The following is a 57,070-nucleotide window of genomic DNA, read 5'->3' on the forward strand; positions in this document are numbered from 1 at the left end:
CTGGTCGCCGATGTCGGCCTTGTAGCTGACGCCGAGCAGCAGCACGCGCGCGCCGCGCACCGATTTGCCGTGCTCGTTCAGGAGCGTGGCGCAGCGCTGGGTGACGTAGCGCGGCATGCGTCCGTTGACCTCCTGGGCCAGCTCGACCATGCGCAGCGGGTAGCCGAGGCTACGGCCTTTGTAGGAGAGGTAGTTGGGGTCGATGGGCACGCCGTGGCCGCCGACCCCGGGGCCCGGGCGGAAGGCCTGGAAGCCGAAGGGCTTGGTCTCCGCGCAGCGCAGGACGTCCCACAGGTCCACGCCGATGTCGTGGCAGAAGACGGCCATCTCGTTGGCGAGCGCGATGTTGACGTGCCGGTAGTTGGTCTCCCAGGCGGTGACCGTCTCGGCCTCGCGGGGGCCGCGGGCGCGGACGACCTTCTCGCAGAAGCGCCCGTAGAAGGCGGCGGCGGCCTCCGTGCAGGCGGGGGTGAGGCCGCCGATGACCCGGGGGGTGTTGGCGAGGCCGTGCCGCCGGTTGCCGGGGTCGGTGCGGCTGGGGGCGTAGGCGAGGTGGAAGTCGCGGCCCGCGCGCAGCCCGGAGCCCGATTCGAGCAGGGGGCGCAGGAACTTCTCGGTCGCGCCGGGGTAGACGAAGGACTCCAGGAGCACGGTGGTGTGCGGACGCAGCCGGGCGGCCAGGACGCGCGCGGCCTCGCCGACGGCGCTCAGGTCCAGGGCCCGGTCCTCGCCCAGCCGGGAGGGCGCGCAGATGACGGCCGTACGGACCCCGCCGAGTTCGGTCTCCTCGGTCGTGGGGCGGAAACCGGCGGCGAGCATGCGGCGCAGTTCGGCAGCGGTCAGGGTGGTGCAGCCGCCCTCCGGGGGCAGCCGGCCGGCCCGCAGCTCGGCGACGGTGTGCGGGTCGGGGTCGTAGCCCACGGTGACGAGGGACGCGGCGGTGGCGGCCTGTGCGAGGGGGAGGCCGAGGTGGCCGAGTCCGATGACGGCGAGGTCTGCGGGCATGGCGAGATGCGGTCCTTCCCGGAGAGGGGTCCGTTGGCCCGGCGGGCGGAGCCCGGCCCGGTGCACGGACGAGGATCAGGTTAAGCGGATATATGACAGATATCCGGTATTTCTGTGCCGGGCTCTCGTCGGCGGGTTCCCGGACCCGGCCGCGGCGGCGGATCTGGGGCAGCATCGGAGGAAGGACGGCCACGCGTCCGTGTGTGGCGGCGTCGGCAGCGGGAGGCACTGGTGAAGACAGCGGCACTCGGTCCGGCCGAGCGGAGCGCGGCACTCACCCGGATGGCGGAACGGGAACTGGACATCCTGGTGGTCGGCGCCGGTGTGGTCGGCGCGGGCACCGCGCTGGACGCGGTCACCCGCGGGCTGGCGACCGGGCTCGTCGAGGCACGGGACTGGGCCGCCGGTACGTCCAGCCGGTCCAGCAAGCTCATCCACGGCGGGCTGCGCTATCTCGAGATGCTCGACTTCGCCCTGGTCCGCGAGGCGCTCAAGGAACGCGGGCTGCTGCTCCAGCGACTGGCCCCGCACCTGGTCAAGCCGGTGCCCTTCCTCTATCCCCTCCAGCACCGCGGCTGGGAGCGGTTCTACGCCGGATCGGGCGTGGCCCTCTACGACGCGATGTCCGTCTCCTCCGGCCACGGCCGCGGCCTGCCCGTCCACCGCCACCTCAGCCGCACCCGCGCCCTGCGCGTGGCGCCGTGCCTGCGCAAGGACGCCCTGGTCGGCGCGCTGCAGTACTACGACGCCCAGATGGACGACGCGCGCTACGTCACCACCCTCGTGCGCACCGCCGCCGGCTACGGCGCGGACGTCGCCAACCGGGCCCGGGTCGTGGGCTTCCTGCGCGAGGGCGAACGGGTGGTCGGCGCCCGCGTACGGGACCTGGAGCAGGGCGGCGAGTTCGAGGTCCGCGCCCGACAGATCGTCAACGCCACCGGGGTGTGGACGGACGACACCCAGAAGCTCATCGCCGAACGCGGCCAGTTCCACGTCCGCGCCTCCAAGGGCATCCACCTCGTCGTGCCCAAGGACCGGATCCACTCCACGACCGGGCTGATCCTGCGCACCGAGAAGAGCGTGCTGTTCGTCATCCCCTGGGGCAGGCACTGGATCATCGGCACGACCGACACGGACTGGGACCTGGACAAGGCGCACCCCGCCGCGTCCAGCGCCGACATCGACTACCTGCTCGAGCACGTCAACTCGGTACTGGCCGTACCCCTGACCCGCGACGACGTGCAGGGCGTGTACGCCGGGCTGCGCCCGCTGCTGGCCGGCGAGTCCGACGCGACGAGCAAGCTCTCTCGCGAGCACACGGTGGCGCACCCGGTGCCGGGTCTGGTGGTCGTGGCGGGCGGCAAGTACACGACGTACCGGGTGATGGCGAAGGACGCGGTGGACGAGGCGGTCCACGGGCTGGACCGGCGCATCGCCGAGTGCGTGACCGAGGACGTACCGCTGGTGGGCGCCGAGGGCTACCGGGCGCTGTGGAACGGACGCGCGCAGCTCGCACAGCGCACGGGGCTGCACGTGGCGCGGGTCGAGCATCTGCTCAACCGCTACGGCTCGTTGGTGGACGAGCTGCTGGAGCTCATCGCCGCCGACCCCTCCCTCGGCGAACCGCTCTCCGGTGCCGAGGACTACCTGCGCGCGGAGGCCGTCTACGCCGCCTCCCACGAGGGGGCGCGCCACCTGGACGACGTCCTCACGCGCCGCACCCGTATCTCGATCGAGACCTTCGACCGCGGCACGCGCAGCGCCCGCGAGGCCGCCGGGCTGATGGCCCCGGTCCTCGGCTGGGACGCGGCCCAGGTCGAGAAGGAGGTGCAGCACTACGAGAAGCGCGTGGAAGCGGAGCGCGAGTCCCAGCGCCAGCCCGACGACCTGACGGCGGACGCGGCCCGCCTGGGTGCCCCGGAGGTACAGCCGCTGTAGCCGTCAGCAGAACTCCGCCGCCAGCAGCCGCTCTTCGGCCCCTGCTGCGACCCGCCTGTCGCTGTTGACCCGGAAACTGACGACCCGCCGTCCGCCCACCGTGCCGAACGCCTCCACATAGGACCCGTTGATGTCCCCGTTATGTCCCCACACTGTCGCCCGGCAGGGCAACCGCACCGGGAACAGCCCCATCCCGTACCGCCCCCGCGAGGCCGCCGTGTCCCGTATGGCGCGCAGCTCCGGCGCGGGCAGCAGCGCACCGCTCAGCAGCGCGCGGAAGAACCGGTTGAGGTCGGGCAGGGTCGACACCAGCTCGCCCGCGGCCCCGGCGGCGGACGGGTTGAGATCGGTGACGTCCATCGGACCACCCGCACCTGACGCGGAGTAGGCCCGACCGTGCGGCAAGGGCAACGTGACGCGCGTACCGGGAAAGCTGGTGCCCGTGAGGCGCAATGGACCGAGGATCCGCCGCTGGGCCTCCGCGGCGTAGGAGCGGCCCGTGACCTGACGGATGACCATACCGAGCAGGAGATAGTCGGTGTTGGAGTAGCGGTAGCCGGCACCCGGCGGACCGTACGGCGGGTGCGCGAGCGCGGTCCGTACCAATGCCTCGGCCGGATGGGACGCGAAGCGGTGCGCGGCGAAGCCCTCCCCGAGGAACTCGTCGAAGAACGCGCGGTCGTCCGTGTAGGAGAACAGTCCACTGGTGTGGTCGAGGAGTTGGCGCACCGTGATACCGCTGTGGCGCAGGGGCGCGGAGACAGCCGGCGGCAGTCGGGAGGCGACAGGCTCGTCGAGCCCCACCCGGTGCTCGGCCACCAGCTGGAGCACCACGGTCGCGATGACCGTCTTCGTGATACTCCCGGCACGGAAGCGATCCGCGGGAAGGATGCGCCTGCCGGTACGCACGTCGGCCACGCCGACAGCAGTGAACCGGGGTGCACCATGAGCGTCTTGTGACAGCTCGGCCGCACCGGGAACCGACCCCGGTGAAACAAGGTCCTGTAGAGGTGAGCGGGCAGGCTCGCCCTCGCACGCCGCCGTCGCGAAGGCCGCAATGATGCAGCACAGCGCGGTCATGGCCGCCGCGAGGCGCGAGAGGGCGGTGCGCGTCGGCATGCGCTCATCATCCATGGTCACTCGGACCCTGGCCTTCCACTGGTCCGCGGATGAGAGACAATGGTCGCTCTGCCGGGGTCGGTTGGTCGCAGAGCTGGATGCCAGAGGGGACGCATGTCGGACGCGGAGCAGACGCAGGGCACGACCGGGCGCCTCCTCGCCGGGCGATACCGCCTCGGGGAAGTCCTCGGCCGGGGCGGCATGGGCACGGTCCACCGGGCGACGGACGAGACGCTGGGCCGTGCGGTCGCCGTGAAGGAACTGCGCTTCCCGGCGAACATCGACGAGGACGAGAAGCGCCGCCTGATCACGCGCACGCTGCGCGAGGCCAAGGCGATCGCCCGCATCCGCAGCGCCGGCGCCGTCACCGTCTTCGACGTCGTGCACGAGGACGACCGCCCGTGGATCGTCATGGAGCTCATCGAGGGCCGGTCCCTCGCCGACGTCATCCGCGAGGACGGCCCGCTGAAGTGGCGCCGGGCGGGCGAGGTCGGCCTCGCCGTGCTCGACGTGCTGCGCGCGGCGCACCTCCAGGGCATCCTGCACCGCGACGTGAAGCCGTCCAACGTGCTGATCGCCGACGACGGCCGGGTGGTCCTCACCGACTTCGGCATCGCCCAGGTCGAGGGCGACCCGTCGGTCACCTCGACCGGCATGCTGGTCGGAGCCCCCTCGTACATATCGCCCGAGCGCGCGCGGGGCCAGAAGCCCGGTCCGCCCGCCGACCTGTGGTCGCTGGGCGGTCTGCTGTACGCGGCCGTCGAGGGTGCGCCGCCGTACGACAAGGGGTCCGCCATCGCGACCCTGACCGCCGTGATGACCGAGCCCCTGGGTCCGCCGAAGAACGCGGGCCCGCTCGAGGGTGTCATGTACGGGCTGCTAGCCAAGGACCCGCAGAAGCGGCTCGACGAGGCGGGCGCGCGGGCTCTGCTGACGGACGCCATCAACTCCCCGGACACGCCACGGCCGAAGCCGGCGCCGAGGACCCCGGACACCGACGTCACCCAGGCGATCGCGATGCCGGAGGCATCCCCCCGCAAGCCGGACGCGAAGAAGCCGGCTCCGGCGAAGCGGCCCGCGGCCTCCCCCACGAAGCCTGTGGCGAACCCGAAGGCCCGGCCCGGTGCGCGCGAGAAGCACACGCCGTCCGCGTCCAACGGGAGCGCCTTCAGACCCCTGCGCGACGCGACCCCGTCGGGCTCGGCCGCTTCGACGGCCGCCTCGAGGACCGAGCAGGAGCCGATGGCGGGCACGTACACCACGACCCTGGTGCGGATGCGCGTCCCGGCGCAGCGGCGCGTGCTGATCCTCGTGGTGGTCGTCGTCGCTCTGGCCGTGCTCGGCACGGTGCTCGCCCTCGTGCTGAGCAACAACGGCGACGACGGCAAGAAGGACGGCAAGAGCGGCAAGTCGCACGGTCACGCGGCGGCGGTGGTCTCCGTCGTACGCACGGGCACGGGCACGGACCCGGCCGATCCGACGAGCTGAGCCGTACAGCCCCGGGAGGGCCGGTCCGGCACGTATCGTGAGTGTGGGTGAACAGTGCGCAGCCGCAATGAGCGGCGGAACAGCCGGATGTGATGGCTGCGCGGGCGTCGTCGGTGTCGTGCGTGTGGGGAGGCGTCGTGGACGACTACGCGGGCCGGGTGCTCGCCGACCGCTATCGCCTGCCGTTGCCTCCCTCCGAAGCGTTTGAACTGGTCGAGGCGCGTGCCTTCGACACCTACAGCGGGCAGGAGGTCCTGGTCCGTCAGATTCCGCTGCCGGAGGTCGTGGACGCCGAGCTCGTCGAGAGCGCGGGTGAGGCGGGCGCGCGCGACGGCGGCCCGGGCGGGCGCCCCGGGGCGGTGACCGCCGGGCGCGGCGGACGTACGGTCGTGGGGGCCGGCGATCCGGCGGTGCGCCGGGCACTGGCGGCGGCGACGGCCGCCGCGGGGATCCCCGATCACCCGCGGCTGGACCAGGTCTTCCATGTCTTCGCGGAGGCGGGCAGCCTCTGGATCGTCAGCGAACTCGTCACCGCCCGGCCGCTCGCGGCTGTGCTGGCCGAGCGCACGCTCACGCCGCACCGTGCCGCCGAGGTGGCGGCCGACATCCTCACCGCCCTGCGGGCCCTGCACGCCCAGGGCTGGACGCATCGCAACATCACCACCCGCACGGTCCTCATCTGCGAGGACGGCCGCGCGATCCTCACCGGCCTGGCCGTCGGCGCGGCCGAGGAGGCGCTGTGCGGCTACGACCCCGTCCCGGAGGGCCGGGGGGGCCGGGAGGGCCGGGAGGGCCGGGACGGTCGTGATGGCCGGGACGGTCGCGAGGGCGGGGCCGTTCGCGATGGCCGTGAGGGTGTGCGGCCCGCCGTGCCGCGGCAGGCGGGCAAGGAGGACAGCGCCACCGCGGCCGGGCGGACACGGCCCGGGGCGATCGCCGCGTACCGCGCGGGAGCCGCCCGCGCCGCCGCGCGCACGGCGGCCGAGGGCGGCAACGCACGCCCGTCGACCGGCAGTTCGCCGTGGGGCGGCGGCACGGCCGCCAGCGGCACCGCGCCCGCGGCCGGTTCGCCCGCGCCGTGGAGTGCCGACGCGCTCGTCCATGGCGCCTCGTCGGGGCGCACGGCGGAGCCCGCGCTCGAGAAGGCACCCGGCAGCTGGGGCGCCGGTGCCGCCGGCGGTGCGCTCGCCGCCGAACGGGCCCGGCAGGCGCGGATGCTGGTCATCGGCGCCGTCACCGAGCGCTGGGCCCCCGAACAGGCCTGGCCCGTCCAGGAGAACTGGCAGCTCGCCCCGCCCGTCGGGCCCGCCGCCGACCTGTGGGCCCTGGGCGCGCTGCTCTTCCGCGTCGTGCAGGGGCACGCCCCGTACCCGGAGGACAGCGCGGCCGACCTGGTGCAGGTCGTCTGCAACGAACCGCCCGCCTACGCCGAGGAGTGCGGCGCGCTGCGCCCCGTGGTCGAGTCGCTCATGCGCAAGGACCCGGAGGAGCGCCCCGATTTCGAGGAACTGCGCGGCTGGCTGCGGTCGTTGATCCGTTCCGCCCCCGAGCCGGACGTCGGCAGCCGTACGGTCACCGTGCCGTCGATCGGGCCGGGCACGCCCGCCGACCCGGGCCGCCTGCCGATCATCCGGCGGCGCGGTGAGCTGGTGCGCCGCTGGCGCGGGCGCGCGTCCGGTACGTCGTCCGGTGTGTCGGCTGGTGCGTCGTCCGGAGCGTCGGCTGGTGCGTCTGCCGGTACGTCTGCCGCGCACGGGCGGCACAAGAAGGCGGGCCAGGCCGTGGCCACCGGGCATCTTCAGCAGCAGCGGGTGCAGAGCCCGCGCAGCCCGCACAGGCTGGGGCGGCTGCTGCTGGGGTTGATACTGATCGTGCTGGTCGGGGCCGTGCTGTACGCGCTGCTGTTCATGCCCCGCGCGGCCGAGAGCGCGGAGCAGAGCCTCCCGGATCGCACCGGCACCACCGGGGCGCTGAGCGCGGCGCCCAACGGGCCGGGCCCGGAGGGGAAGACGACGACCGCGGGCGCCCGGTCGCAGCAGTCGTCCGAGGCGGGCGAGGTCGCCCAGGGCTTCGCCCTGCGCCACGACCCCAAGGGGTTCTCCGTGGCGGTCGCCAAGGACTGGCAGCGCCGCGACGACGCCGGGCACGGCCAAGTCGTCTACGCGGGCGGCGACTTCCAGCTGATCGTCGTGCCCGGCCGGGACGCGGTCTCCGAGTTCGGCAGCGATCCGCTGGCGTACCAGCAGGAGAAGGAGCCGGAGCTGGACCCCTTCCGCGCCTCCTCCTGGTCGGGCGCCACCGGGCTGCGCCGGGTCGACATCGGCAGAACGGCCGGGGCACAGGGCACGTACAACTGGAGTGACAGCAGCGGCCATCAGGTCTACGTCCGCAACGCGGTGATGATCCTGGATGGCCGCTATCACGTGCTCCAGGTGATCGGGCCGATGGACGGGCAGCGCTCCGTGGACTCCTTCTTCGACCAGGCCACCATCACCTACCGTCCGTCCTGATCCCGGCGGAAGCGCGTTCGCAGCTCCTCCTTGTCCACCTTCCGGAGCGAGCCGCTGCGCGGCAGCGCGTCCACCAGCTCGAGCTGCTCGGGAATCTTGTGCACGGCCAGCCCCGCGCGGCGCAGGTGCTCCGCGACCGCCTCGAGTGTCAAAGGTGGTGCCGCGCCGGTCCGTTGCTGGACGACCGCGCACACCCGCTCCCCGCGTGCGGCGTCCGGCAGTCCGATGACGGTGACCTCCTCGACGGCCGGGTGGTCGTGGAGCAGCCGCTCGACCTCCGCGGCGGAGATGTTCTCGCCCTTGCGGATGATGATGTCCTTGACGCGCCCGGTGAGCACGAGGAACCCGTCGCCCGTGAGGTGGCCGAGGTCGCCGGTGCGGAGGAAGCCGTCCGTGTCGAACGCCTCCGCCGACAGTGCCGGGTCGAGGTAGCCCCGGCACACGGCGGTGCCGCGCAGCCGTATGTGCCCGTCCGTGCCCGGCGGTACGGGCGTTCCGGTCGTGTCGACGACGCGGATGTCCATGCCGGCGGGCGGGCGCCCCTCCGTGGCGGCGAGCCGTTCCGGCGGGTCGGCGGGGGAACCCATGGTGATCACCGGGGCCTCCGTCATGCCGTAGCCGTGGAGGAGGCCACAGCGCAGCTCGCGCACGACGTCGGCGTACAGGGCGGGCGGCCGGGGCGCGCCTCCGCCTGCCAGCAGGCGGAGGGTGGGGATGAGCCTGCGGGCGGGGTCCTTGCGCTGTTCGGCGAGGAACAGCGAGTAGAACGCGGTGGAGCCGCCCGCGATGGTCACCTTGTGGCGGCGGTAGGCGCCGAGCGAGCGGGGCAGGGCGAAGTGCTCGACGAGCAGGGCGGGGACGCCGCGCAGGAGCAGCATCACGGTGTAGGCGATGCCGCCCACGTGCGCGTAGGGGAAGGCGATGGAGCCGACGTCGGCGGGGGTCGGCTCCAGGGCGTCGGCGAGGGCGGTGCCGGAGGCGATGAGGGAGCGGTCGCTGTGCAGGACGCCCTTGGGGGCGTCGGTGGTGCCGGACGTCCAGTGCACCCAGCGCACGGCGTCTCCGTCGGCGGGCGGCTGCGGGAGCGCGGCGACGGGGGAGCGGCGGTCGATGTCCGGCGGGGTCAACACCTCGGGTGGTGCGGGTAGTTCGTGGGCGAGGCGGTGGCCCATGGCCAGGTGGTCGTACCCCCGCCACACGCCGGGGACGACGAGGAACCCGGCCCGCACGGTGCGCAGAGCGTGCCCCGTCTCGCGGTCGCGGCACTGCGGGACGAGGGGGCTCTGGACAGCGCCGAGACGGGCGAGGGCGAGGGACAGGACGACGGTCTCGATGCGGGTGGGCAGTTGCCACACGACGCGGCTCGCGGGGCGGACGCCGAGCCCGTACAGCCGGGCCGCCGTGTGCTCGGCCCGGTCGCGCAGGGCGGCGAAGGTGAGCGTCCGGCCGTCCTCGGCCTGGACGAGGGCGGGCGCGCCGGGGGTCGATGCGGCGCGGCGGACGAGGAGTTCCCAGACGGTGGCGGGCATGCGGCCCTCCCGTTCGCATCGGCTTGCGGGTTCACGGCTTGCGTCCACGGCTTGCGGGTCCACGGGGTGCGGGCTAGCTTCCGAACTGACGGTACGTCAGAAAAGTACGTCGGAAAACCGGTACCGGTATCCGGGGAGGCCCTCCGTGGATCTGCCGCGCATCGTCAGCGTCGACGACCATGTGATCGAACCCGCCCATCTCTTCGAGAGCTGGCTGCCCGCCGCCGTCAGGGACCGTGGCCCACGGCCCCTCACCACCGGCATCGGCGGTCTCGAGTACACCGGCGGCACATACCGCTTCACCATGGATCCGGACGGCCCCCCGGCCGACTGGTGGATCTACGAGGACCTCGCCTTCCCCTACAAGCGCAACATCGCCGCCGCCGGCTTCGACCGCGACGAGATGACCCTCGAGGGGATCACCCGCGAGGAGATGCGGCCCGGCTGCTGGGACCCGGCGGAGCGGCTCAAGGACATGGACCTCAACCACGTCGAGGCGTCCCTGTGCTTCCCCACCTTCCCGCGCTTCTGCGGGCAGACCTTCGCGGAGGCACGGGACAAGGAGGTCGCCCTGGCGTGCGTACGGGCCTACAACGACTGGATGGTCGAGGAGTGGTGCGGCGACAGCGGCGGCCGGCTGATCCCGCTGTGCCTGATCCCGCTGTGGGACGTGGACCTCGCGGTCGCGGAGATCCGGCGCAACGCGGCCCGCGGCGTACGGGCCGTGACCTTCAGCGAGATCCCCACCCACCTCGGGCTGCCCAGCATCCACTCCGGCTACTGGGATCCCTTCTTCGCCGTCTGCGAGGAGACGGGGACCGTCGTCAACATGCACATCGGCTCCTCCTCGCAGATGCCCGCCGCGTCCCCCGACGCGCCGCCGGCCGTGCAGGCCACGCTGTCGTTCAACAACGCCATGGCGTCGATGACCGACTTCCTCTTCAGCGGAGTGCTCGTGCGCTTCCCGCACCTCAAACTCGCTTACAGCGAGGGGCAGATGGGCTGGATCCCGTACGCCCTGGAGCGCGCCGACGACGTCTGGAACGAGCACCGGGCCTGGGGCGGGGTGCGCGACCTGATCCCCGAACCGCCCTCCAGCTACTACCGCCGGCAGATCTTCTGCTGCTTCTTCCGCGACAAGCACGGGATCGCCTCGCTCGACGTCATCGGCCCCGACAACGCCACCTTCGAGACCGACTACCCCCATGTGGACTCCACCTTCCCGCACACCAGGGAAGTGGCCCTCGAGCATGTGCGGGGACTGGACGACGCGACCGTCCACAAACTGATGCGGGGCAACGCGATCCGCATGCTCGGCCTGGACCTCGACCGGCCCGCCACGGGCGACCGGCCTGCCACGGGGTGACCTCATGGACCTCGACGACACCCCCGAGGACGCGGACTTCCGGCACCGGCTGCGCGCCTGGCTTCGCACGACACTGCCCGCACTGCCCCCCGCGCCCGCCCCCGACGACTGGCCCGCCCGGCGCGCGTACGACTGCGCGTGGCAACGGGCGCTGTACGACGCCGGATACGCGGGACTGCACTGGCCGCGCGACGCGGGCGGCCAGGACGCCGGGCCCGTACGGCACTTGATCCTCCTGGAGGAGGCGGAACGGGCGGGAGCACCCTATGTGGGAGCCGGCTTCGTCGGCCTGCTGCACGCCGGACCGACCATCGCCGCCGAGGGCACCGCCGCTCAGCGCGCCCGCTGGCTGCCGCCGGTCCTGAGGGGCGAGGAGGTGTGGTGCCAGGGCTTCTCGGAACCGGACGCGGGCTCCGACCTCGCCGCCCTGCGCACCCGCGCGGTGCGCGACGGCGACACGTACGTCGTCACCGGCAGCAAGGTGTGGACCTCCCACGCCGAGATCGCCGACTGGTGCGAACTCCTCGTCCGCACCGACCCGTCGGCGCCCCGGCACCGGGGGCTCAGCTGGCTCGCGATGCCCATGGACGCACCCGGAGTGACCGTGCGCCCGCTGCGCACGCTCGCGGGGACCACCGAGTTCGCCGAGGTGTTCCTCGACGAGGTGCGGGTGCCGGTCTCGTACCGCGTCGGCGCCGAGAACGACGGCTGGCGCGTCTCGATGGTGACCCTCTCCTTCGAGCGCGGCACGGCCTTCGCCGGCGAAGTCGTCGCCTGCCGCCGGACGCTGGCCCTGCTGGCCCGCACCGCGCAGGCGAACGGACGGTGGGACGACGCCGTCCTGCGCCGCCGGCTGGGGCGGCTCAACGCCGAGTTCACCGCGCTGTGGCGACTGGTGCAGGCCAACGTCAGCGAGGCCGCGGCCTCGCGGGCGGCCGCGCAGGCATCGCGGGACGGCGTCGGGAGCGCCGTTCCGGGCGTCGGCGGCTCCGTCTTCAAGCTGCGCTACTCGCACGCGCGCCAGGAGCTCTACGACGCCGCTGCGGACGCCCTCGGCCCCGACGCACTGGACGCCGACCACGAATGGACCAGCGGCCGACTTTCTTCGCTCGCCTACACGATCGCCGCCGGTACGTCCCAGATCCAGCGGAACATCATTGCCGGGCGCATCCTCGGCCTGCCCGGCGGAAGGCGGTGATGACCATGGACTTCCGGCTGACCGACGACCAGAGGGACCTCAAGGCGGCCATGCGGAAACTCCTGGCGGCGAGGTTCCCGCGCGAGCGTCTCCGGGACGCGGTCGACGGCGACGCGGTTGACGGAGCCGCGGTTGACCGGGAGCTGTGGCGCGAGTTGGGAAAAGCTGGTCTGTTCTCCCTGCGGCTGCCCGAACGGGACGGCGGCGTCGGGCTCGGGCTGCCGGAGGCGGTGCTCCTCTTCGAGGAGGCGGGGCGGGCCCTGCTGCCCGGGCCGTTGACCGCCACCCATCTCGCGGCCGGGCTGACGGAGGGCGCGGCCGAGGGCACCGCGGTGGTCACGGCCGTGGCCCGGCCCGGCCCCGTCGAGCACCTCGCCTCCGCCGACGCCGTGCTGCTGCTCGACGGTGACCGCGCGCAACTGTGGCGAACGGACGTGGGAGAGGGACCAAAGGCTCTGTCGGCACACCCCCTGCGGTCGGTGGACCCCGCAACCCCGCTGCACCTGCTGCGGACCCTGCCCCGGGACTGCCCGGGTACGCACGACGCCGGTGATGCCGCTCTGCTGCGCCGGGAGGCCGCCCTGCTGACTGCCGCACAACAGGTCGGCAGTGCGGCCCGGACAGTGGACATGGCGGTCGCCCATGTCGGGAGCCGCGAGCAGTTCGGCCGCCCGGTCGGCGCCTTCCAAGCCGTCCAACACCTCTGTGCCGACATGCTCGTACGCACGGAACTCGCACGAACCAGCGTTTATGCGGCCTCACTCACGGTTACGGCGGGAGAAGTGGCGGGAGCCGTGCTCCTTGCCGGCGAGGCGGCCGTCCGCAATGCCCGTGACTGTTTGCAACTGCATGGCGGGCTCGGTTTCACCTGGGAGTCGGACGTCCACCTCCACCTCAAGCGGGCGTGGCTGAGGGCCGGGCAGTGGGGGACGACGGCCGAGGCCGAGGAGGAACTCGCCGAAGGACTCCGAACCGGCGCTCCCGGCCGTGCCGATGAAGCCCCCGGAAATTCGCTCGGGCGAAATCGTGAGCGACGAGAATGCGGAACGTAATCAACTGGATCGAAATGTCAGTGATGCCACGGAAAAAGATCACGCTGCGTTGATATCGAGTTGTGCTCTTCGTGTAACTCGTCGCGGACCGGAGTTGCCTTCGCGCTCGGGTACCCTCCCTTGAATGCGAATGGTTCGGAGGCGCGGCGAAGCGGGTGTTGCTCATGTGGCGGCACTGCATTCGGAATCGTCTTTTGCCCGCATCAGTGCGGCGGCCGTGAATGCGCCGTGTTCGAGGCCCCACGGCGCGCGTCGCACCGTATGCGGATCGCCCGCTTCTTTGCGCCGGAATATGCCCGGAGCGTTTGTCGGGGTAACTGTGTGTCAACCATGCTGTGATGAAGGGGAGTCACACTCCGTGATGCCCCCCAGGCGCGAGGCGTTGTGTCCGCCGGTTCGGATGGTGTGAGCGGTGCAGGTGCTTCAGGTGCAGATGGAGGTCCGGGCCGACCCCTCGGAGGTCGGCCGAGCCCGCAGGTGGGCGCGGTCGCGGCTGGCGGGATACGGGATAGGGGTCGACGAGCCATTGGCCGAGACGCTGATCCTGCTGATCTCCGAACTGGTCACCAACGCCGTGGTGCACACGGGCTGTCCGGCCGTGCTGCGGATGTTCTTCCCTGGCACGGGCGCCGCCGCTGGCACGGGCACTGCCTCCGGCGTGGGCGCCGTCTCCGGTGCGGCGTCGGGTCCGCGTGCGGGCACCGTCCGGGTCGAGGTCGCCGACAACAGTGCCCGCCCGCCACGGCAGCGCTGCGCCCGGGGCGATGACACCGGTGGCCGCGGGCTGGAACTGGTCGAGGGGCTCGCCGACCGCTGGGGCTGGCAGCGCGAGGGGGCGGGCAAGCACATCTGGTGCGAGATCGACCGAGGACCGTCGGTCCTGACGCGGTGGACCGTTGCTTTTGAGCCACACCAGGCCGTCACAAACGGGGCATAGGTGACAAAGTCCAGACCTGGTGTTGACGTGAAGTGGTCACGTGATCACCCTTGGATGAAGCGATTCGTTGCGAGGGGACGTCGAGAGGCCCGCATGGTCCGGGCAGCCTCGGCGAGTGCGGGTCGCGAACCGGCGCCGGAACAGGGCTGAAGCGCCGGAGCTGGGCGGCGGTGCCTGGTGCCGTGCTCGGGGTGCGCATCGGCGCCGCCGCCCGCCCGTCCTTCCGGCGGTACACGCCGGACAGTCCCGCCCGATGGCCTGACTCCTGCGGTGACCAGTGGTCAAGTCCCTTGCCGTGGCCGGTGATCAGAGGATGGCGACCGGCGCGACCGGCGCCCCCACGCCCCCGACGAACGGTTCCGGAGCGGCCGTCAGCAGGAAGGCGTACTGCCGCTCCTCCGCGCACACCGTCGACAGCTCCTCCAGATTCCAGTTCTGGCCCTGCATCATCCCCATCTCGACCAGATCGAGGGCGTGGACGGCCAGCCACAGGTTCTCGATCTCCGGCGGGAAGATCTCGAAGGTGAGGGTGTCGTTGGCGACGGCGGCGACGTCCCGCGCGTGGAACCACTCGGGCGTGCGGACCGACAGGCCGGGCGACGGGTGCGCGTACGCGTGCTTGTCCCCGGCGAGGTAGTGCTGGATCTGGCCCGTCCGGACGAGCACGATGTCGCCGGCTCCCACGGTCACCCCGGCCAGGTCCTCCGCCGCGTCGAGGTCCTCGGGGGTCACCGCGTGCCCGCCGTCGAGCCGGTCCACGCCCCGGGCGCGCGCGACGTCGAGCAGCACGCCGCGCGAGACGACGGGCCCGGCCTTCTCCACGCCGCTGTGCGCGGCCCGGCCCTGTGCCGTGATGGAGCCCGCCAGGCGGCCGTTGTAGATCCGCCCGCCGTGCGAGACATGGCCCAGCCCGTCCCAGTGGGTGGCCGCCTGGAGGCCCATGGTCACCACGTCGTCGCTCGTGGCCACGGTGCCGGGGCCGAACAGCTCCGCGTTGACCGCCGTCATGGTGTGCAGGGGGTTGACCCTCCCCGGGATCAGCCCGGTCTGCACGCCGTCCTGCTGCAGGGGCAGGGCCAGGGCGACCCTGCGGCCGCGCGAGACGGCCGCGGCGGCGGCGTGGACGACGGCGTCGGTGATGAGGTTCAGCGTGCCGATCTCGTCGGAGCTGCCCCAACGGCCCCAGTTGTTGACGCGTTTGGCGATCTCGTGGAACTCGGCCGGCAGCGACATGGGCGCCTTCCCCTTCCGTTCCTGCTCCCGCGGGCTTGTGCTCGGGCCCGCTCTGCCGAAAAATCTAACGGACCGTCAGGAATCGCGGGAAGGGGTGCCGCAGTGGGGAACTTCCTGGCAGGCAAGGTGGTTGCCGTCACCGGGGCAGGTCGGGGGATCGGCAGGGCCGTCGCCCTGGCCTCCGCGGCCGAGGGCGCGAAGGTCGTCGTCAACGACTACGGCGTCTCCGTCTCCGGCGACGAACCGACCGGCGACGTCGCGGAAGCCGTGGTCGAGGAGATCGAGAGCGCCGGCGGCGAGGCGGCCGCCGTCACGGACGATGTGTCGACGATGGCCGGGGGCCAACGGATCGTCGACACCGCCCTGCGGCGGTACGGCCGGATCGACGGAGCCGTGTGCGTGGCAGGCATCCTGCGCGAGCGCATGCTCTTCAACATGGCCGAGCATGAGTGGGACCCGGTCATCGCCACCCACCTCAAGGGCACGTTCACGGTCTTCCGCGCCGCCTCCGCCGTCATGCGCCGCCAACGGTCCGGCACCCTCATCGGATTCACCAGCGGCAACCACCAGGGCAGCGTGGCCCAGGCCAACTACTCGGCGGCGAAGGGCGGCATCATCTCGCTGGTCCGCAGTGCCGCCCTGGGCCTGCACAAGTACGGCGTCACCGCCAACTGCGTGGCCCCCGTGGCCCGTACCCGGATGTCCGCCGAAGTGCCGCTCGCCCTCACGGAGATCGGCACACCGGAGGACGTGGCCGCACTGGTCGTCTACCTGCTCAGCGAGCGGGCCCGCGAGGAGCGGATCACCGGGCAGGTCTACACAGTGGCCGGACCCAAGATCGCCGTCTGGGCCCAGCCGCGCGAACTGCGCGCCGCCTACGCGGACGGGGCCTGGACCCCCCGGCGGATCGCCGACGTCCTCCCGGGGACCGTCGGCACCGACCCCATGCCGATGCTCGACAAGCTCGACGCGATGGCCGCGGCAGCCGCTGCCAAGGCACGCCCCAACACATGACGGCACGCCGCGGAGGAGGGGGCGATGTAAGGGCTGGGGGAGGGCGGAAGGGCCTTGAGAGGCCATGAAGGTCCGTGAAGGGAGAGGGCATGGACTTCGCATTCGGACCCGAGGACGAGGCGTTCCGGCAGGAGGCGCGCGCCTGGCTGGCCGAGCGCCTCGCCGACGGGCCGGAACGGGCCCCCGGACGCGCCTGGGAGCGCGAACTGGGCGCGGGCGGCTGGCTCGGCCTCGGCTGGGACCGCACGCGCGGCACCTACGGCAACCGGCCCGCCACACCGGCCCAACAGGTCGTCTGGGCCGAGGAGTACGCCCGTGCCCAGGCGCCCGCCCGCATCGGACACCTCGGCGAACGGCTCCTGGCCCCCACCCTCCTCGCCCACGGCGACGACGCGCAGTGCGCGCGCTTCCTGCCCGGCATCGCCCGCGGTGAGGAGATCTGGTGCCAGGGCTACAGCGAGCCCGGTGCGGGATCCGACCTCGCCTCCGTCCGGACCGCCGCCTCGCCGGACGACGACGGCCGCACCTACCGGGTCGACGGACACAAGATCTGGACCTCGCACGCCCATGAGGCCGACTGGTGCTTCGTCCTCGCGCGCACCACCAAGGGGTCCCAACGGCACCATGGGCTCTCCCTGTTGCTCGTGCCAATGGACCAGCCGGGCCGGATCGAGGTCCGGCCGATCCGGCAGCTGCACGGAGGCGCCGAGTTCAACGAGGTGTTCTTCGACGGCGCCCGGGCCCGCACCGACCACGTCGTCGGCGGCGAGGGCAACGGCTGGCGGGTCGCCATGGACCTCCTCGCCCGGGAACGAGGCGTGTCCACCCTCGCCCAGCAGATCGGATTCGCCGCCGAACTGGCCGACACGATCCGCCTCGCGGTCAAAACGGGTGCCGCAGAGGAGCCGGTGGTGCGCGACCGGCTCGTACGGCACTGGGCCGAGGTGCAGACCATGCGCTGGAACGCCCTGCGCATGCTCGGCACGGACCACGACGCAGGGGCGCCCAGCGTCGCCAAGCTGCTGTGGGGCGGCTGGCACCAGCGGTTCTGCGAGCTGGCGATGACGGTGCGAGGAACGTCCGCGGCCGTCGGGCCGGACGACTGGACTGCCGACCGGCCCTACGAACTCGACGCCCTGCAAAGCCGGTTCCTCTTCGCCCGCGCCGAGACGATCTACGGCGGATCGGACGAGATCCAGCGCAACATCATCGCCGAGCGCGTCCTCGGCCTGCCGAAGGAGCCCCGGCCATGACGGCGTACGGAACGTACGGGCACTGGATCGACGGGTCGTGGCGCACGCCGGAGAAGGGGCACTATGCAGTTGTCAATCCGGCGACCGAGCAGGTCGTCGGGGAGGCCCCGGAGGCGACTCCCGCCGAAGTCGCCGACGCGGTGGCCGCCGCGCGGGCCGCGCAGGGCGGCTGGTCCCGCACCGATCCGCACGAGCGCGCTGCCGTGCTGAATCGGGTGGCGGATCTGCTCATCGAACGTGCGGGGGAGCTGGTCCCCCTGATCCAGGCCGAGACGGGCGCGACGATGCGCGTCGCCTCGGCCATGCAACTTCCCTCTGCCGCCGAGCGGTTTCGGCGCTATGCGCGTGGCGCGCTGGAGCCGGACGTCATCCCGCTCGCGCCCCGGCCCGTGCGGGGCAGCGCGCTCGCCCCCGGCGGTCTGGTCGGCGCCGCTGCCGTCCGGCGCCCTGTGGGTGTCGTCGCCTGCATCACCTCCTACAACTTCCCTGTCGTCAATCTCGCGGGCAAGGTCGGTCCCGCCCTGGCCATGGGCAATACCGTGGTCGCCAAACCGGCGCCCCAGGACCCGCTCTGCTGCCTCGAACTGGGGCCGCTCTTCCGGGAAGCCGGCTGCCCGGACGGCGTGTTCAATGTCGTCACCGGCTCGGGCCCGGCCACGGGTGAACAGCTCGTGGCCCGACCCGGCGTCGACATGGTCAGTTTCACGGGTTCCACCGCTGTGGGAAAGAAGATCGCCGAGAGCGCGGGGAGGGCGATGAAGCGCACCCTTATGGAGCTGGGCGGTAAGGGTGCAGCCATCGTCCTGGGGGACGCCGGCGATGAAGTGATCATGTCGGCGGTCAGGGCGGTCGGTTCGGTCTGGTCCTTCCACAGCGGGCAGATCTGCACGGCGCCGACCCGCGTGCTCGTTCAACGCCCGTTGTACGAGCGGGTCGTTACCGCTCTCAAAGACTACGCTGAGTCACTGACATTGGGAAGCCCTGTGGAAAACTCCACCGTCGTGGGCCCGTTGATCTCCGCTGACCAGCGCGAACGCGTCGAGGCCTACATCGCCGGGGCCCGGGCCGAAGGAGCCCGGATCGTCACCGGCGGTCAACGCCCCGGCCTCGAGCCCGGGTTCTACGTGGCACCCACCCTCATTGCCGACGCCACGCCCGGCATGAGGGCCGCCCGCGAGGAGATCTTCGGGCCCGTGGTCGTGGCCATGCCCTTCGACGACGAGGACGAGGCGGTCCGCATCGCCAACAGCACCTCCTACGGCCTCTACGACTACGTCTTCTGCGCCGACAGCGCGCGGGCCTGGGCCCTGGCGGCCCGGCTGCACAGCGGGAACGTCGGCATCAACACTCTCCAACGGCACCCGGAGACACCGTTCGGCGGGTGCAAGGAGAGCGGCGTCGGCCGCGACGGCGGCTCCTTCGGGCTGCACGCCTACAGCGAACTTCAGTCGATCGTCTGGCAGTCCTGAGCCATCCGCAGTCCTGAGCCATCTGCGACCTTGAGCCATCTGCGACCTTGAGCCATCCGCAGTCCTGAATCGTCCGGCAGTTCTGACCCGAAGGGCACCGCCATGAGAGGCGTCATCTTCGACGGTGAGCGGCCGACGGTCGTCGGCGACCTGGACCTACGGGCTCCCGGGCCCGGCGAGGTCCTGGTCTCCGTCGCCGCCGCGGGGCTCTGCCACAGCGACCTGTCGGTGATCGACGGCACCATCCGCCATCCGGTTCCGGTCGTACTCGGTCACGAAGGGGCAGGGGTGGTCGAGGAGGTGGGGGCGGGCGTCACTCATGTCGGGCCCGGCGACCACGTCGTCCTCTCCACGCTCGCCGGCTGCGGCGCCTGCGCCGACTGCGACCGCGGTCGTCCGACCATGTGCCGCGCGAGCATCGGCCGTCCCGCGCGGCCGTTCTCGCGCCGGGGCGAGGCACTTTTCCAGTTCGCGTCCACCTCGGTCCTCGCCGAGCGCACGGTCGTCAAAGCCGTACAAGCGGTCCGGATCCCCGACGAGGTGCCGCTGACCTCGGCGGCCGTCATCGGCTGCGGCGTACTGACCGGCGTCGGCGCGGTCCTCAACCGCGCCCGGACGGGCCTCGGCGAATCCGTGCTCGTCATCGGCGCGGGCGGTATCGGCCTCAACGTGCTCCAGGGCGCCCGGATCGCCGGGGCGTCGCCCGTGATCGCCGCCGACACCGACCCAGGCAAGGAACAGCCGGCCCGGAGGTTCGGCGCGACCCACTTCATCGACGCCGCCGCCCGCGATCTCGCCGCCGTGGTGCGGGAGATCGTTCCCACCGGTGTGGACCACGCCTTCGAGTGCGTCGGCGACACCCGGCTCGTCCGGCAGGCCGTTGGTCTCCTCGACCGGCACGGCCAGGCGGTGCTGCTCGGTGTGCTGCCCGCCGGCGCGGAGGCGTCCTTTCCGGTCTCCTCCCTCTACCTGGACAAGGCGATCCTGGGCTGCCGCTACGGTTCCGCCCGCCCGCAGCACGACGTCGCGCTCTACGCACGGCTGTACCGCGAGGGGCGGCTCCTCCTCGACGAGCTGGTCACCACGGTCCGCCCCGTCGACGACTTCGCGCGGGCGGTGGAGGACGTACGGCACGGCCTGGCCGCCCGCTGCGTGCTCGCCTTCTGAGCGCTGGACGGCCAGGACGAGGCCCTGCTGCGGGGTAAGCGGGGTAATACGAAGCTTCCGGAAAGAAGGGGCATTACGGGCGGTCGGCGGCAGGGCGGTCGTGTGCCCGGCTTCCCGGTCGGCGGATTCACTGGAGTGAGCGGGGTCTCGAAACCCTTCCCCACGCAACCTCTCGCCCGTTGGGGGAATCTTTCTGGGGGAGAGGGGCCGATATGACACAGAAGGCTGAGCCGGACGCGAAACCAGACGCGATACCGGACGAGGCGACGACAGCAGAGGACGCGAAGAGCGCGGACGACGTATCCGTGGTGTCCCCTGCGGAGCCGCCGAAGCGGGAGTCGCCGAAGCAGGAGGAGCGCGAGGAGCGCACCGACGGCTTCGGGGCGGCGTTCTGCGCCTCGATGGCCACGCTCAGTGCGGAGGTCGTCATCGCGGCGACCGTCGGCGTGCTCGTACTGCTGTCGCGCGAGCACCAGGGCCTTCCCAAGGGCGTCATGCTGATCATCGCGGTGTCCCTCGGGGCGCTGCTCCTGACCGTACTGCTCAGCGGTTTCGTCACAGCCGCCGCGGTGATGCCCGCGCTGGCGCTCGGCCGCCGTGCCGCGCAGCGCGCGGAGCGCCCCGCGCGTTGGCCGTGGACGGTCGGCGCCGTGGCGGCGATCTCGGCGGGCGCGGTGATCGTCTTCGGGGCGGTGGCGGCGCTCGGCAGTCGCTCGCTCGCCTCGCCGCCGGCGTATCTCCTCTGGTGGGCCTCCCTCACGGTCGGGCTGCTGCCCGCGGCCTTCGTGGCTCGTGCCGCGGGCCGCCGTGCGCGTGCCGGGCGCGTCGGCAGTGTGGCCCGCCGGGTGACGCGCAACGGCGCCGTCGCCTGGCTGGCCGTCGGCGCGGTGGGCGCGACGGTGTACGGCACCGGCTTGGTGAGCGTGTACGAGCCGCCGCGCCTGCACAGGTCGGACCTCGCCGGCACCTGGCGCGACGATCACGGCGGCAAGGTCGAACTCACCCGGCACGGCACCGCGATCGCCGACGGGCTCGACAACTACAAGTGGGACGGCACGGGCAAGGCCACGTACAAGGACTGCAACGGGTCCGGCACGTGGACGGTGATCAAGGACAACGGCCGGGTCCAGGGAGTCTCCCTGCAGATCAACTCCTGCGAGCTCAGCAATAACTGGAGCATCGCCGGTACGACCAAGGCGCCGCGGCTCTTCCACGACATCGGCAAGCCCGGTGCCGGCAAGCGTTACGAGCTGCGGAAGGCCGTCAGGAGCAAGAGGTGAACGCGCCCCTGTGGAACAGCAGGGGCCCGGCATCCGCCGCGCGCGCGTCCGTACCGAGCGCCAGGACGCGCCCCACGACCAACAGGTGATCCCCGCCCGTGTGCACCGTGTGAATCGCGCAGTCGGCCCACGCGGGCACATCCGCGAGCAGCGGTGAACCGGTTGCCGGGGACGGCCCGTACGGCACGCCGGCGAACTTGTCGGCCACCTGTGCGCCGCTGACCGCGAAGCCCCGGCAGAGCCCCTCCTGCCCGGCCCCGAGGACGTTGACGCAGAAGACCCCGGCATGCGCGATGCGCGGCCAGGTCGTGGACGTACGGGCCACCATGAAGACGACCAGCGGCGGGTCCAGCGACAGCGCGGCGAACGACTGGCAGGCGAAGCCCGCCGGAGGTTCCCGGTCCGTTCCGGGGGCGGTGATGACGGTCACGCCGCTGGCGAAGTGGCCGAGTACGCGCCGGAATTCGGCCGGTGCGGGCGGGGGCGGCTCGCCCTCGCGTACCGCCCGCAGCATCGGGCGCAGCGCGGTGACGGGGGCCGTCGGTGCGCCCCGGTCGCGCAGATGACGTACGGCGACGGCGGCCATGCCCGCATGTCCCATCATGCCCCCATTGAAGCTGATGCCTCGTCACATCAAAAGGTGTGGAAGAGGGTTGGAAGAGAGTCGGAAGAGAGTCGGAAGAGGGTCAGCGGCCTCGGTAGACCGGGCGGCGGCGGGCCGTGAAGCTCGCGATGCCCTCGGCGGCGTCGGCCGTCGTCATGTTGATCTCCTGTGCCGCGGCCTCGGCCGCGAACGCGGTCGCGCGGTCGGACTCCAGTGAGGCGTTGACCAGTTGCTTGGTGAGGGCGAGGGCCCGGGTGGGCCCGGCGGCCAGTCGTCCGGCCCAGGCGCGTGCGGTCGCCACCAGCTCCTCCGGTGGCACCACACGGTTCACCAGCCCCAGGCGTTCCGCCTCGGTGGCCGTGAGCGCGTCGCCGAAGAACATCAGCTCCTTGGCGCGCCGCGGCCCCACCAGGCGCGGAAGGAGGTACGCCCCGCCGCCGTCGGGCACCAGGCCGCGTCGGACGAACACCTCGGTGAACGTGGCGGTTTCGGCGGCCAGGACCAGGTCGCAGGCCAGCGCGAGGTGGGCGCCGAGGCCCGCGGCGACGCCGTTCACGGCGGCGAGCACGGGCTTCTCGCAGTCCAGCACCGCGCTGATCAGCCGCTGGGCGCCGGCGCGGATCGTACGGGCCACGTCGCCCGGGATCCGGTCACCGGTGGTACCGCCGGGCCCATCGGTCCTGCCAGTCCCGCCAGTCCTGCTGGCCCCACCGAGCCCGGCCCCCGTCCCGGCCGTGCGGAGGTCGGCGCCCGAGCAGAAACCCCTGCCCGTGGCGGTGAGGACCACGGCTCGGACAGCCGGGTCCGCGGAGGCCTGGAAAAGCCGTGAAATGAGGTGTTCGCGCTGGTCAGGGGTGATGGCGTTCAGCACCTCGGGCCGGTTGAGCGTGATCCACGCCACCCCGTTGTCAGTGGTGTCGAGTATCAATGAGCCATCGGACCCGGCGAGTTCGCCCGGGGGCAGAGGTGCGTCATGAGACGTGTCTTGAGGCGCGTCATGAGGCGTGTCATGCGACGTGTCATGGGGGGAGAAGGTCATGGGAGCGCTCCGCAGGACAGGAGTGGCCGGAGGGTCAGCGGCAGAAGGCCAGCGCGTCGAGGGCCACGGCGCCCTGGCCGCGCTCGAGCACGACCAGCGGGTTCACATCAAGCTCGGCGATGCCGTCGCCCAGGTCCAGGGCCATGCGCTGCACGCGCAGGACGGTCTCGACGAGGGCGTCCACGTCGGCCGGGGGAGCCCCGCGGGCGCCGGTCAGCAGGGCCTGGCCGCGCAGCTCGCCGAGCATGTCCCGCGCCTCCCGCTCGCCGAACGGGGGGACGCGCACGGCGGTGTCGCTCAGCGCCTCCACGAACACCCCGCCCAGGCCGACCGTCACCGTGGGGCCGAACAGGTCGTCGTGGGTGATGCCGACCGTCATCTCCACACCCCGCCCCACCAGTTGGCACACGAGCACGCCGTCCAGCGGAAGTCCCTGGAAGCGGGCGATGTCCGTGAACTCGCGGTAGGTGTCGCGCACTTGGCTCGCCGAGGTCAGGCCGATCCTGACCAGCCCGAGTTCGGTCTTGTGGGCGATCTGCGGGCCGGAGGCCTTCATGACGACGGGGTAGCCGACCTGTCCGGCCGCCCGGACGGCCGCGGCGGCGCTCGTGACCAGTTGTTCCCGGGGCACGCGTATGCCGTACGTGCGCAGGAGTTGCTTCGCCGCGTGTTCGCTGAGCTGCTCGCCCGGGTGCAGGAGCGCCCGCGCCTTGCCCGCGGCGGGCGAAGGGGCGCGGGGGGCGTCGTCGAAGGGGGAGCGGTATCCGGCGGTGAAGCGATGGTGGTCCAGATAGGCGCGCACGGCGGTGATGCAGTTGGCGAAGGTGCGGAAGGTCGCGACGCGGGAGGAGCCGAGGAGAGTGGTGCGGTAGGCGTCCTCGGTGCCGACCGGAGAGCCCCACACCACGCACACCTGCTTGTCCGTCTCCTCGGCCGCGTCCACGAGGTCCTGCGCGAGCTTGTCGCTCAAGGGCGGAAACGGGCCGGTGATCGGACAGACGAGGACGCCGACGGAGGGGTCGGCGAGCAGCGCGTCGATGATCCTGCGCCCGCGCCGGTCGCCGACCGGATGGCCACCGCTGTCGACGGGGTTCGCCACGCTCAGGTAATCCGGGATCCACTGGTGGAGTTCGCGTTGCTTCGCGGCCGTGAGCAGCGGGAGTTCGAGCCCGGCGGCCGTGGCCAAGTCGGCGAAGTGCGCACCGGTGCCGCCGGAGATCGAATAGACGGCGACGCCGGTGGCACGCGGCGGCCGGGCGCGGGCGAGCAGGGCGGCGGTGTCCTGGAGCTCGTCCAGGCCGGCCACGCGGATCACCCCGAACTGCCGCATGGCCGCGTCCACCACGTCGTCGGCGCCGGTGAGCTTGCCGGTGTGGGTGGCGGCGGTCCGGGCACCGGTCTCGGTCCGGCCGACCTTGACGGCCACGACCGGCACCCGGTTGCGGGCCGCGCGGTCGGCGGCGAGCAGGAAGGAGCGGCCGTCCTTGAGCCCTTCCACATATGCGGCGATGGCCCCGACCTCGGGCCGGCCGGCGAAGTAGGAGATGAAGTCCGCGCATTCGAGGTCCGCCTCGTTGCCGGTCGGCGCCCAGTGCGAGAGCCGGATGCCCAGCTCCTGGAGGGCGAAGACGGGCCGGCCCTGGTGGCCTGACTGGGTGATCAGGGCGATGGCCGGGCCGTCGAGGTCGTCGCGGAAGGTCTCGAAGGCGTTGAGGTTGGTGTTGGGCCCGAGGAGACGGACCCCGGAGCGCCGGGCGGCGGCGGCCAGCCGGGCCTGGGCCGCGGCGCCCTGGGCACCTGTCTCCGCATAGCCGGAGGCGAAGGCGACGGCGAACTTCGCCTTGCACAGCGCGAGTTCCTCGACGACAGGATAGGGGTCGCCGATGAGGAGGACGGCGAGGTCGATCTCGACGGGCAGTTCGCGGACCGACGGATGGCAAGGGAGGCCGAAGACGGCATCGTGCGTGGGATGAACGGGGTGGATGCGGGCGCCGACCCTGCCGGCCCAGGCGATGAGCTGCCGGGTGATCGCCGCGTTGGGGTGGCCTTCGGTCTCCGAGGCGCCGATCACGGCGACGGTCTCGGGGCGGAAGAAGCGGTCGAGATCCGGCACGTCCGCGTGCAGGGGGCGTCCGCCGGCGTCCAGATCCTGGGGGTCGGTCGCCGTGCCGTGCACGGTGAGGCCCCGCCGCTCGTCACAGGCCGCGACGCGGGCCGGTCGGGAGGCGGTGGTGAGGGTGCCGTGAGTCGATCCAAGCATCGTTCTCGCCCACTCCTGCTCGATGACCGAAGGACTGACGTAGTGTCAGGCTACATATCTGATTCCCCGTCAGGAACCTCGGGAATGCGCGTGCAGCGCAAAACGCACAACGCACAAGGGGAGGCGGACCATGGACGTGCCCTCGCCCCGGAGATACGACATTCCGGAGCCCGACGCCTTCACGCGGCCGTACTGGGCGGCGGCAGCGGAAGGCAGGCTGCTCATCCGCCGCTGCCGCGCTGCCGGTTGCGGCAGGGCGCACCACTATCCACGCGAGTTCTGTCCGCACTGCTGGAGCGAGGAGGTCGACTGGGAGGAGGCGAGTGGCAGCGCCACGCTCTACACCTGGTCCGTCGTCCACGTGAACGACCTGCCGCCCTTCGGCGGCCGACTGCCCTACGTGGCAGCCGTGGTCGACCTCGCCGAAGGGCCGCGCATGATGACCGAGGTGATCCACTGCGCCGAGCCGGAGCTGTGCATCGGCATGGCGCTCGAGGCCGCCTTCCGTGCGGGAGGGGACGGGCATCCGGCGGTGCCGGTGTTCGCACCGGCAGAAGGGCGCCGCCCGCGTCCTAGTTCAATATCCCCATGACCGAGAACAGGACGAAGAACGCCACAGCGTCGGAGCCGTTGCGGATCGAGGAGTATGGCCTGGTGCTGCGCCCCTGGGATGAGGGCGACCTCGAGGTGGTGCTGCGCGGCATAGCGGATCCGGACTTCCGGCGCTGGAACGCCGTGACGATGCCCCCGCCCGACGAGGAGGGCGCACGCCGGTACCTGGCGCGGCATGCGGGCGGTTGGCACGACGGGGACTCCGTCTCGTTCGCGATCGTCGAGGCGGGGGAGGGGGTCGTGGTCGGTGGGGTGTTCCTGTCCGGCATCGACCGGGCGCGCCGCCTCGGCCGCGTCTCGTACTGGCTCCTGCCCGAGCACCGGGGCCGGGGTCATGCCACTCGCGCCGTGGAGGCCGTCACGCGCTGGGGGTTCGGGGAGGCCGTGGGGCTGCACCGGATCGAGCTGAGCCATGTGATCGGCAATGACGCCTCCTGCCGGGTGGCCGACCGCTGCGGCTACCCCGCCGAGGGCGTCATGCGCGGCGAAATGCCGGGCGCCGATGGCCGCTGGCGGGACACCCATCTGCACGCCCGGCTCGACACCGATCCGGCACCGGACACGGCCGCTCCGGACACGGCCGCTCCGGACACGGCCGCTCCGGACACGGCCGCTCCGGACGCGGCGGACGGCGCCGCCCAGGACGCGGGACGCGGCTAGGGCCACAGCAGACCGGTGGTCCAGGACCGCCCGTCGTCCGTGCGCCGGTAGAGCAGGCGCACGTGGCGCCGTCGTGCGTCACCCTGGAAGAACTCGACCTCGTCGGCCGCCAGGACGTAGACCTGCCAGCTCTCCACCGGGGCGTCGGGTTCGCGCACCGCACGTTCCCACGCCTCGGCCGAGGTCCGCTCCAACTCCGCGCAGGAGGCGAGCGGTTCGCTCTGGTGCCCCACAAGGGCCGCCGCCAGTGCGCCCGTCGACCGCTTGGCCAGGTCGGCCCGGCTCTCCGCCGCACCGGCCGCGGTCACCGTGCCCCGTACGCGGACCTGGCGGCCGACCGCGGGCCAGTAGAAGCACAGCGCCGCCTCGGGACGTACCGCGAGGTCCTGGCCCTTGCGGCTCGTGCGGTGGGTCGCGAAGTGCCAGCCGTGTTCGTCCGCGTCGTGCAGCATCACGACCCGTGCGGACGGGTGCCCGGACGCGTCCGCCGTCGCGAGCGTCATGGTGTGCGGCTCGGGGCTGCCCGCCCGCGCCGCCTCGTGGAGCCACTGCCGGAAGAGAGGCAGTGGTTCACGCGGTGCGGTGGCCGGGTCGAAGTGCGGGAGGTCGATGTCCCAGACCCGCAGGGAGCGCAGGAGGTCCCGGAAGGCGTCCGGCCCGATCATGTCCGGCTGTTCGGCGTTCGTGTGCCCCATCGCATTCATGTGCACCATCCCATCACGACCGAGCCGGACAGTGGTGTTAGCGGTGTCAGCGGCGTCAGTCGCGCGCCAGGATCACCGTTCCCGACGAGCAGAACCAGCCGCCCGTCCCCGACGCGACGGCGAGCCGGGGCAGCTGTCCGCCGCGCCTGCGGACCTGGCGTCCCTCGTCCGCCTCGCCGCGCAACTGCCGTACCGCCTCGACGAGCAGGAACAGCCCGCGCATGCCGGGGTGGCACGCGGACAGGCCTCCGCCGTCCGTGTTGACGGGCAGGTCGCCGTCCACGGTCAGCCGGCCTCCCGCCGCGAACGCGCCCCCCTCGCCCTTCGCGCAGAAGCCGAGGTCCTCGAGCGTCACCAGGGTCATGTAGGTGAACGCGTCGTACAGTTCGGCCACTTCGATGTCCTGCGGCGTGACACCTGCCCGCTCGAAGGCCTGCCGCCCCGAAACGGCTGCCGGGGAGACGGTGAAGTCCGGCCACTCCGACATCGCGGAATGCGACACAGCTGTGCCCGTACCGGCCACCCACACGGGTGGTTTGGCCGCATCCGGCGCGTACTCCGCACCTGCCAGCAGGACGGCGCAGCCGCCGTCCGACCGTACGCAGCAGTGCAGTTTGGTGAACGGGTCGGCGATCACCGGGCTGCCGAGGACGTCGTCGACGGTGAGCGGGGACCGGTACAGGGCGTGCGGGTTGTGGGCGGCGTTCGCGCGGGCCTGGACGGCGATGTCGGCCAACTGCTCGATCGTGGTGCCGTACTGGTGCATGTGACGCCGTGCGGCCATCGCGTACTTGGCGATGAGCGTGTGCCCGTAGGGCACTTCGAACTGGAGGGGGCCGCTCGCGCCGAAGGAGAGATTCGCGGTGCGGCGTCCGGCCTTGAGGTCCGCGCGCGCGGTCGAACCGTAGACCAGCAGGACGGCGTTCGCGTGCCCGGCGGCGATGGCATTGGCCGCGTGCGCGGCCATGACCTCCCACGTCGAGCCGCCCACGGACGTCGAGTCGACCCAGGACGGCCGCAGCCCCAGGTACTCCGCGACCTCGACGGGCGCGAGCGTGCCGAGCCCCGCCGAGGCGAAACCGTCGACGACGGACCGGTCGAGCCCCGAGTCGGCGAGGGCGCGGCGGGCCGCCTGGGCGTGCAGGCCGTGGGGCGTGGCGGCGTCGAGACGGCCGCAGTCCGAGAGGGCCACACCGACGACGGCGACCTTGCGGGTACCCGGTCCCATGAATCTGACGGTACATCAGGCAATGCCGTGGGGGAGTATGGGAAAGTGCGGTGCGACTCCCTAATATGCGGCCCCTCGAGGCCGTGAGGGGGTCCACCGTGGATGCCGGACTGAGCCGTGAACAGCGCGAGATCCAGCGCACCCTGCACGAACTGCTGCTCAAACACTGCGGTCCGGACGACGTCAGGGCGGCGGCAGGCCGGCCGCCCGGCTGGGACGAGCGGCTGTGGCAGCAACTCGCGGGACAACTGGGGCTGCCGGGGCTGGCGGTGGAGCACCAGTACGGGGGCGTGGGGTGCGGCCCCACCGAACTCGCCCTCGCCTGCGAGGAGACGGGCAGGTTCCTGCTGCCGTCACCGCTGTCGGCGACCGCCGGACTGGCGATCCCGCTCGTCACCGCCCTGGGCACGGACGCCCAGCGCGCCCTGCTGCTGCCGGACCTCGCCTCCGGCCGCCTGACCGGCACCCTGGCGGTGCCCGACGGCGCCCTGCCGACCGCCCTCGCGCTCACCGGCCCGAACGACGGCGGCTGGGCCGGCGGTGGCCGTGCGGGCGGCGTACAGGCACGGCGCACCGACGACGGCTGGCGCCTCTACGGTGCCGCCCGGCAGGTGCCGGACGGGCACAGTGCGGGCCTGCTGCTCGTCGGCGCGCACGCCGGGGGGTACGCCCGCAGCCACACCCTGCTGTTCGTCGTACGCCCGGAGCGTACGCCCGGCGTGACCCGCGCCCGGCTCACCACACTGGACGAGACCCGCCCACAGGCCCGCGTCGAGCTGCGGGACATGGTGGCCGAGCCCCTGGGGCCCCCGGACGCGGATGCCGTGCGCAGGGCGCTGGCCGCCACCGGCACGACGTTCGCCGCCATGCTCGCGGCGGAGGCGGTGGGGGCGGCCGACCGAGCCCTGGAGCGCACCGTCGCTCACGTACGCGTACGCGAGCAATTCGGCCGTCCCATCGGCTCGTTCCAGGCGGTCAAGCACCGCCTGGCCGACCTCTACGTCGCCGTGCACGCCGCCCGTTCCGCGGCGTACTACGCGGCCTGGGCTCTCGGAAAACAGCCGCCAGGGACACCCGCAATCGCGGGCCTCGCGCTCGCGCAGGCGCTGGAGACGCAGCGCGTGGTCACCGGTCAGGCGATCCAGCTGCACGGCGGCATCGGGGTGACGTGGGAGCACGATGTGCAGCTCTACTTCAAGCGGGCCGCGTCCGATGAGTTGATGTTCGGCCCAGTGCACCAGTTGCGTGCGCGTGCTGCCGACACGGCGGGGCTCTTCGACGCCAGCCTCGACACCGGCGTGAACCGTGAGACGGTGGTGTTGTGATGGCATCCCCCGCCACGAGCACCGTGGGGCGCATCGTTCAAAAGGTGTCCACCAGCCGGGTGTTCGTCAAAGTCGCGCCGTATGTCATCCCTGCCCTGGACGACACCGTGCACCGGTTGACGGGCGGCAGGGTGCTCCTCAGCGCCCGGATGCTGCCGAGCGTCGTTCTGACGGCGACCGGTGCGAAGAGTGGTGCGCCCCGGCGTACACCCCTCGCGTGCATGCCGGAGCGCGATGCGGGCGATGCGAGCGGTACGGAGCGCAGCTGGGTTCTGGTCGGCAGCAACTTCGGCCGGCCCGCGCATCCGGCGTGGACCGCCAATCTGCTGGCGCATCCCGATGCGGAGATCAGCCGCCAGGGGCGTGACATCCCCGTCCGCGCACGGCTGTTGAGCGGTGCGGAGCGGGAGGAGGCATGGCGGGCGGTGGTGGCGTTCTGGCCGCCGTACGCGCGCTATCAGGCGCGTCTGGAGCGGAGGATCCGGCTGTTCCGCCTGGAGCGGAGGGTGGCTGCGTAGGCAGGTGGGCGCACGCAACGGGGTTGCCCGCCCGCCGAGTTGTGCCGCGGCGGACCGGTCGGCCGGGGCCGGCCGGTCCGCCGCCGCGATGACAGGACGTGCGCGCCGCTACCTCGTCGGCTTCTTGCCCGTGATCCCCAGGTGCACGAGCAGGGCGAGATTCGGCTTGAGCTCGGCCTGCTTGACGCCCCAGCTCTGGAAGCCCTTCTGGTGCGAGGCCACCGCCGCGAGCATCGCGACGAGGGAGCCCGCGACCGCGGCGGGGTTGACGTCCTTGTCCACCTTGCCCTTGGACTTGAGCTCCTTGACGGAGTCCGTCAGGGAGTTGGTGACGGCGTTGAGGATCTTCATGCGGATCTTGTAGAACCGCTTGTCCCCTTCGGCCGCCCCGAGATCGATGACGCGCAGGATCGCGTCGTTCGTGCGCCAGAAGTCGAGGAAACCGTCGACCAGTTCCTCGGCCGCCTGCCAGCCGGCCTTGCCGGCCCAGGACCGTCCGGCCACGAGTTCCGTGAGGCCCGCGCCCTCCTTCGCCACCTCCTCGGCGATTTCGAGCACCGCACCCTCGACGTCGGGGAAGTACTGGTAGAAGGTCGCGGGCGAGGTGCCCGCCCTGCGCGCGACGTCGATGACCTTGACGTCGCGGTAGGGCGACGAGCTGAGCATTTCGCTGAGGCAGTCGAGCAGCTTCTGCCGCGTCGCCTGGCCGCGCCGACCGGCCACCCGGCCGTCGACGGTGCGTACTTGTCCTGTCATGCCGTCAGCTTACCGAGGGGTGATCGGAGCGCGATTCGGCCGCATGCAAATGGGGGCGGGGGTGTGAAATGGGGTGTACGTGCAGCTCAGAGGCGGTTCTGAGGGCTGGGAAGAGAGGCCGTGCGGATTGGCCCGTACCGGTGAATCGTCTTATCAACAAGCTGTGGACAATGCCCTTCGCCGTTCCCGTTTCCTCCGCCTTCCCCCGGTTGTCCGCAGCCCGGGCGGGAAACGCGAACCAGCTATACCGTGGCTCTTGGAGCGCGGTGAGATCCGCGGCGAGATCACGGACGGATCACTGCCGGATCACGCCGGAACGCATTGCCCCGGCCGGGCAGTTCGCGAGCCGAGCAGCGAGCCGAGCAGTTCGCGCGGAATTCGCGCGGAAGGAGACGGGCGTCATGAGCGCAGCCACGGATGGAGCGCCGGGAACGGCACCGTGCTGGGCGGATGTCATGCTGCCCGATCTCGAGGCCGGCAAGCGCTTCTACGGCGAACTGTTCGGCTGGACCTTCGCGGAAGCGGAACCGGAAGCGGAACCGGAAGGCGGCTCCGGCTCCGGCCCGGGACAGTACGTCCAGGCACGCCACGACGGCAACAGAGTCGCCGCACTGGTGGCCAAGACGGACGGCCGTATGCCGACCGCCTGGTGCGTCTACTTCTCCTCCCCCGACGCCGCCGCCACCGCCGGGCGGATCCGGGCCGCTGGCGGGCAGCTCGTCACCGGCCCTACCGCGATCGGCGACCAGGGCGTCGTGCTCGTCGCCGCGGACCCCGCGGGCGCCGTCTTCGGCGTCTGGCAGGCCGGCACCCACCCGGGCTTCGAGCAGCGCGGCGAACCCGGCTCGTACGGCTGGACCGAGGTCTACACCCGGGACGCCAAGGCCGTCGACGCCTTCTACGAGAACGTGTTCGGGCTCGCCTCCCACGACATCAGCGACCAGGCGGGCATCGGCTACGCCGTCTGGACACCCGCCGGGAGACCGCCCGGCCCCGAGTACGCCGTAGGCGGCCGGGCCGTCATGGACGACAGCTCCCCCGACGGCTTCCCCGCCGAGATGCCACCGCACTTCCTCGTCTACTTCGTTGTCGACGATTGCGACACCGCCGCCTACACGGTGGTCCAGCTGCACGGCCGTGTCCGGCGCCAGCCCAAGGACACCCCGTACGGGCGGATTGCCGTGCTGACCGACAATCAGGGTGCCGACTTCGCCGTCATCGACCTCTCCCGCGCAGGTCAAGGGCAGTCCGCCGACGCGGGCTGAAGGTTTTGCCCACGGTGAGGACACGGCCGGGCACGCCCCGGGTTCGCAACCACGGCCGTCGCCAGGGAGAATCAGGGTGCGTACCCCGGGATAATTCGCGGTGAGACGCTGCACGGGGCTGGAATCCTTCGAGCCCCTACGGGGAGGTGGCAGGCCAGGTGGAGCAGCTGACGCAGCACGACCCGAGACGGATCGGCCCGTTCGAGGTGCTCGCTCGTCTCGGTGCCGGCGGCATGGGACTGGTCTATCTCGCCCGCTCGGCTTCCGGCCGGCGCGTGGCGATCAAGACGGTGCGCACGGAGCTCGCCGAGGACCAGCTCTTCCGTGTCCGCTTCACCCGTGAGGTGGAAGCTGCCCGCGCGGTCAGCGGCTTCTACACCGCCGCGGTCGTCGACGCCGACCCCCGTGCCGCCGTGCCCTGGCTGGCGACCGCGTATGTGCCCGCGCCCTCGCTCGAGGAGATCGTCAACGAGTGCGGCCCCCTGCCGGCCCAGGCAGTGCGCTGGCTCGCCGCTGGTATCGCCGAGGCGCTGCAGTCCATCCACGGCGCCGGGCTCGTGCACCGCGACCTCAAGCCCTCGAACGTCCTCGTCGTCGAGGACGGGCCGCGTGTGATCGACTTCGGCATCGCCTCCGGCGTCTCCAACACCCGGCTGACCATGACCAACGTCGCCGTCGGTACGCCCGCGTACATGTCACCCGAGCAGGCCCGGGACTCCCGCAGCGTGACGGGCGCGAGCGACGTGTTCTCGCTGGCGTCGACGCTCGTGTTCGCCGCGACCGGCCATGCGCCCTACCACGGCGTCAACCCGGTGGAGACGGTCTTCATGCTGCTCCGGGAGGGTCCGGACCTCAGCGGCCTCCCCGACGAGCTGCGCCCCCTCATCGACTCCTGCATGCAGATGGCGGCCGAGCACCGGCCCAGCCCGGCCGATCTGCAGGCACAGCTCGCCCCGCACCTGTTCGCCTCCGGTGGCGGCGACGACAGCGGCACGGCCTCCGCATGGCTGCCCGACAACGCGGTCTCGCTCATCGAGCAGCGCCGCGCCGGGAACCGCGCCGTGAGCGCCCCGCCGCCCGCGCCCTCCCGAGTCTCCGCGCCCCCTGCTCCCGCCCCTGCTCCCGGTCCCGCTCCCGCGTACAAGCCGCACGCCGAGCGTCCCTCGCGGGCCACCGGAGCGGCAGACCCGCGGGGCGGGCTCAGCAGCGGCGGTGGCGGTGGCGGTGCGCACGGTCGGCACGCCGCCCCTGCTCCCGTGCCCGCTCCCGCTCCGGTGCCCGCTCCCGCTCACGCCGAGGACGGGTCCGTCCGCTTCCCCGGCTCGCAGGTGCCGATCGGGCCCGGGCCGCGCGTCGCCGATACGCGTGAGCCGCAGGTGCCCGTGGGTGCCGCAGGTGCCAGCGGGTGGGTACGGCCTCCGGTGACGTCCGGGGCGTCCGCCGTGGTCCCGGCGCAGGCCCCCGCACCGTCCACCGTCGACCCCGCGGCTCCGCCCCCACCCCCGCAGGCCGACCCCGGCCGGTGGCGGCCCTGGCGGTTCCGCATGTCCAACGACGTGTGGGGCACCCCTGTCGTCGGTGACGACCTGCTGTACGTCACCTCGTTCGAGGTGCACGCGCTCGATGTGGCCAGCGGGCGGCGGCAGTTCAAGACCCGCGACGTCGCCTGGGCGATGGCCGTCGCCGACGGCCGCATACACGCCTCCGACGGCCCGACGCTGTACGCCCTCGACGCCGCCGACGGCACCGAGCGCTGGCGGCTCTCCACGGACGGCTGGGTCTACTCCCTCAAGGCCGACCGCGGCACGGTCGTCACCGGCACCCGTGGCGGCGGCGTACAGGCCTGGGAGGCCGCCACCGGCGAGCTCCTGTGGGAGTCGACGGGCCTCCAGACGGACTTCGAGACCCCCGACTGCGGCCCCGCCCTGCACGACGGCATGGTGTTCGTATGGTCCGACGCCCGGCTGCGGGCCCTCGAGGCCCGTACGGGCGCCGAGCGCTGGTCGTACCCGGTCGGCGACACCGCGGCGTGCGGCGGAGTGCCGGTACGGGTCGTGGTCGGCGGTGACGGGGTGGCCTATGTGTCCGCAGGGACACGGGTGTTGGCCATCGACATGGTCCGCGGCGATGTGCGCTGGCGCTTCGAAGCACCGGCCGTCTTCCTGAGCCCGCCCGCCTTCGCGGCCGGCGGCGTCTACGCCGCCGACTACCTCGGCACCGTCTACGCCCTGGACGCCGCCTCCGGACGCGAGCGCTGGCGCATCGCGACCGAGGGACGGCAGTCCACGGAGCCGGTGCTGGTGGCCAACGGCCTGGTCCACCTCGGCAGTGGCGGCGCGCTGTACACGCTCGACGCCGTGACGGGCACGCCCCGCTGGCGCTTCGCCGCCGGCGGTGACGTGGTCGGCTCGCCCGTCGTCGCCGACGGACGCGTCCACTTCGGCGCCGCCGACCACTGCCTCTACACCCTCGACGCCGGAGGCGGCCAACTGCGCTGGAAGCTCGCCACCGGAGGCGAGATCACGGGCTCGCCCGTGGTCAAGAGCGGTGTGGTGTACGCGTGCAGCAAGGACCGCTGCGTGTACGCGCTCGACGCGGCCAAGGGCACCGGCCAGACCCGTCGTTAGCCGGTTGGCGCGTCAACGTGTGCGGTGGTCGCGCGAGCGGCCGGCGAACAGCGTCGCCTGGGCGGCGGCCGGTGCGTTGCCCAGGGCGATGAGGTGCGGCGCCAGCGCATACGCATGCGCGCGCGCCGCCTCCTGCGCTGCCCACAGCGCCCGTACGGTGCCCTGGGTCGCGTCGGACGGGTACGAGGCGATCTCGGCGGCGATGCGGAGCGCTGTGGCGAGGGGATGCGCCGGAGTCACTTCCGACACCAGGCCGATGGAATGGGCCCGTTGGGCCGAAATACGCTCCGCCGCGCCCGTGAGCGCCATACGGGCCACCTCGCCGAACGGCATCCGCTGCGCCATGGCGATGGCCTCGTAGGCGCTGACCATGCCGTAGGTGGTGTGCGGGTCGAAGAACGTGGCGTTCTCCGACGCGATGATGAACTCGCATTCCCCGAGCAGATAGAACGCCCCGCCGCACGCCATGCCGTTGACCGCGGCAATGACCGGCTTCCAGAGGTCATTTGCCTTGGGGCCGATGGTGAGGAGCGGGTCGTTCAGAGAATAGGGGGACGGCGGCTGGGGCACCTGCGCCGAGCGGTCGATTCCGGTGCAGAAGGCCTTGTCGCCTGTTGCGGTGAGGACGATGGCCTTGACGGATTCGTCGGACCGCAGCCGCTGCCATATGCGCATGAGACGGACGGCAGTTGAAAGGTCTATTGCGTGGTGGCGGGCCGGCTCGTCCAGGATGACCGTTGCCACCCCATTGGGCTGCTGTTCGGTGCGGATGGCCATCCTTACCGCTCCTCCAGGATCCAGACGGGGACGGTGAATTCCGGGGAGACCTTGGAGAAAGCGACCCTCACCGGTGCCCCTATCCGGAGGTGGGTGAGCGGGTCTGCCAGGACGTTTCCGACGAGGCGGATTCCGGGCGGGTCGGTGAGCTCGACCAGCGCGACGTTGTACGGCGCGAGTTGCTCGTATTCGGGGAGGAGAGGCGGGTGTGCGATGACGTACGACCAGATGTGGCCGCAGCCGTCCGACAGCCGCCATCCGTCGGCGAAGGACTGGCAGCGCGGACAGCAAGGGCGGGGCGGAAAGCGAGGAGTGCGGCAGGAGGCGCAGGTCTGGATCCGCAGTTCCCCGCGGGCGGTGAATTCCCAGAAGGGCGCGCTGTCCTGGTCGGGGATGGGCAGGAGCACGATTACCTCCTGAGGAGCAGGGCCGAGGTGGGGACTCCTTCGCCCGCCGTGACCAGGCAGGTTGAGGCGTCGGGCACTTGTGCCGTCGATGTGCCGCGCAGCTGTCTCACGCCCTCCGTGATGAGGTTGAAGCCATGGACGTAGGCCTCGCTGAGTCCGCCGCCGCTTGTGTTGACCGGCAGTCGTCCGCCGATTTCGAGGGCGCCGTTCTCGGTGAAGGCCGCGCCTTCGCCGCGGGCGCAGAAGCCGTAGCCCTCGAGGGAGAGCGGGATGAGGGGGGTGAAGGCGTCGTAGATCTGGGCGACGTCGATGTCCTGGGGTCCGAAGTCGGCTTGCTCCCAGAGGTGTTGGGCTGCGGTCCAGGAAGGCCCCTTGAGCGGATCGTCCGTCCAGTAATTGACCATGCCGTGATGCTGGGCGGGCAGCGACTGTGCCGTTGCGTGGATGTAGGCGGGACGGTGCCGGTAGTCGCGGGAGCGGTCGGCCGCGACCACGACGCAGGCGAGAGCTCCGTCGGATTCCAGGCAGTTGTCGAAGAGACAGAGTGGTTCGCTGATCCAGCGCGAGGTCATATAGGCCTCGCGGGTCAGCGGGCGGCCGTGCATGATGGCGGCGGGGTTGCGGTGGGCGTGCGCGCGGCAGGCGGCGGCCACGTTGAAGAGGTGCTCGCGGGTCGCGCCGTATTCGTGCATATAGCGGCGGGCCAGCATGGCGATTTCGTCCACTGGGCGGAGCAGCCCGAAGGGGCGCGTCCATTGCGCGGGGGTGGGGAGTTGCGTGGCGCCCGTCCAAGGCCGTGGCCCGGAACCCCGTTTGCGCGAGCGCCAGGCGACGCCGACGGTCGCCTGTCCGGCGGCTATGGCCGCGGCGAGGTGGGCGACGGTCGCACAGGAACCTCCGCCGCCGTAGCCGACCTTGGAGAAAAATGTCAGGTCGCCCGCGCCGATTGCCTTGGCGACTTCCACCTCGTCCGTCTCCTCCATGGTGTACGAGGCGAATGCGTCCACTTGGGATGGGTGAATGCCCGCGTCCGCGAGGGCCATGAGGATGGCCTTGCACGCCAGGGTCTTCTCGGATTCCGGGAGGCGCCTGGCAAACGGGGTCTGGCCGATGCCGACGATCGCCGTCGCGTCCTTGAGCCTCACCGCTGCCTCCGTGGTGGCGTCGGTACTGCTGACAGCGTTGGAGGGTATCGCTAATCTGACGGATCGTCAGGGAGGTGGGTTCCTGTGATGCGTGCCGATCTGGAGTTCGGCTCCATACCGTGCTTGCTGCGCAAAGCCGTTGAGCGGTACGGCGACCGCGAGGCCGTCGTGGACGGACGTACGCGGATCACCTACGCCGCCCTCGGTGCCCGCGTGGAGCGCGCCGCTGCCGCGTGCGTGGCGAGTGGGGTGCGGGTGGGGGACCGGGTGGCCGTCTGGGCGCCCAACAGCATGGACTGGATCGTGGCGAGTCTGGGCGCCGTGAGCGCGGGCGCGGTGCTGGTCCCGATCAATACGCGCTTCAAGGGCGCCGAAGCGGTGCGGGTGCTGGAACGGACGCGGGCCCGGCTGCTGTTCGTGACCGGGACCTTTCTCGGTACGTCCTACGTCGCCGCCCTGCGGCAGGCCGCGGCGGGAAAGCTGCCGCACTTGCGTGATGTGGTCGTCCTGGCTGATGTGGCGCCTGCGGAGTTCCGTACGTGGCAGCAATTCCTCAAGGGGGGTGGAAATGAGCGTGAGGTTGCTGTGGCTTCCGATGCTCCCTCGGACATCATCTTCACGTCCGGGACGACAGGCGAGCCGAAGGGCGCGGTCGTCAGCCATGCGCAGACCCTGCGGGCGTTCGGGGTGTGGAGTGAGGTGGTCGGCCTGGAGGCGGGGGACCGCTATCTGATGGTCAACCCGTTCTTTCACACGTTCGGTTACAAGGCGGGTGTGCTGGCCTCGCTGATGCGCGGCGTGACGATGGTGCCGTTGAGCGTGTTCGACGCGGATGCGGTTCTGGCGCTCATCGAGGGTGAACGGATCTCCGTTCTGCCCGGCCCGCCGGCCCTGTTCCAGTCACTCCTCGACCATCCGGCGCGGGCGTCGCACGACCTTTCCTCGCTGCGGGTGGTGGTGACCGGTGCGGCTGCGGTGCCGCCTGTGCTGATCGACCGGTTGCGGGACGAGCTGGGTGTGCCGGTGGTGCTCACCGCGTACGGCATGAGCGAGGCCACGGGTGTGGTGACGATGTGCCGTCGCGACGATCCGGCTGACGTAGTTGCCCATACGTCGGGGCGCCCGATTCCGGACACGGAGGTGAGGGTGGGGGAGGACGGGGAGATCCTGGTACGCGGATACCAGGTGATGTCCGGGTACTTCGAGGATCCTGCCGCCACGCGTGAAGTGATCGATGAGGATGGGTGGTTGCACACGGGTGACGTGGGGGTGCTGAGCCCTCACGGCAATCTTCGGGTCACCGACCGCATCAAGGACATGTTCGTCGTGGGTGGCTTCAACGCGTATCCCGCCGAGATCGAGCGCATGCTGTCCCGGCATCCGGGCGTCGCGGAAGCCGCGGTGGTGGGCATGCCGGATGCACGGCTGGGGGAGGTGGGGAAAGCGTACGTGGTGCGGTCGGGTGCGGGGGCGGCGCTCACCGGCGAGGAGCTGATTGCGTGGGCGCGGCGGGAGATGGCGAATTACAAGGTGCCGCGGGTGGTGGAGTTCGTGGGGGAATTGCCGCGCAATGCGGTGGGGAAGGTGATGAAGGGGCGGTTGCGGCAAGGGTAGTTCTGGGTATGCGTCGGCCCTCCCGTGACGGGCACGGGAGGGCCGAGTCGCGCGTGATGAAGAGGTCAGCTCACGTGGTCGTCGGCCGGAGCCATGCCCAGACCGGCGTGGTCGTCATTCGTGCTGGCCGGGGTGGCACCCGCGTGGTCGTCGAGCACGTGGTTGGTGTGCCAACCCGCGTGGTCGTCGGCGGAGGCCGACACGGCGCCGAGGACCGTTGCAGCTGCGGCGAGAGTGATAACGGCTATGGCCTTCTTCGCGCGAGGCAGCTTGGAGTGTGTCATGGTGACTCCTCTTGCTCGGGGGTTTTGCGCTTGGCGCTGGATATATCCGGCTGTTGATCGTGCGTGCAGAACTCGGGCCGGCACCGAGTGGATCGTGGCGTGATACGTGCGCGTCCGGCTCGATGGCGCGGCGCGCAGGCCGCAGGGGCCGACATCGACGGCTTCCCCTCCGTGTCGTCGACGACGGCCCCGCTGTGCGTAGGGCTGCCTCTCGCTGTCCCCCGGTCCCCCGTGCGAAGAGTGCTTTTCCGTCCTACGGCTTGGAATGGCCGGGAGCCCGTCCCCCGTATTGAACAGAGGCTCCCGGCCGAGCTGTTGCGAGTGCTTTAACCGCCATGCAACGGAAGCGGCTCAGAAGGGCTCGGAGCCCGCGTGCTCGTCCTGGGTGATGATGGGCGTGCCGTCGCCCTTGTCGCCCTTCGGCTTGAGGGGCGGCTGGGCAAGACCGGTGGTTCCCCCGGCGTGCTCGTCCTGTGGCAGGGCCACGATGGGCTTGATGATGTTCTCGTCGCTCATGTTCAACTCCGTTGGATCAGTGCGAGTCGCATGGTACGGCGGGGACTACAGAGCCCACCCGGCGACTCCCCCGAGGATCGCCGGATGGGCTTGTCAGGGCTGGTCCCCCCTGAAGGGGGAGGCATCGGTCTACTGCCTCTCCCACGACCCGTCTGCCCCCCGACGCGACGGATCGATGTATTGAGAATGACGTGCGCCGATAAACGATCGATGAACGGGCACGTGATAGCGCTGATCCGGCGGTTGCTCGGGCCGTGCTGCGGTCAGACGGCGGCCATCGCCAGTAATTCGCGGACCTCCGCGGCCTCTTTCTCATAGCCCAGCTGCTCGAAGACCGACAGCGCCTCCGTCCAGCAGACACTGGCTCGCCCGCGTTGCCCGATGGCGTCCAGGCAGCGGCCGAGCACTGTCAGGACGCTGCCCCGGCGCCAGTCTCCGTGAATGCCACGCATCTGTGACAGCGCCTGCTCCGCATGGGTCGCACCCTGGGCGTAGTCGTGGACGGCGAGGTAGATGTCGGCGATGCGGTGGAGCGTCCAAGCCTCCCACATGCGCTGGCGGTTGGCCCGGAAGATTGGGAGCGCCTCGTTGAACTGGGCGAGCGCTTCTTCGTACCTGGCGGCGCTGAAGAGCGCGAGCCCGTACGTGTACAGGCCGTTCGCCAGTCGCCAGGTGTCCATACCGCGGTAGATGGAGAGGCCTTCCGCCGCGAGCTGCACTGCGGACTGGGTACGGCCGGTGTCCCTGTGAACGATGGCGAGGTTGCTCAGGGCGCTGGCCGCACCCGGGCTGTTCCCGTCCTTGCGGAACCAGGAGAGTGCCTCGTTGATATACGCCTCGGCCTCTTCGTAGCGGTGCTGGTAAATGGCGTTGATTCCCCGCATGTTCGCCGCGTAGCAGCAGGGGATGGCATCCTGGCAGGACCGGCCGAGGCGCACGGCGTGCGTGGCGTGCTCATCCGCCTCGGCGAACCTCCCCGAGAGGTTGTACACGTGCGTCAGCACGGTGTGCGCACGGCCCTCCGCGCGGGTCTCGCCCGCTTCCTGGGTCGCGGCCAGCAGCTCGACCGCCGCCTGCTGGTACTGCCGGGAATGTGCACCCGACTCCGTCAAGTCCTTCGCTGCCCGCAGTAGATCCACAGCCCTCCGCAGAGGGTCGCCCGCGGAGTTCGCGTGCTGGCGCGCACATGCCAACAAGCAGCTTGCTTCGGAGTACAGCCAGTCGGCCGCGGCAGCGCGGTCAGTGAAGACGAGCCCGGGGTGCGTGGTAGGCGTCAGGTGCTTGAGCAGTTGCTCGCCCGGGCGCCCCAAGACGTATACGCCGGCCGCCGTCGCGAGGTAGAAGTCCAGGAGGCGCGACATCGCGGCCTCCCGCGACAGCGGGTGTTCGTCGCGCTCCGCGCAAGAACGCGCATAAAGGCGGACGAGGTCGTGGAGGCGGTAGCGCCCCGGCGCGGCCGACTCCAACAGCGAGGTGTCGACGAGCGACTCCAGCAGCTCCTCCGTGTCCTCGAGACCGAGGTCGAGTACGGCGGCAGCCGCCGCGAGGGAGATGTCCGGGCCGTCGGGCAGGCCCAGCAGACGGAAGGCGCGGGCCTGGGCGGGCTCCAACTGCCCGTAGCCGAGCTCGAAGGTCGCCTTGACCGCCAAGTCCCCCGCGCGGAGCTCGTCGAGGCGCCGGCGCTCGTCGCCGAGTTTGCGGGCGAGAACGGAAACCGTCCAAGTGCGGCGCGCGGCAAGCCGCGACGCGGCGATGCGGATGGCCAGCGGCAGGAAGCCGCACGCGGCCACGACGTCCATCGCGGCATCGCGTTCGGCGCCGACCCGCTCCTCGCCCACGATGCGGGTGAAGAACGCCAGCGCCTCCTCGGGGCTCATCACATCGAGGTCGACCAGATGCGCACCGGCGAGGTCCACCATCCGGATCCGGCTCGTCACAAGCGCCGCGCACCCCTCGTTGCCCGGCAGCAACGGCCGTACCTGCGCCGCGTCACGCGCGTTGTCGAGGAGCGTCAGGACGCGACGCCCGTCCAGCGTGGAGCGGAAGAGGGCAGAGCGCTCCTGCAACCCCTCCGGTATCGCCGTATCCGGCACGCCCAACGCGCGCAGGAAGGCACCCAGCACCGCCTCCGGCTCGGCGACCACCGGCCCCGTGCCCTGGAGGTCGACGTAGAGCTGGCCGTCCGGGAAGTGCTGGCGTGCCGCGTGGGCGACGTGCACCGCCAGCGTCGTCTTGCCGACGCCGCCGATGCCGGCGACGGCCGAGACGGCCATGATGCGGCCCTCGGCGGTGGCGAGCTGGTGGCTGAGCTCGTCGACGAAGGAGGCGCGGCCGGTGAAGTCGGAGACGGTCGCCGGGAGCTGGGCGGGGCGGATGAAGGAGGGCCCGGCCAGGCCGCGGTCGGCCGGGGCGAAGTGGACGGTGAGGTCAGCGTCGCCCTGGAGGATGCGCTGGTGGAGCTCGGAGAGCTCGGGCGTGGGGTCGACGCCCAGTTCGTCGGCGAGCAGTCTGCGGGTGTCGGTGTAGACGGCGAGGGCCTCGGCCTGGCGTCCGCTGCGGTAGAGGGCGAGCATCAGCAGCTCGCGCAGCCGCTCGCGCAGCGGGTGCGCGGCGGTGAGGGCGGTCAGCTCGGAGACGGCCTCGGAGTGGCAGCCGACCTCGAGGTCCAGGTCGAGCCGGGTCTCGAGGAGCGTGAGGCGCCACTCCTCCAGGCGGGCGCGCTGGGTGTCGACGAACGGGCCGGAGAGCCCGGCGAGCGGCTCGCCGTCCCAGACGGCCAGCGCCTCGTTGGTCAGGTCGCGGGCGTGGTTGCGGTTGCCGGCCGCACGGGCCTTGTCGGCCTCGGCGGCCAGCCGCTCGGCGGTGTCGGTGTCGAGGCAGTCCACCCCGACCCGCATCGCATAGCCGCCCGCCTCGCTGACCAGGACGTCGGCGTCCGGGCCGAAGGCCTTGCGCAGCCGGGAGGCGTACGTGCGCAGCGCCGCGAGGGCGGCGTGCGGGGGTTCGTCGCCCCACAGGGCGTCGACCAGCTCGGGCGCGGTGGCGGTGCGCCCGCCGCGCAGCAGCAGGGCTGCCAGCAGGGCCCGTTGCTGCGGTGAGCCGGTGTGGAGCGGCTCGTCGCCGCGCCAGGCGCGGACGGGCCCGAGCACGGTGAAGCGCAATCGCTGTTCGTGCCCTGTGTCCCCGGCCATGGTGACCCCCTGCTCGTCCTGCTCGGTGGCACCGGTCAGTCTGCCCTGTTCCGGGCCCGTACGTCAGCTCTGGTCCAGCCCTCTCCACAAGGCCTCCCTATGGCCGCCGTACACGTTTACTGACGGAGCGTCAGGGCGGCGCTACGGTGACGGGCATGGAGAGCTTCCCCAAGATAATCTCGGTGGACGACCACACGGTCGAGCCTCCCGGCGTCTGGCGGGACCGGCTACCGGCGAAATTTCACGACATCGCACCTCGGGTCGTGCGGGCTCCCGTGGCGGAGATGACGTTCACGGGCGGCAGGTTCACGCCGCGCATGGGCGCTGCGGGCAGTGACGGTCCCGTCGCGGACTGGTGGGTCTATGAGGATTTGCACCGTCCGCTCACGCGGCTGGATACCGCCGTCGGATTCTCCAGGGACGAGGTGAAACTGGAAGGGATCACCTACGACCAGATGCGTCCCGGCTCCTACAGTGTGCCCGACCGGTTGGCCGATATGGATGCCAACCACGTCCAATCGGCGCTCTGCTTCCCGACGTTCCCGCGCTTCTGTGGACAGACCTTCGCGGAAGCCGCCGATCGCGAGCTCGCGTTGCTGTGCGTCCGCGCCTACAACGACTGGATGGTCGAGGAATGGTGCGCTCCGGCGCACGGGCGCCTCGTGCCGCTGACGATCGTCCCGCTGTGGGACGCCGGCCTCGCCGCCGAGGAGGTACGGCGCAACGCCGAACGCGGCGTACGGGCCGTCTGCTTCTCGGAGATCCCGCCCCACCTCGGCCTGCCGTCCATCCATACCGACGCCTGGGACCCCTTCCTCCGCGCCTGCGACGAGACCGGGACCGTCGTCGCCATGCACATCGGCTCCTCGTCCCACATGCCCTCGACCTCCCCGGACGCCCCGCCCGCCGTGAGCTCGGCCATCACATTCGCGAACTGTTGCTTCTCGATGGCCGACTGGCTGCTGTCGGGCAAGTTCGACCGCTTCCCCGGCCTGCGGATCATGTACGCCGAGGGCCAGATCGGCTGGATCCCCTACCTCCTGGAGCGCGCCGACACGGTCTGGGAGGAGAACCGCGCCTGGGGCGGGGTGGCGGACAAGGTGCTGCGCCCGCCGTCCGAGCTCTTCGCCGGGCATGTGTACGGCTGCTTCTTCGACGACCCCTTCGGCCTGCGCAGCCTCGACGCCATCGGCGCCGGGCAGGTGCTGTACGAGACCGACTATCCGCACTCCGACTCCACTTGGCCCCGTTCCCGCGAGGTCGCCGAGGCGCAGATGGCGCACCTGTCGCCCGAGGTCGTCGAGCGGGTGGTGCGCGGCAACGCGATCGGGCTGCTCGGGCTCACACCCGACGGGCTGTGGGCGGGCGCCCGCACTCCTTGACGCTCCGCTGCACTTCTTGACGCTCCTGGGCGGTGGTGCCACAGTCGGTGAATCTGACGAGGCGTCAGCAAAGTCTGGGGACGGTGAACCGCCGTGGAATTCGGGATCTTTGTGCAGGGGTACGTACCGGCCGCGCGCTCGGCCGACGACCCGATGGCCGAGCACCACGCGCTGCTGGAGGAGACCGAGTACGTCGTCCAGGCGGACCGCTCCGGCTTCAAGTACGTCTGGGCCACCGAGCACCACTTCCTGGACGAGTACTCGCACCTCTCCGCCAACGACGTCTTCCTCGGCTATCTCGCCCACGCCACCGAGCGCATCCACCTCGGCGCCGGGATCTTCAACCCGCTGCCGCAGGTCAACCACCCCGTCAAGGTCGCCGAGAAGGCCGCCATGCTCGATCATCTGAGCGGTGGGCGGTTCGAGTTCGGGACCGGGCGGGGTGCGGGCAGCCATGAGGTGCTCGCCTTCCTGCCGGGCATCACCGACATGGACCGCACCAAGGAGATCTGGGAGGAGACGATCGCCGAGTTCCCCCGGATGTGGCTCCAGGAGGAGTACGAGGGCTTCCAGGGCAAGTACTGGACGCTGCCCGCCCGCAAGGTGCTGCCCAAGCCGTACGGACCGTCCCACCCGGCCATGTGGTACGCCGCCGGGTCGCCCGCCTCCTACGCCATGGCCGCCCGCAAGGGCCTCGGCGTCCTGGGGTTCAGCGTGCAGAAGGTCTCCGACATGGAGTGGGTCGTGGACTCCTACAAGTCCGCGGTCAAGGACGCCGAGCCCATCGGCGCCTACGTCAACGACAACGTCATGGTCACCACCACCGCCATCTGCGCCGAGACCTCGCAGGAGGCGCGCCGCGTGGCCGCCTCGGCCGGTCTCAACTACCTCCAGTCGCTGCTCTTCCGCTACCACGACACCTTCCCGCGCCCCGAGGGCATTCCCCGCTGGCCCGAGCTGCTCCCCGAGTACACCGAGGAGATCATCGAACTCCTCGTCTCCGAGGAGCTGTTGATCTGCGGCGACCCCGACGAGGTCCTCGCCCAGTGTCGGCGCTGGGAGGACGCGGGAGCGGACCAGCTGGTGTTCGGGCTGCCGGTGGGCGTGCCGTACGAGGCCGTGATGAAGACCATCCGCCTGGTCGGCGAGCACGTCATACCGAAGATCGACACGGACCCCGTGCACCGCACGACGCGGCTGCGCCGGGCCGCGTCGCTGTGACGCGTCACGGCATCGCGCGTGACGCTGTGACGCTGTGACCGGGAGGCCGCATGCTCGACCACCTCATCCGCCGCGCCACCGTCGTCGACGGCACGGGTGCCCCCGCGTACGTCGCCGACGTCGGCCTGCGTGACGGCCGTATCGCCCTCATCGACACCGCCGCCGTGAAGGCGGGCCGCGTCGGGGGACGGGCCCGCACCGAGGAGGACGCCCAGGGGCTCGTCCTCGCCCCCGGCTTCGTCGACCCGCACACCCACTACGACGCCCAGCTCTTCTGGGACCCGTACGCCACCCCGTCCATGGCCCACGGCGTCACCACCGTCGTCGGCGGCAACTGCGGCTTCACGCTCGCCCCGTTGCACCCCTCCGACGCCGACTACACGCGGCGCATGATGAGCAAGGTCGAGGGGATGTCGCTGACCGCCCTCGAGGAAGGCGCGCCCTGGGACTGGTCCGCCTTCGGCGAGTACCTCGACGCGCTCGACGGACGTACGGCCGTCAACGCCGGTTTCATGGTGGGCCATTGCGCCCTGCGCCGCTACGCGATGGGGCCCGGCGCGGTGGGCGGCACGCCCGACGCGCGTCAGTCGCGGGAGATGATCGCCCTCCTGCACGAGGCCATGGACGCCGGTGCGTGGGGCCTGTCCACCACGCGCTCCACCAGCCACACCGACGGCGACGGCAACCCCGTGGCCTCCCGCCACGCGGAGCCCGGCGAACTCCTCGCCCTCTGCCGTGCGGTCGGCGAGCACGAGGGCACCCAGCTCGAGGCCATCGTGCCGGGCTGCCTCGACCGGTTCGCCGACGAGGAGATCGACCTCCTCACCGCCATGACCGTCGCCGCCGGGCGCCCCCTGAACTGGAACGTGCTCACCGTCGACGCCGCTGTCCCCGGCCGCGTGCCCCGCCAGCTCTCGGCGAGCGAACGCGCCCGCGCGGCCGGCGGGCGGATCGTCGCGCTCACGATGCCCATCCTCACGCCGATGAACATGTCCCTGGGCACCTACTGCGCGCTCAACCTCATCCCCGGCTGGGGCGAGGTCCTCTCCCTGCCCGTACCGCAGCGCATCGACCGGCTGCGCCGCGCCGACGTCCAGGCCGGGCTGCTGCGCGACGCGCACAGCGAAGCCGCCGGCGTGCTGCTGCGGCTGACCGATTTCGATCACTACGTCATCGGCGACACCTACGCCAAGGAGAACGACGGCCTCACCGGCCGCACCGTCGCCGACATCGCCGCCGAGCGCGGCACGGACCCCTTCGCCTGCCTCGTGGACATCTGCGCGGCCGACGAGCTCCGTACGGTCCTGTGGCCCGCGCCCACGGACGACGACCCCGCGAGCTGGGAGCTCCGGCAGCGCACCTGGCAGCACGAGGACGTCCTCCTCGGCGGCTCCGACGCGGGCGCCCACCTCGACCGCATGTGCGGTGCGCCGTACACCACCCGCTTCCTCGGCGACTGCCTGCGCGGCCGCCGCCTCGTCCCGCTCGAGCGTGCCGTGCGGATGCTGACCGACGCCCCCGCCCGGCTCTTCGGCCTGCGCGGCCGGGGCCGCGTCGCCGAGGGCTGGTACGCCGACCTGGTCCTCTTCGACCCGAACCGCGTCGACGCGGGCCCCGCGACCCTCGTCCACGACCTGCCGGGCGCGGCGGCGCGGCTGGACTCGCGGGCGCTGGGCGTGGTGAGCGTGCGGGTCAACGGGGTGGAGACGGTGCGGCACGACGTGGTGACCGGTGCGGTGCCGGGAGTGGTGCTGCGGTCGGGGCGGGACACGGAGACGGTCGGGACCGGGGCGGGAAAATTTTGAATCGGGACAAATGGGGTGGAGGTGTGGTTTCCGTAGATGGGAGGAAGGGGTCCTACTCCTTGGTGTTACCGGCCGTAACGGGTGGTCGGCCTTCCATTGCCAGGTCAACTAGCGCTGGCTATGGGAATGTTCAAGGTCGCCGGTCCGGAAGTGAATCATCCGGATACGGATACAGCAGCCCTTAACGTCCCGTTCATGGTTGATGCGGCTGCGCGGCCACAGGCCGGAGACGGAGACACGGTAACGAGCGTCACGAGCGCGACGGGCGCGACGAGCGCGAAAGGGCTGAACGGCAATTCCGTCGGCCTGCTCGGCAGCGCGGTCATCGGGATCTCCACCGTCGCGCCCGTCTACTGCCTGACCTCGACGCTCGGCCCGACCGTCGGCCAGGTCGGGGTGCGGATGCCTGCCGTGTTCCTCGCGGGCTTCCTCCCGATGCTGCTGGTCGCGTTCGCGTACCGCGAGCTGAACAAGGCCGTTCCGGACTGCGGTACGTCCTTCACCTGGAGCGTGCAGGCCTTCGGCCCGCGGGTGGGGTGGATGTGCGGCTGGGGCCTCGTCATCGCGACGATCATCGTGCTGTCGAACCTGGCGGGCGTGGCGACGTCCTTCTTCTACCTCCTCCTGGGCCATCTCGCCGGCAGCGACTCCGTGGCCGCACTCGACGGCAACCGGATCGTCCATGTGCTGACGTGCCTGACATTCATCGCCCTTGCGACTGCCGTGAGTTACCGCGGCATGACTGCCACGAAGGGCGTCCAGTACGCACTGGTCGCGCTGCAGTTGGCCGTGCTCGCCGTCTTCATCGCCATGGCCATCGCCAAGGCGCGCTCCGGCGCCTCGCTCTCCTTCTCATGGAGCTGGCTGAACCCGTTCGGCGTGCCGTCCTTCGCCTCCTTCACGGCCGGACTGTCCCTGTCGATCTTCATGTTCTGGGGCTGGGACGCCTGCCTCACGGTCAACGAGGAGACGTCGGGAAGCGACCGGACCCCGGGCAGGGCCGCACTGCTCGCCATGGTCGTCCTCATCGGTTCGTACCTGCTGACCGCCATCGCCGCCCAGATGTACGCCGGAGTCGGCGAGCGGGGTACGGGCCTCGGCAACCCCGGCACCGCCGACAACGTCTTCGCCGCGCTGGCCGATCCGGTCATGGGCACGGCGCTGGGCGCGCTGCTGTTCGTCGCCGTCCTCGCATCCGCCGCGGCCAGCCTCCAGACCACCTTCCTGCCGGTCGCCCGCACCGTCCTCGCCATGAGCACGTACCAGGCCCTGCCGCCCTCCTTCGCCCGCGTCCACCCGCGCTTCCGCTCCCCGGGCCGGGCCACGGTGGCGGCGGGCGTCGCCACGGGCGTGTTCTACGCGGTGATGAGCTTCCTCAGCCAGAACGTCCTCATCGACACCATCTACGCGCTGGGCCTGATGATTTGCTTCTACTACTCGATCACGGCCTTCGCGTGCGCCTGGTTCTTCCGCGGCGAACTGCGCCGCTCGGTGCGCGACGCGCTCTTCAAGGGCGTCTTCCCGGTACTGGGCGGTGTGCTGCTGGCGGCGGTGTTCTGCAAGACGCTGTACGACATGTGGAACCCGGCGTACGGCACGGGGAGTTCGGTGTTCGGGGTGGGGTCGGTGTTCGTCATCGGGGTGGGGCTGCTGGCCGCGGGCGCGGTGCTGATGGAGGTCATGCGGCGGCGGAGTCCGGCGTTCTTCCGGGGCGAGGTGCTGACGCGGGCGACGCCGGCGCTGGTGGTGGAGGAGGGGAATGGGGGTTGAGCAGCGGGAGTTGCGTTGATCATGGCTGCTTACGTGTTTGTTGATGCCGCTGTTCTGGATGAGGAACGCTCCCTCGAGTACCGGGCGTTGGCGGAACCCTCGATTCAGCTTTACGGAGGCCGCTACCTCGTCCAGGGCGCCGTGCCCGAGGTCGCGGAGGGGGCGGCGTGGCCGTCGTCCCGGGTGATGACCGTGATCGAGTTCCCGGACATGGGCCGGTTGAGGGCGTGGTACGCCTCTGCGGAGTACGAGAAGGCGAAGGCGGCCCGGGAGGGGGCGATCGACCTGCGGCTGCTGTTCGTGGAAGGGAAGCCCGCGTAGCTCCGCCGGGCGGGGCGCTGATTGCGTCGATGCCAGGCGGCGGGGCTTCCGTACCGGTACCGTGGTTCCGGCAGCATGCTCGTCCGGTTGGGCAGCTGGGCATCTTGCGCCAGCCAGGTGCGAGGAGGGCATGCACATGAAGCCCACCGCCGGGGCTGGCGGCGGGCTCCGTTCAAGAAGGATCACGACGGTTGGTGGCCCCCCACTAGTGGGTGTGGTGGGGGTACACCGTCTTCGCCGTCATGACCGGTGCCGCGCCTCCAGCCACCATCGGACGGCCGCTACGATCGCTGGTCCCAGGATGGGGGCGGTCCAGCGGTACAGCCGATGGAGTCGGGCCCTCAGGCGGGACCAATCCTTCTTCTTACGATGGTGCACCTACGCGCCTTTCTGCCGGGTGGGCAGTGCCCACCAGCGGTCGGGCATTCCGCATGGAAGGCCCGGCCATGGGCGCGGCCGTAATCCCGACGTAGCCGAGGCGGCCGCGCCCCAGTCAGGCCCTCCCCCGGAGAGGTGGCCGACCGGTGCGGGCGCCCGAACAGGCGGCAACGGCGGTGCAACAACGCGTCGCGAGCATAGCGTTCGGCGTGCAACTCCCCGGGGCCTTTCGGGAGTTGCGGCAAGGAATTGACCGGCTGGCCCCCTGATCTGCTCGGATCAGATCGTATGAACTCTGTTGCAAGTCCCCGCCCGGCAGTAGCCTTCGACCGTTCGTAGCCGGAGGGGTGGGGCGTGGGCGCTGTCGGCAGATTCGATCCCGTTGCGGAGCATGAGAAGACGCGTGCGGCGTTGGGGGCTGTGATTCCTCGGCTGGTGCATCTGCTGCGCGGCGTAGGCAACTTGGACTCGCCCTCCGGCGTGCCGGACTGGTCGGTCGGCGACGTCGGCGCTCACGTGTGCGCGGCGTACCTGGCGTACTGCTCCGGCTTCACCGGCGAGTCCGTGGACTGGGGCAGCGTCCTGCCGCCGGGCGACAGCGGCTCGCTCAGGGAGCGGCTCACGGCTGTGAACGGGAAGGCGATCGGCCTCTTCGACGGGGACGAGCGCAAGAGTCTCGGCGACTTCCTCGCCGAGCGGGGTGAGGCGTTCCTCCGGTCCACGGAGGGTCTCGCGCACGACACGCCCGTACCAACGCCTTGGTACGGGACGGACGTTGAGCTGACCCTGGCGGCGGCGACCGGGCTGATGCTCAGCGAGAGCCTCGTCCACGGCCTCGACATCGCGCGCGGTGCGCGCCTCCCATGGACGGTCGGTGCGGACGACGCGCGGCTGGTGATCGGCCAGTCGCTGCCGACGATGATGCCGCTCGCCCTGGACAAGGAGAAGGCGCGGGGCGTCCACCTCGCCTTCGACCTCGCCGTCAAAGGCGGCCCGCGGCTGTCGGTCGTCATCGACGACGGCACGGGGACGGTGACCCGCGACGCGCCGCCGCGCACGTACGACTGCCGGATCACAGCGACGCCAACCGCTTTCCTGCTGTTCGCCTTCCGGCGCACGCCGCTGTGGAAGACGATCGTGCGCGGCGAGATGCGCGCCGGTGGCCGCAAGCCGTGGCTCGCGCCGAAGATGGGGAAGCTGATCGACAGCCCTTGATCCACCCGGGCGGCGATCGTCAGCGCCCGGCGGGCACGGTCTCCGCCGCGCTGCGCAGAACTCGCTCCTCCGCGTCGGCCAGCCAGAAGTAGACGGGCGGCAGACCGAGTTCGATCACCGCCAGGGGGATCTGGAACCACTGCGGCCAGCCGTGAAGGGCGAGCGAGAGCAGCCGTCCCACGCCGCCCAGCAGCATGACGCCGGCCAGCCACCGCACCGCCTGGGCCGGGATGGGCCGCTGTCGGGCGGCCCAGAGCCAGGCCAGTCCGTAACCGGCGAAGATCGCCCCCATGAACCGGCCCCAGCTGTCGACGGTCGTGCCGGCGGAACCCGCGCCGGGGATCGCTGCGTTGCCGAGTATCACGTGACCTACGCCGATCAGTACGCAGGCCCAGCCCATGAACTGTGTGAGCGCCCGAAGAGTCCTTGCCATGATCGCTCCCAACCCGCCTCGGTGGAGCCTTAGTTGACATTCGTCTACTAGGTTGGGTGCGTTAGTAGACGCATGTCAAGTAATCTGCGTTCGTGCCTCCCCGTCAGCGACTCAGCCCCGCCGACCGCCGCGCCCAACTCCTCGCCGTCGGCGCGCAGCTCTTCGCCGCGCGTCCGTACGACGACGTGCTGATGGAGGACGTCGCCAAAGAGGCCGGCATCTCGCGAGCCCTGCTCTATCGCCATTTCCCCAGCAAGCACGTCCTCTTCGCGGCCGTCCACCAGCAGGCGGCGGGCCGACTGCTCGCCCGGACACGGCTCGACCCCGCCGACTCGCTGGTCGAGCAGCTCGTCCAGGGGATGGACGTCCACCTCGACTACTTCGTCGCCAACCGCAACGCCGTCCTCGCCACGAACCGGGACCTCGCGGACGACCCGGCGGTTCAGTCGATCACGACGAACGAGCTGGACGCACTCCGCGCGCGGCTGCTGGCCGTACTCCCGCTCGCGGACGACAGCACCACCCGCGAGGCGGCGTCCGCCGTCCTGAAGAGCTGGCTGGCCTTCGTCCAGGTCCTGTGCATCGACTGGCTCACACACGAGACCTGCACCCGCGCCCAGCTCCGCGACATCTGCGTCGGCGCGCTTCTCGGCGCACTGCGGCCCTTGCTCCCCGAGGGCTCGGTCATGTGAGCCGGAACCTCGAAATGGCCCAAGGAAACCGTTGCCGAGTGGCCCCCTCGCGGGGGCCGCCGGGCGCTTACCGTCACTGCGTGACCAGAGATCATCAGCACCTGCCGAAGACCGTCGTCGACTTCTACTTCGATTCCGCCTGCCCGTTCGCCTGGATAACCTCCCGCTGGATCCTGGAGGTGGAGGCGCAGCGCGACATCGACGTCCGGTTCCACGCGATGAGTCTCTTCTTGCACAACGTGGGCAATGAACTGCCTGATTGGTACCGCGAATTGGTGGACAAGTCGATCGGCCCCGCACGGGTGGCCGTGGCCGTCGCGCAGCACCACGGCGAGGAGCGTCTCCGCGACCTCTACACGGCCTTCGGCACCCGCATCCACCAGCAGAAGAACGACGACTTCGACGCGGTGGTCAAGGACTCCCTGGCCGAGCTCGGCCTTCCCGCCGAACTCGCCGACGCCGCCCACGGCACGGAGTACGACGAGGCGCTCCAGGCCAGCCACGACAAGGGCAAGGACCCGGCGTCGGGGGCGTACGTCGGCACCCCGACGCTCCACATCGACGGCGTCGCGTATTTCGGGCCGGTGCTCAATTCCATTCCGCGGGGCGACGACGCGCTCCGGGTCTTCGACGGCATGCGGTTGCTCGCCGGGTACCCGGACTTCTTCGAGCTCAAGCGGACGCGTACGGGGTCGCTGGACTTCAGCTGACGTCAGGGACCAGCTGCTACTCGTCGAGGCAGTCCGCGAGGCGGCGGGCGGTACGGCCGAGGTCGGTCATGTACGTCGCCGCAGCTTGCTCGTCGGAGCCGCCGGATCGGTAGATGTCGTCCTGAGCACGGTTGATCAGGGCGGTCCACCGGATCCAGGGGTCGGTGCCGCGCTCGAGCTGGTCGGTACGGTTGCGTGCCTCGCGGAGCATGCGCTGGATGTGCCCGCGGAGGGTGTCGGTGAGCTCGCGGATCTCCCTGGTGCGGGGTGGGCGCGGCCGTTCCTGCAGGGCGCGGCGGATGGTGGCGCGGATTGTGCTCAGGTCCAGGGGCTCGGTCTCGCCGACCATCATTGTGGCGATCGATGGGCGCTGGGGGCTGGGTTCCATGCGGAAGACCGTAAGAGCGTCACATCGCGAGGCGCTACGTTCTTGCACCGGCTTGCATGTGAACTACCCAAGGGAGTCGATCGCTTGGGTGATCAGGTCGCGTGCTTGATGCCCGTAAACTGCCAGCCCCGACAGTTCGGAGAAGGCCTTGGCATAGAGCGCAACCTCCGAGGGCGCGGCCACGTTCACGGCGGCGGACAGCAGTTCCACGCTCACCCTGTGATCGTCGAAGAGGTAGAACGCTTCCAATGGCCACACGCGACGCCGAGAATCGAATGGGATGACGCCGAAGCTCACATTCGGCAGCGTCATCACGGCCAGGAGATAGCCAAGTTGTCCAGCCATGGTCTCTGCATCACCGATGCGATACCGCAGTACTGTTTCTTCGACCAACATCGCGAATCGATGGTTTCCTTCGTGGATGACGCGCGAGCGTTCGATGCGGGAAGCCGCTGCTGCGGGAGCGTCGTCAGGAGTTCCTTGGAAGGAGGCGATGGTGGACAACAAGAACGAGGCGTACGCCTCGGTTTGAATCATTCCTGGGATGACGTTTGAGCAGTAGACCCGGAACAGCTTGGTTCGTTCGTAGAGCGGTGCAACCTCAGTTTGAGCTCTGCGCATCCCATGCCGATGGAGTTTCTTCCAGTGCACATACATCTGGTCGGCTTGGCGATTCGCGGCAACGAGGTCAGGCACCTGATCATCAGCACCGCACGCGGAGCACCACAGCCGAATGTCGGCGTCTGAGGGGGGCGTCTTCGCGTTCTCGATCCGCGAGGACTTCGCGGGGCTCCAGCCGCACCGAAGAGCCAACTCCTGCCCTGACAGGCCAGCGTCCAGGCGTAGATCACGCAACCGGTTGGCGACGATCTCACGGGCTGCTTGGGCGCTTGACGAAGGGGATGCAGACACGCGTTGGCTCTTCGATGCTTGCTACTGGCTCAGACCGTGTACTTGTCGTGTGGGATGCCGCGCTCCCAGACTTCCGCAAAGGCGGATGCCGCGAGGCGCGCGACTGACGGTTCAGCGCGCACTTCCCAGCCGGGTTCGGACCAACCTCCGTCACCAGCAAAGTGATTGAAGAGCACCGTCTGCTCGTCGAAGAGCCAGAAGTCGTTGCCCGGTAGGGCAATGTCCGAGGCGTTGCGTCGCGGAAGCCATCGAACCTGTTCCCCCGCATGGATGTTGACGGATGTGCCCGCGTGCTCGTACCTGATGTAGTCGGTCACCGGCTCGGACACGATACGAGCGCGGCGGACTTCCACACCGCGTGCGACCGTCTTCTCGATCAGAGCAACCCATGGCTGCCAGTACGCCGAGGCGGGGTCCGCGTCGCGCCGGCCCGTGCGCTTCCAGGTCTCGAAGTCGGCGGCTTCGTCCCCGACTCCGTATGAGTCGCGCATCTCCAGGTGCACAGCAGACTGTCGGGCCGATGCCAACAGCTCGTTAAAGCTCGGCTCGTTCTGCGACATCACATGCCTCCCTCAGCAACGGCACCATGCGGACAGGCATCCGGACGACGGTTTTCGTGCGATGGAATCCCTGGGGCATGTCCGGGAACCACTGTTGCCGCGCAACGGGCCTCCAGGCCCTTGTCCGCTTTGTAGCCCTGGAACACCAGCTCATGCTTCTCCCGGTCCACCCAGATCATGGGGGACCCTTGCTGACCGGTCTCTGGATCAATGCCGATGAACTGAAGCTCCATGGCTGCCTCCGGTGTTGAGCGGCTTACGCCAGCTTGCACGAGCGTCGCTGGACAGACGGTGAGCGTCAAGGGCGCGCGTACGACGCTCAGGGCGCGTGTGACCGGTCGTGAGCCCTCCCTTTGGAGGCGACCGGATCGAGGGTTCCGCGAGGGGGAACACCGCCGAGCTGCCCGTCGGGCCGATCGTCTGGCCCGCGCGGCCGCTGGCGTACCGGCTCGCGAGCTCGCTGACCCCTGCGCTGCCGGTCGCGGCGCCGCCGCAGGTCGAACGGGCGTCGCGGCCGCTGCCGTTCCAGACGTGCGACAGCTGCGAACGGGCGTTCCGGACGGTGTGGGCCGGGCTGTGCCGGGGCTGCCGGGACGGTGCCCGAGCGGCGTAATGCATGGTGCGGACGGACCATGATGTGGCTTAGAGTCAGTGCATGATTGCTCACAGTGGTCACTCCCGTCGCCGGTTCATTGGCTGGACGGCTGCTGCGCTCAGCAGTGGAGTGATCTCCGCCGGGCCCCTGCCCGCGCTGCGGGAGGACGGGGCGGACGAGACGCTCGAGTACCAGCGGCCGGTCACTCGCGTCTACTACATCGCGGCCGACACGGTCACCTGGGACTACGCGCCCCAGGCCCGCAATCTCGTCAACGGCGAGGAGTTCTCGTCATCCGAGCGTTTCCATACCCGTCCGGGACGCAACCGGCTGGGGTCGGTCTACGAGAAGTCCGTCTATCGCGAGTACACCGACAAGACGTTCACGAAGCGGGTCCGGCGCCGGGACGAGTACATGGGCGTGCTGGGTCCGGTGATCCGGGCGGAGGTCGGGGACACGATCAAGGTGGTGTTCAGGAACAACACCCCGTTCCCCGCTTCGATGCACCCGCACGGCGTCTTCTACACCAAGGCGAACGAGGGGGCGCCGGGCAACGACGGGACCTGGGGCAAGAACAACGTCGACCGGCTGGTGAAGCCGGGGGAGACTTATACCTACGTGTGGGGGGTGCCGGAGCGGGCCGGGCCCGGGCCCGGCGACCCGGCGTCGATCGGGTGGGTCTACCACGACCACAGCATCGACATGGGCATCCCCGGTGTGCACTCCGGGCTGGTCGGTCCGATGGTGGTGACGCGCCGGGGGCATGCGGGGCGTGACGCTGTGCCGAAGGACGCCGACCGCGAAGTGTTCACGCTGTTCTGCCAGTTCGACGAGAACCAGAGCCCGTATCTGCGGCGCAACATCAAACGCTTCGGCGACGGCCAGGACTTGGACGTGAAGGACCGGGACTTCCGGTCGTCCAACCGGAAGATGTCCGTCAACGGCTATATGTTCGCCAACGGCCCGCACGGCATCGTCGACGACGACCACCCCGCGCTGGCCATCGACAGGGACAAGCTGGTGCGCTGGTACGTCATCGGCATCGGCGGCACACAGGACGCGCACAGTCCGCACTGGCACGGCAACACCGTCACGGTGCGCGGCCACCGCGCGGACGTGGTGAGCGTGCTCCCGGCGACGGTGGTGACCGCCGACATGCGTCCCGACAACCCGGGTACGTGGCTGTTCCACTGCCATGTCGACGAGCACATGATGTCCGGGATGATCACTCGGTATCACGTGAGGTAGCAGGATCAACTCCGGCCTAGGAAGATCGGGTTGGTCATCGCCGCCATGGGGCCCGGCATGTCCGGCGTCCCCGGGTGGCGGACCTCCGCCCGTACGTACGCCGCGTACGACGGCGTCGTACGCCACTCGAGCCGGCCGCCGTCGTCGTGCGGCACGGGGGCCGTGAAGAGCGTGCCCTGGTCCGTGATGAAGGAGGCCGAGCAGCCGGGCGCGCCGGTGACCGTCAGGCGGACGGTGACCTCCGTGTCCCGGTCCACGGGCAGGCGTTCGCCGATGCCCGCATGAGCACCATGCCCGTCCGTGACCGAGAAGGTCAGGTCGACCTTCGACGACTCGGCGATCCAACTGCG

At 71.0% G+C, this 57,070-nt stretch carries 49 protein-coding genes and 2 pseudogenes (2 of these 51 cut by a window edge); 29 read left to right on the forward strand and 22 right to left on the reverse strand.

Translation table 11 applies throughout. The annotated features are described in order from the left end of the window. Positions 1-1,005 carry the 5' portion of a nucleotide sugar dehydrogenase gene (locus ACV530_RS05080; RefSeq protein ID WP_494331004.1) on the reverse strand. Its footprint begins 267 nt before the window's first position, so the window shows 1,005 of its 1,272 coding nt (coding positions 1-1,005); it begins with the start codon at positions 1,003-1,005; its stop codon lies beyond the left edge, outside the window. A 231-nt stretch (positions 1,006-1,236) separates the two neighbouring features. Here ACV530_RS05080 and ACV530_RS05085 point away from each other — a divergent pair, with 231 nt between their 5' ends. Beyond that, on the forward strand, positions 1,237-2,943 hold the full coding sequence (locus ACV530_RS05085; protein WP_494331005.1) for a glycerol-3-phosphate dehydrogenase/oxidase: 1,707 nt from the start codon (positions 1,237-1,239) through the stop codon (positions 2,941-2,943). A 3-nt stretch (positions 2,944-2,946) separates the two neighbouring features. Here the strand turns inward: ACV530_RS05085 and ACV530_RS05090 are convergent, their stop codons facing one another. Further along, complete coding sequence (locus ACV530_RS05090) at positions 2,947-4,077, reverse strand: serine hydrolase domain-containing protein (protein ID WP_494331006.1); 1,131 nt, start codon at positions 4,075-4,077, stop codon at positions 2,947-2,949. A 99-nt stretch (positions 4,078-4,176) separates the two neighbouring features. Between ACV530_RS05090 and ACV530_RS05095 the strand changes: the two are divergent. Together ACV530_RS05095 and ACV530_RS05100 are read left to right on the forward strand one after the other, a co-directional pair. Continuing rightward, positions 4,177-5,481: pseudogene (locus ACV530_RS05095) on the forward strand (serine/threonine-protein kinase); the annotation flags it as partial. Positions 5,482-5,687: 206 nt separating this feature from the next. Then, positions 5,688-8,060 carry a serine/threonine kinase C-terminal domain-containing protein gene (locus ACV530_RS05100; protein WP_494331007.1) on the forward strand — a complete coding sequence of 791 codons (2,373 nt, stop codon included), beginning with the start codon at positions 5,688-5,690 and terminating at the stop codon, positions 8,058-8,060. Here ACV530_RS05100 and ACV530_RS05105 read toward each other — a convergent pair. Next, positions 8,045-9,589, reverse strand: coding sequence for a class I adenylate-forming enzyme family protein (locus ACV530_RS05105; protein WP_494331008.1), 1,545 nt, complete (start codon positions 9,587-9,589; stop codon positions 8,045-8,047). The genes ACV530_RS05100 and ACV530_RS05105 overlap by 16 nt on opposite strands. 145 nt (positions 9,590-9,734) lie before the next feature. On the opposite strand from ACV530_RS05105, the gene ACV530_RS05110 reads away from it, so the two are divergent. The 4 genes from ACV530_RS05110 (at position 9,735) to ACV530_RS05125 (ending at position 14,142) form a co-directional block, all read left to right on the forward strand. After that, a complete protein-coding gene (locus ACV530_RS05110; RefSeq protein ID WP_494331009.1) occupies positions 9,735-10,955 on the forward strand; it encodes an amidohydrolase family protein in 1,221 nt (406 codons plus the stop codon). Positions 10,956-10,959: 4 nt separating this feature from the next. Beyond that, entirely contained in the window at positions 10,960-12,153 is a 1,194-nt protein-coding gene (locus tag ACV530_RS05115; RefSeq protein ID WP_494331010.1) for an acyl-CoA dehydrogenase family protein, read from the forward strand. A 5-nt stretch (positions 12,154-12,158) separates the two neighbouring features. After that, positions 12,159-13,205 (forward strand): acyl-CoA dehydrogenase family protein, encoded by a 1,047-nt coding sequence (locus ACV530_RS05120; protein WP_494331159.1) that lies wholly within the window; start codon positions 12,159-12,161, stop codon positions 13,203-13,205. Positions 13,206-13,617: 412 nt separating this feature from the next. Continuing rightward, positions 13,618-14,142: an ATP-binding protein gene (locus tag ACV530_RS05125; RefSeq protein ID WP_494331011.1), complete on the forward strand. Its 525-nt coding sequence runs from the start codon at positions 13,618-13,620 to the stop codon at positions 14,140-14,142. Between the two features lie 306 nt (positions 14,143-14,448). Here ACV530_RS05125 and ACV530_RS05130 read toward each other — a convergent pair whose 3' ends face one another. Then, positions 14,449-15,375: a cyclase family protein gene (locus ACV530_RS05130; protein WP_494331012.1), complete on the reverse strand. Its 927-nt coding sequence runs from the start codon at positions 15,373-15,375 to the stop codon at positions 14,449-14,451. 102 nt (positions 15,376-15,477) lie between these two features. Here ACV530_RS05130 and ACV530_RS05135 point away from each other — a divergent pair, with 102 nt between their 5' ends. The 5 genes from ACV530_RS05135 to ACV530_RS05155 all read left to right on the forward strand — a co-directional run bounded on the left by ACV530_RS05135 (position 15,478) and on the right by ACV530_RS05155 (position 21,558). Further along, the gene (locus ACV530_RS05135) at positions 15,478-16,389 is read left to right on the forward strand and encodes an SDR family NAD(P)-dependent oxidoreductase (protein ID WP_494331013.1); all 912 of its coding nucleotides are present in this window, start codon (positions 15,478-15,480) and stop codon (positions 16,387-16,389) included. Positions 16,390-16,478: 89 nt separating this feature from the next. Next, positions 16,479-17,642, forward strand: a complete 1,164-nt coding sequence (locus ACV530_RS05140) for an acyl-CoA dehydrogenase family protein (RefSeq protein WP_494331014.1) — start codon at positions 16,479-16,481, stop codon at positions 17,640-17,642. After that, positions 17,639-19,111, forward strand: a complete 1,473-nt coding sequence (locus ACV530_RS05145; RefSeq protein ID WP_494331015.1) for an aldehyde dehydrogenase family protein — start codon at positions 17,639-17,641, stop codon at positions 19,109-19,111. The genes ACV530_RS05140 and ACV530_RS05145 overlap by 4 nt, the downstream gene beginning before the upstream one ends. Before the next feature lie 102 nt (positions 19,112-19,213). Next, a complete protein-coding gene (locus ACV530_RS05150; protein WP_494331016.1) occupies positions 19,214-20,278 on the forward strand; it encodes an alcohol dehydrogenase catalytic domain-containing protein in 1,065 nt (354 codons plus the stop codon). Between the two features lie 212 nt (positions 20,279-20,490). Beyond that, on the forward strand, positions 20,491-21,558 hold the full coding sequence (locus ACV530_RS05155; protein WP_494331017.1) for a hypothetical protein: 1,068 nt from the start codon (positions 20,491-20,493) through the stop codon (positions 21,556-21,558). Here ACV530_RS05155 and ACV530_RS05160 read toward each other — a convergent pair. The 3 genes from ACV530_RS05160 to ACV530_RS05170 all read right to left on the reverse strand — a co-directional run bounded on the left by ACV530_RS05160 (position 21,542) and on the right by ACV530_RS05170 (position 25,461). Next, on the reverse strand, positions 21,542-22,162 hold the full coding sequence (locus ACV530_RS05160; protein ID WP_494331018.1) for a flavin reductase family protein: 621 nt from the start codon (positions 22,160-22,162) through the stop codon (positions 21,542-21,544). The genes ACV530_RS05155 and ACV530_RS05160 overlap by 17 nt on opposite strands. A gap of 82 nt (positions 22,163-22,244) precedes the next feature. Further along, positions 22,245-23,090 (reverse strand): enoyl-CoA hydratase/isomerase family protein, encoded by an 846-nt coding sequence (locus tag ACV530_RS05165; protein ID WP_494331019.1) that lies wholly within the window; start codon positions 23,088-23,090, stop codon positions 22,245-22,247. Between the two features lie 145 nt (positions 23,091-23,235). Continuing rightward, positions 23,236-25,461, reverse strand: coding sequence for an acetate--CoA ligase family protein (locus ACV530_RS05170; RefSeq protein ID WP_494331020.1), 2,226 nt, complete (start codon positions 25,459-25,461; stop codon positions 23,236-23,238). A 130-nt stretch (positions 25,462-25,591) separates the two neighbouring features. Here ACV530_RS05170 and ACV530_RS05175 point away from each other — a divergent pair, with 130 nt between their 5' ends. Both ACV530_RS05175 and ACV530_RS05180 read left to right on the forward strand, forming a co-directional pair. Next, positions 25,592-26,053: a Zn-ribbon domain-containing OB-fold protein gene (locus ACV530_RS05175; protein ID WP_494331021.1), complete on the forward strand. Its 462-nt coding sequence runs from the start codon at positions 25,592-25,594 to the stop codon at positions 26,051-26,053. Beyond that, positions 26,050-26,733, forward strand: coding sequence for a GNAT family N-acetyltransferase (locus tag ACV530_RS05180; protein ID WP_494331022.1), 684 nt, complete (start codon positions 26,050-26,052; stop codon positions 26,731-26,733). Before ACV530_RS05175 ends, ACV530_RS05180 begins: the two co-directional genes overlap by 4 nt. On the opposite strand, the gene ACV530_RS05185 is transcribed toward ACV530_RS05180, so the two are convergent. After that, positions 26,730-27,428, reverse strand: coding sequence for a pyridoxine/pyridoxamine 5'-phosphate oxidase (locus tag ACV530_RS05185; protein WP_494331023.1), 699 nt, complete (start codon positions 27,426-27,428; stop codon positions 26,730-26,732). The genes ACV530_RS05180 and ACV530_RS05185 overlap by 4 nt on opposite strands. A gap of 64 nt (positions 27,429-27,492) precedes the next feature. Beyond that, positions 27,493-28,665, reverse strand: a complete 1,173-nt coding sequence (locus ACV530_RS05190) for a thiolase C-terminal domain-containing protein (protein ID WP_494331024.1) — start codon at positions 28,663-28,665, stop codon at positions 27,493-27,495. A 98-nt stretch (positions 28,666-28,763) separates the two neighbouring features. Here ACV530_RS05190 and ACV530_RS05195 point away from each other — a divergent pair, with 98 nt between their 5' ends. Further along, on the forward strand, positions 28,764-29,990 hold the full coding sequence (locus ACV530_RS05195; RefSeq protein WP_494331025.1) for an acyl-CoA dehydrogenase family protein: 1,227 nt from the start codon (positions 28,764-28,766) through the stop codon (positions 29,988-29,990). Beyond that, positions 29,990-30,508 (forward strand): nitroreductase family deazaflavin-dependent oxidoreductase, encoded by a 519-nt coding sequence (locus tag ACV530_RS05200; RefSeq protein WP_494331026.1) that lies wholly within the window; start codon positions 29,990-29,992, stop codon positions 30,506-30,508. Before ACV530_RS05195 ends, ACV530_RS05200 begins: the two co-directional genes overlap by 1 nt. Positions 30,509-30,616: 108 nt before the next feature. On the opposite strand, the gene ACV530_RS05205 is transcribed toward ACV530_RS05200, so the two are convergent. After that, a complete protein-coding gene (locus ACV530_RS05205) occupies positions 30,617-31,264 on the reverse strand; it encodes a TetR/AcrR family transcriptional regulator (RefSeq protein ID WP_494331027.1) in 648 nt (215 codons plus the stop codon). A gap of 401 nt (positions 31,265-31,665) precedes the next feature. On the opposite strand from ACV530_RS05205, the gene kbpA reads away from it, so the two are divergent. Continuing rightward, positions 31,666-32,529, forward strand: a complete 864-nt coding sequence (gene kbpA / locus ACV530_RS05210) for an AfsK-binding protein KbpA (protein ID WP_494331028.1) — start codon at positions 31,666-31,668, stop codon at positions 32,527-32,529. Positions 32,530-32,687: 158 nt separating this feature from the next. Continuing rightward, positions 32,688-35,156, forward strand: coding sequence for a protein serine/threonine kinase AfsK (gene afsK, locus ACV530_RS05215; RefSeq protein ID WP_494331029.1), 2,469 nt, complete (start codon positions 32,688-32,690; stop codon positions 35,154-35,156). A 12-nt stretch (positions 35,157-35,168) separates the two neighbouring features. Here afsK and ACV530_RS05220 read toward each other — a convergent pair whose 3' ends face one another. From ACV530_RS05220 to ACV530_RS05230, 3 genes are read right to left on the reverse strand one after another with little or no spacing between them, the layout of a single operon-like run. Further along, the gene (locus ACV530_RS05220; RefSeq protein WP_494331030.1) at positions 35,169-35,933 is read right to left on the reverse strand and encodes an enoyl-CoA hydratase/isomerase family protein; all 765 of its coding nucleotides are present in this window, start codon (positions 35,931-35,933) and stop codon (positions 35,169-35,171) included. A gap of 2 nt (positions 35,934-35,935) precedes the next feature. Continuing rightward, the gene (locus ACV530_RS05225) at positions 35,936-36,340 is read right to left on the reverse strand and encodes a Zn-ribbon domain-containing OB-fold protein (RefSeq protein WP_494331031.1); all 405 of its coding nucleotides are present in this window, start codon (positions 36,338-36,340) and stop codon (positions 35,936-35,938) included. Positions 36,341-36,342: 2 nt separating this feature from the next. Continuing rightward, positions 36,343-37,485 carry a lipid-transfer protein gene (locus ACV530_RS05230; RefSeq protein WP_494331032.1) on the reverse strand — a complete coding sequence of 381 codons (1,143 nt, stop codon included), beginning with the start codon at positions 37,483-37,485 and terminating at the stop codon, positions 36,343-36,345. Positions 37,486-37,572: 87 nt separating this feature from the next. On the opposite strand from ACV530_RS05230, the gene ACV530_RS05235 reads away from it, so the two are divergent. Next, a complete protein-coding gene (locus ACV530_RS05235; RefSeq protein WP_494331033.1) occupies positions 37,573-39,099 on the forward strand; it encodes a FadD3 family acyl-CoA ligase in 1,527 nt (508 codons plus the stop codon). Between the two features lie 65 nt (positions 39,100-39,164). On the opposite strand, the gene ACV530_RS05240 is transcribed toward ACV530_RS05235, so the two are convergent. The 3 genes from ACV530_RS05240 to afsR all read right to left on the reverse strand — a co-directional run bounded on the left by ACV530_RS05240 (position 39,165) and on the right by afsR (position 43,090). Beyond that, entirely contained in the window at positions 39,165-39,383 is a 219-nt protein-coding gene (locus ACV530_RS05240; RefSeq protein WP_494331034.1) for a hypothetical protein, read from the reverse strand. Between the two features lie 351 nt (positions 39,384-39,734). After that, positions 39,735-39,899 carry a hypothetical protein gene (locus tag ACV530_RS05245; protein WP_494331035.1) on the reverse strand — a complete coding sequence of 55 codons (165 nt, stop codon included), beginning with the start codon at positions 39,897-39,899 and terminating at the stop codon, positions 39,735-39,737. A gap of 263 nt (positions 39,900-40,162) precedes the next feature. Next, entirely contained in the window at positions 40,163-43,090 is a 2,928-nt protein-coding gene (afsR, locus tag ACV530_RS05250; RefSeq protein WP_494331036.1) for an SARP-family global regulator AfsR, read from the reverse strand. A 155-nt stretch (positions 43,091-43,245) separates the two neighbouring features. On the opposite strand from afsR, the gene ACV530_RS05255 reads away from it, so the two are divergent. The 6 genes from ACV530_RS05255 to ACV530_RS05280 all read left to right on the forward strand — a co-directional run bounded on the left by ACV530_RS05255 (position 43,246) and on the right by ACV530_RS05280 (position 51,182). Further along, positions 43,246-44,472 carry an amidohydrolase family protein gene (locus tag ACV530_RS05255; RefSeq protein ID WP_494331037.1) on the forward strand — a complete coding sequence of 409 codons (1,227 nt, stop codon included), beginning with the start codon at positions 43,246-43,248 and terminating at the stop codon, positions 44,470-44,472. A 93-nt stretch (positions 44,473-44,565) separates the two neighbouring features. Then, on the forward strand, positions 44,566-45,693 hold the full coding sequence (locus ACV530_RS05260; protein ID WP_494331038.1) for an LLM class flavin-dependent oxidoreductase: 1,128 nt from the start codon (positions 44,566-44,568) through the stop codon (positions 45,691-45,693). Positions 45,694-45,743: 50 nt separating this feature from the next. Beyond that, positions 45,744-47,498: an N-acyl-D-amino-acid deacylase family protein gene (locus ACV530_RS05265; RefSeq protein WP_494331039.1), complete on the forward strand. Its 1,755-nt coding sequence runs from the start codon at positions 45,744-45,746 to the stop codon at positions 47,496-47,498. Positions 47,499-47,693: 195 nt separating this feature from the next. Next, positions 47,694-49,268 (forward strand): APC family permease, encoded by a 1,575-nt coding sequence (locus ACV530_RS05270; protein WP_494331040.1) that lies wholly within the window; start codon positions 47,694-47,696, stop codon positions 49,266-49,268. Between the two features lie 21 nt (positions 49,269-49,289). Beyond that, positions 49,290-49,589, forward strand: coding sequence for a DUF1330 domain-containing protein (locus ACV530_RS05275; protein WP_494331041.1), 300 nt, complete (start codon positions 49,290-49,292; stop codon positions 49,587-49,589). Positions 49,590-50,402: 813 nt separating this feature from the next. Then, positions 50,403-51,182, forward strand: a complete 780-nt coding sequence (locus ACV530_RS05280) for a maleylpyruvate isomerase N-terminal domain-containing protein (RefSeq protein WP_494331042.1) — start codon at positions 50,403-50,405, stop codon at positions 51,180-51,182. 19 nt (positions 51,183-51,201) lie between these two features. Here ACV530_RS05280 and ACV530_RS05285 read toward each other — a convergent pair whose 3' ends face one another. Then, positions 51,202-51,615 (reverse strand): DUF4345 domain-containing protein, encoded by a 414-nt coding sequence (locus ACV530_RS05285; RefSeq protein ID WP_494331043.1) that lies wholly within the window; start codon positions 51,613-51,615, stop codon positions 51,202-51,204. Between the two features lie 92 nt (positions 51,616-51,707). Between ACV530_RS05285 and ACV530_RS05290 the strand changes: the two genes are divergently transcribed. Both ACV530_RS05290 and ACV530_RS05295 read left to right on the forward strand, forming a co-directional pair. Continuing rightward, positions 51,708-52,307, forward strand: coding sequence for a TetR/AcrR family transcriptional regulator (locus tag ACV530_RS05290; protein WP_494331044.1), 600 nt, complete (start codon positions 51,708-51,710; stop codon positions 52,305-52,307). 80 nt (positions 52,308-52,387) lie between these two features. Then, the gene (locus ACV530_RS05295) at positions 52,388-53,017 is read left to right on the forward strand and encodes a mycothiol-dependent nitroreductase Rv2466c family protein (protein ID WP_494331045.1); all 630 of its coding nucleotides are present in this window, start codon (positions 52,388-52,390) and stop codon (positions 53,015-53,017) included. A 16-nt stretch (positions 53,018-53,033) separates the two neighbouring features. Here the strand turns inward: ACV530_RS05295 and ACV530_RS05300 are convergent, their stop codons facing one another. The 4 genes and pseudogenes from ACV530_RS05300 to ACV530_RS05315 form a co-directional block, all read right to left on the reverse strand. After that, positions 53,034-53,405 (reverse strand): DUF6415 family natural product biosynthesis protein, encoded by a 372-nt coding sequence (locus ACV530_RS05300; RefSeq protein ID WP_494331046.1) that lies wholly within the window; start codon positions 53,403-53,405, stop codon positions 53,034-53,036. Between the two features lie 63 nt (positions 53,406-53,468). Then, positions 53,469-54,317, reverse strand: a complete 849-nt coding sequence (locus ACV530_RS05305; RefSeq protein WP_494331047.1) for a helix-turn-helix domain-containing protein — start codon at positions 54,315-54,317, stop codon at positions 53,469-53,471. 29 nt (positions 54,318-54,346) lie between these two features. Then, positions 54,347-54,877, reverse strand: coding sequence for a DUF6879 family protein (locus ACV530_RS05310; protein ID WP_494331048.1), 531 nt, complete (start codon positions 54,875-54,877; stop codon positions 54,347-54,349). After that, positions 54,852-55,110: pseudogene (locus ACV530_RS05315) on the reverse strand (hypothetical protein). The gene ACV530_RS05310 and the pseudogene ACV530_RS05315 overlap by 26 nt, the downstream one beginning before the upstream one ends. A gap of 107 nt (positions 55,111-55,217) precedes the next feature. On the opposite strand from ACV530_RS05315, the gene ACV530_RS05320 reads away from it, so the two are divergent. Both ACV530_RS05320 and ACV530_RS05325 read left to right on the forward strand, forming a co-directional pair. Next, on the forward strand, positions 55,218-55,490 hold the full coding sequence (locus ACV530_RS05320; protein WP_494331049.1) for a hypothetical protein: 273 nt from the start codon (positions 55,218-55,220) through the stop codon (positions 55,488-55,490). 42 nt (positions 55,491-55,532) lie between these two features. Then, the gene (locus ACV530_RS05325) at positions 55,533-56,720 is read left to right on the forward strand and encodes a multicopper oxidase domain-containing protein (protein WP_494331050.1); all 1,188 of its coding nucleotides are present in this window, start codon (positions 55,533-55,535) and stop codon (positions 56,718-56,720) included. 5 nt (positions 56,721-56,725) lie between these two features. Here the strand turns inward: ACV530_RS05325 and ACV530_RS05330 are convergent, their stop codons facing one another. Continuing rightward, on the reverse strand, positions 56,726-57,070 hold the 3' end of the coding sequence (locus ACV530_RS05330; RefSeq protein ID WP_494331051.1) for a CehA/McbA family metallohydrolase. 1,146 nt of this gene lie beyond the right edge of the window; 345 of the gene's 1,491 nt are visible here — the last part of the coding sequence; its start codon lies beyond the right edge, outside the window — the gene reads right to left on this strand; its stop codon occupies positions 56,726-56,728.

It is taken from the genome of Streptomyces sp. SX-6 (assembly GCF_059089585.1).

What these genes read in the sequence shown, in the direction of transcription:
- ACV530_RS05115 (WP_494331010.1), top strand. Translation starts at nt 10,960, where the DNA reads ATGGACCTCGACGACACCCCCGAGGACGCGGACTTCCGGCACCGGCTG.
- ACV530_RS05175 (WP_494331021.1), top strand. Translation starts at nt 25,592, where the DNA reads ATGGACGTGCCCTCGCCCCGGAGATACGACATTCCGGAGCCCGACGCC.
- ACV530_RS05105 (WP_494331008.1), bottom strand. Translation starts at nt 9,589, where the DNA reads ATGCCCGCCACCGTCTGGGAACTCCTCGTCCGCCGCGCCGCATCGACC.
- ACV530_RS05275 (WP_494331041.1), top strand. Translation starts at nt 49,290, where the DNA reads ATGGCTGCTTACGTGTTTGTTGATGCCGCTGTTCTGGATGAGGAACGC.
- ACV530_RS05310 (WP_494331048.1), bottom strand. Translation starts at nt 54,877, where the DNA reads ATGTCGCAGAACGAGCCGAGCTTTAACGAGCTGTTGGCATCGGCCCGA.
- ACV530_RS05205 (WP_494331027.1), bottom strand. Translation starts at nt 31,264, where the DNA reads ATGACAGGACAAGTACGCACCGTCGACGGCCGGGTGGCCGGTCGGCGC.
- ACV530_RS05255 (WP_494331037.1), top strand. Translation starts at nt 43,246, where the DNA reads ATGGAGAGCTTCCCCAAGATAATCTCGGTGGACGACCACACGGTCGAG.
- ACV530_RS05180 (WP_494331022.1), top strand. Translation starts at nt 26,050, where the DNA reads ATGACCGAGAACAGGACGAAGAACGCCACAGCGTCGGAGCCGTTGCGG.
- ACV530_RS05300 (WP_494331046.1), bottom strand. Translation starts at nt 53,405, where the DNA reads ATGGAACCCAGCCCCCAGCGCCCATCGATCGCCACAATGATGGTCGGC.
- ACV530_RS05265 (WP_494331039.1), top strand. Translation starts at nt 45,744, where the DNA reads ATGCTCGACCACCTCATCCGCCGCGCCACCGTCGTCGACGGCACGGGT.
- ACV530_RS05235 (WP_494331033.1), top strand. Translation starts at nt 37,573, where the DNA reads ATGCGTGCCGATCTGGAGTTCGGCTCCATACCGTGCTTGCTGCGCAAA.
- ACV530_RS05150 (WP_494331016.1), top strand. Translation starts at nt 19,214, where the DNA reads ATGAGAGGCGTCATCTTCGACGGTGAGCGGCCGACGGTCGTCGGCGAC.
- ACV530_RS05220 (WP_494331030.1), bottom strand. Translation starts at nt 35,933, where the DNA reads ATGGCCATCCGCACCGAACAGCAGCCCAATGGGGTGGCAACGGTCATC.
- ACV530_RS05140 (WP_494331014.1), top strand. Translation starts at nt 16,479, where the DNA reads ATGGACTTCGCATTCGGACCCGAGGACGAGGCGTTCCGGCAGGAGGCG.
- kbpA (WP_494331028.1), top strand. Translation starts at nt 31,666, where the DNA reads ATGAGCGCAGCCACGGATGGAGCGCCGGGAACGGCACCGTGCTGGGCG.
- ACV530_RS05270 (WP_494331040.1), top strand. Translation starts at nt 47,694, where the DNA reads ATGGTTGATGCGGCTGCGCGGCCACAGGCCGGAGACGGAGACACGGTA.
- ACV530_RS05160 (WP_494331018.1), bottom strand. Translation starts at nt 22,162, where the DNA reads ATGATGGGACATGCGGGCATGGCCGCCGTCGCCGTACGTCATCTGCGC.
- ACV530_RS05245 (WP_494331035.1), bottom strand. Translation starts at nt 39,899, where the DNA reads ATGAGCGACGAGAACATCATCAAGCCCATCGTGGCCCTGCCACAGGAC.
- ACV530_RS05325 (WP_494331050.1), top strand. Translation starts at nt 55,533, where the DNA reads ATGATTGCTCACAGTGGTCACTCCCGTCGCCGGTTCATTGGCTGGACG.
- ACV530_RS05145 (WP_494331015.1), top strand. Translation starts at nt 17,639, where the DNA reads ATGACGGCGTACGGAACGTACGGGCACTGGATCGACGGGTCGTGGCGC.
- ACV530_RS05155 (WP_494331017.1), top strand. Translation starts at nt 20,491, where the DNA reads ATGACACAGAAGGCTGAGCCGGACGCGAAACCAGACGCGATACCGGAC.
- ACV530_RS05170 (WP_494331020.1), bottom strand. Translation starts at nt 25,461, where the DNA reads ATGCTTGGATCGACTCACGGCACCCTCACCACCGCCTCCCGACCGGCC.
- ACV530_RS05190 (WP_494331024.1), bottom strand. Translation starts at nt 28,665, where the DNA reads ATGGGACCGGGTACCCGCAAGGTCGCCGTCGTCGGTGTGGCCCTCTCG.
- ACV530_RS05185 (WP_494331023.1), bottom strand. Translation starts at nt 27,428, where the DNA reads ATGGGGCACACGAACGCCGAACAGCCGGACATGATCGGGCCGGACGCC.
- ACV530_RS05120 (WP_494331159.1), top strand. Translation starts at nt 12,159, where the DNA reads ATGGACTTCCGGCTGACCGACGACCAGAGGGACCTCAAGGCGGCCATG.
- ACV530_RS05285 (WP_494331043.1), bottom strand. Translation starts at nt 51,615, where the DNA reads ATGGCAAGGACTCTTCGGGCGCTCACACAGTTCATGGGCTGGGCCTGC.
- ACV530_RS05130 (WP_494331012.1), bottom strand. Translation starts at nt 15,375, where the DNA reads ATGTCGCTGCCGGCCGAGTTCCACGAGATCGCCAAACGCGTCAACAAC.
- ACV530_RS05090 (WP_494331006.1), bottom strand. Translation starts at nt 4,077, where the DNA reads ATGGATGATGAGCGCATGCCGACGCGCACCGCCCTCTCGCGCCTCGCG.
- ACV530_RS05200 (WP_494331026.1), top strand. Translation starts at nt 29,990, where the DNA reads ATGGCATCCCCCGCCACGAGCACCGTGGGGCGCATCGTTCAAAAGGTG.
- afsR (WP_494331036.1), bottom strand. Translation starts at nt 43,090, where the DNA reads ATGGCCGGGGACACAGGGCACGAACAGCGATTGCGCTTCACCGTGCTC.
- ACV530_RS05240 (WP_494331034.1), bottom strand. Translation starts at nt 39,383, where the DNA reads ATGACACACTCCAAGCTGCCTCGCGCGAAGAAGGCCATAGCCGTTATC.